At 68.4% G+C, this 51,756-nt stretch carries 68 protein-coding genes and 1 tRNA gene (2 of these 69 cut by a window edge); 55 read left to right on the forward strand and 14 right to left on the reverse strand.

Features of this window, described 5'->3' with window-relative positions:
• On the reverse strand, positions 1-335 hold the 5' portion of the coding sequence (locus Q9R08_RS04745; protein ID WP_308866712.1) for a phosphocholine cytidylyltransferase family protein. The gene continues 358 nt to the left of window position 1, outside the view; the window shows 335 of its 693 coding nt (coding positions 1-335); the start codon lies at positions 333-335; its stop codon lies beyond the left edge, outside the window.
• Positions 336-530: 195 nt separating this feature from the next.
• On the opposite strand from Q9R08_RS04745, the gene Q9R08_RS04750 reads away from it, so the two are divergent.
• The 3 genes from Q9R08_RS04750 to Q9R08_RS04760 all read left to right on the forward strand — a co-directional run bounded on the left by Q9R08_RS04750 (position 531) and on the right by Q9R08_RS04760 (position 4,027).
• Entirely contained in the window at positions 531-2,144 is a 1,614-nt protein-coding gene (locus Q9R08_RS04750) for an ABC transporter ATP-binding protein (RefSeq protein WP_308866713.1), read from the forward strand.
• The gene (locus Q9R08_RS04755) at positions 2,120-3,685 is read left to right on the forward strand and encodes a hypothetical protein (protein ID WP_308866714.1); all 1,566 of its coding nucleotides are present in this window, start codon (positions 2,120-2,122) and stop codon (positions 3,683-3,685) included. The genes Q9R08_RS04750 and Q9R08_RS04755 overlap by 25 nt, the downstream gene beginning before the upstream one ends.
• Positions 3,686-3,760: 75 nt before the next feature.
• Positions 3,761-4,027 carry a DUF3039 domain-containing protein gene (locus Q9R08_RS04760; protein ID WP_163617487.1) on the forward strand — a complete coding sequence of 89 codons (267 nt, stop codon included), beginning with the start codon at positions 3,761-3,763 and terminating at the stop codon, positions 4,025-4,027.
• Here Q9R08_RS04760 and Q9R08_RS04765 read toward each other — a convergent pair.
• A complete protein-coding gene (locus Q9R08_RS04765; RefSeq protein WP_308866715.1) occupies positions 4,013-5,407 on the reverse strand; it encodes a nicotinate phosphoribosyltransferase in 1,395 nt (464 codons plus the stop codon). The genes Q9R08_RS04760 and Q9R08_RS04765 overlap by 15 nt on opposite strands.
• Before the next feature lie 41 nt (positions 5,408-5,448).
• Between Q9R08_RS04765 and murI the strand changes: the two genes are divergently transcribed.
• From murI to Q9R08_RS04785, 4 genes are all read left to right on the forward strand, one after another.
• Positions 5,449-6,276, forward strand: coding sequence for a glutamate racemase (gene murI, locus Q9R08_RS04770; RefSeq protein WP_308866716.1), 828 nt, complete (start codon positions 5,449-5,451; stop codon positions 6,274-6,276).
• 102 nt (positions 6,277-6,378) lie between these two features.
• Positions 6,379-7,134 carry a ribonuclease PH gene (gene rph / locus Q9R08_RS04775; RefSeq protein ID WP_308866717.1) on the forward strand — a complete coding sequence of 252 codons (756 nt, stop codon included), beginning with the start codon at positions 6,379-6,381 and terminating at the stop codon, positions 7,132-7,134.
• An 83-nt stretch (positions 7,135-7,217) separates the two neighbouring features.
• Entirely contained in the window at positions 7,218-7,820 is a 603-nt protein-coding gene (gene rdgB, locus Q9R08_RS04780) for an RdgB/HAM1 family non-canonical purine NTP pyrophosphatase (protein ID WP_308867664.1), read from the forward strand.
• Positions 7,821-7,914: 94 nt separating this feature from the next.
• The gene (locus Q9R08_RS04785) at positions 7,915-8,826 is read left to right on the forward strand and encodes a cation diffusion facilitator family transporter (RefSeq protein ID WP_308866718.1); all 912 of its coding nucleotides are present in this window, start codon (positions 7,915-7,917) and stop codon (positions 8,824-8,826) included.
• A gap of 58 nt (positions 8,827-8,884) precedes the next feature.
• Here Q9R08_RS04785 and Q9R08_RS04790 read toward each other — a convergent pair whose 3' ends face one another.
• Positions 8,885-11,503, reverse strand: a complete 2,619-nt coding sequence (locus tag Q9R08_RS04790) for an ATP-dependent DNA ligase (protein ID WP_308866719.1) — start codon at positions 11,501-11,503, stop codon at positions 8,885-8,887.
• 71 nt (positions 11,504-11,574) lie between these two features.
• On the opposite strand from Q9R08_RS04790, the gene ku reads away from it, so the two are divergent.
• On the forward strand, positions 11,575-12,498 hold the full coding sequence (ku, locus tag Q9R08_RS04795) for a non-homologous end joining protein Ku (RefSeq protein ID WP_308866720.1): 924 nt from the start codon (positions 11,575-11,577) through the stop codon (positions 12,496-12,498).
• A gap of 27 nt (positions 12,499-12,525) precedes the next feature.
• Here ku and Q9R08_RS04800 read toward each other — a convergent pair whose 3' ends face one another.
• The 3 genes from Q9R08_RS04800 to Q9R08_RS04810 all read right to left on the reverse strand — a co-directional run bounded on the left by Q9R08_RS04800 (position 12,526) and on the right by Q9R08_RS04810 (position 13,714).
• Entirely contained in the window at positions 12,526-13,311 is a 786-nt protein-coding gene (locus Q9R08_RS04800; RefSeq protein WP_308866721.1) for a DedA family protein, read from the reverse strand.
• Positions 13,312-13,355: 44 nt separating this feature from the next.
• Positions 13,356-13,437 (reverse strand) — tRNA-Leu (locus tag Q9R08_RS04805).
• Between the two features lie 70 nt (positions 13,438-13,507).
• Positions 13,508-13,714 carry a PLDc N-terminal domain-containing protein gene (locus Q9R08_RS04810; protein WP_308866722.1) on the reverse strand — a complete coding sequence of 69 codons (207 nt, stop codon included), beginning with the start codon at positions 13,712-13,714 and terminating at the stop codon, positions 13,508-13,510.
• A gap of 105 nt (positions 13,715-13,819) precedes the next feature.
• Between Q9R08_RS04810 and Q9R08_RS04815 the strand changes: the two genes are divergently transcribed.
• The 7 genes from Q9R08_RS04815 (at position 13,820) to Q9R08_RS04845 (ending at position 20,057) form a co-directional block, all read left to right on the forward strand.
• Positions 13,820-14,968, forward strand: a complete 1,149-nt coding sequence (locus Q9R08_RS04815) for a TadA family conjugal transfer-associated ATPase (protein WP_308866723.1) — start codon at positions 13,820-13,822, stop codon at positions 14,966-14,968.
• Positions 14,965-15,825 (forward strand): type II secretion system F family protein, encoded by an 861-nt coding sequence (locus Q9R08_RS04820; RefSeq protein ID WP_308866724.1) that lies wholly within the window; start codon positions 14,965-14,967, stop codon positions 15,823-15,825. Before Q9R08_RS04815 ends, Q9R08_RS04820 begins: the two co-directional genes overlap by 4 nt.
• On the forward strand, positions 15,822-16,688 hold the full coding sequence (locus Q9R08_RS04825; protein ID WP_308866726.1) for a type II secretion system F family protein: 867 nt from the start codon (positions 15,822-15,824) through the stop codon (positions 16,686-16,688). Before Q9R08_RS04820 ends, Q9R08_RS04825 begins: the two co-directional genes overlap by 4 nt.
• 169 nt (positions 16,689-16,857) lie before the next feature.
• Entirely contained in the window at positions 16,858-17,562 is a 705-nt protein-coding gene (locus Q9R08_RS04830) for a hypothetical protein (protein ID WP_308866727.1), read from the forward strand.
• Between the two features lie 108 nt (positions 17,563-17,670).
• Positions 17,671-18,132, forward strand: a complete 462-nt coding sequence (locus tag Q9R08_RS04835) for a helix-turn-helix domain-containing protein (protein WP_308866728.1) — start codon at positions 17,671-17,673, stop codon at positions 18,130-18,132.
• 502 nt (positions 18,133-18,634) lie between these two features.
• Positions 18,635-19,474: a hypothetical protein gene (locus tag Q9R08_RS04840; RefSeq protein ID WP_308866729.1), complete on the forward strand. Its 840-nt coding sequence runs from the start codon at positions 18,635-18,637 to the stop codon at positions 19,472-19,474.
• 4 nt (positions 19,475-19,478) lie between these two features.
• Positions 19,479-20,057 (forward strand): hypothetical protein, encoded by a 579-nt coding sequence (locus tag Q9R08_RS04845; RefSeq protein ID WP_308866730.1) that lies wholly within the window; start codon positions 19,479-19,481, stop codon positions 20,055-20,057.
• A gap of 45 nt (positions 20,058-20,102) precedes the next feature.
• Here the strand turns inward: Q9R08_RS04845 and Q9R08_RS04850 are convergent, their stop codons facing one another.
• Both Q9R08_RS04850 and Q9R08_RS04855 read right to left on the reverse strand, forming a co-directional pair.
• A complete protein-coding gene (locus Q9R08_RS04850; protein WP_308866731.1) occupies positions 20,103-20,453 on the reverse strand; it encodes a hypothetical protein in 351 nt (116 codons plus the stop codon).
• Between the two features lie 101 nt (positions 20,454-20,554).
• The gene (locus Q9R08_RS04855; RefSeq protein ID WP_308866732.1) at positions 20,555-20,791 is read right to left on the reverse strand and encodes a hypothetical protein; all 237 of its coding nucleotides are present in this window, start codon (positions 20,789-20,791) and stop codon (positions 20,555-20,557) included.
• Between the two features lie 121 nt (positions 20,792-20,912).
• Between Q9R08_RS04855 and Q9R08_RS04860 the strand changes: the two genes are divergently transcribed.
• The 7 genes from Q9R08_RS04860 to Q9R08_RS04890 all read left to right on the forward strand — a co-directional run bounded on the left by Q9R08_RS04860 (position 20,913) and on the right by Q9R08_RS04890 (position 26,046).
• Complete coding sequence (locus tag Q9R08_RS04860; RefSeq protein ID WP_308866733.1) at positions 20,913-21,842, forward strand: hypothetical protein; 930 nt, start codon at positions 20,913-20,915, stop codon at positions 21,840-21,842.
• A gap of 392 nt (positions 21,843-22,234) precedes the next feature.
• Positions 22,235-22,357 carry a hypothetical protein gene (locus tag Q9R08_RS04865; RefSeq protein ID WP_308866734.1) on the forward strand — a complete coding sequence of 41 codons (123 nt, stop codon included), beginning with the start codon at positions 22,235-22,237 and terminating at the stop codon, positions 22,355-22,357.
• Positions 22,354-22,518, forward strand: a complete 165-nt coding sequence (locus tag Q9R08_RS04870; RefSeq protein WP_308866737.1) for a hypothetical protein — start codon at positions 22,354-22,356, stop codon at positions 22,516-22,518. The genes Q9R08_RS04865 and Q9R08_RS04870 overlap by 4 nt, the downstream gene beginning before the upstream one ends.
• Positions 22,518-24,566 carry an AAA family ATPase gene (locus Q9R08_RS04875; RefSeq protein ID WP_308866738.1) on the forward strand — a complete coding sequence of 683 codons (2,049 nt, stop codon included), beginning with the start codon at positions 22,518-22,520 and terminating at the stop codon, positions 24,564-24,566. The genes Q9R08_RS04870 and Q9R08_RS04875 overlap by 1 nt, the downstream gene beginning before the upstream one ends.
• A 244-nt stretch (positions 24,567-24,810) precedes the next feature.
• A complete protein-coding gene (locus Q9R08_RS04880; RefSeq protein ID WP_308866739.1) occupies positions 24,811-25,077 on the forward strand; it encodes a hypothetical protein in 267 nt (88 codons plus the stop codon).
• A gap of 85 nt (positions 25,078-25,162) precedes the next feature.
• Positions 25,163-25,690, forward strand: a complete 528-nt coding sequence (locus tag Q9R08_RS04885; protein WP_308866740.1) for a hypothetical protein — start codon at positions 25,163-25,165, stop codon at positions 25,688-25,690.
• A complete protein-coding gene (locus Q9R08_RS04890; RefSeq protein WP_308866741.1) occupies positions 25,687-26,046 on the forward strand; it encodes a hypothetical protein in 360 nt (119 codons plus the stop codon). Before Q9R08_RS04885 ends, Q9R08_RS04890 begins: the two co-directional genes overlap by 4 nt.
• A gap of 20 nt (positions 26,047-26,066) precedes the next feature.
• On the opposite strand, the gene Q9R08_RS04895 is transcribed toward Q9R08_RS04890, so the two are convergent.
• Positions 26,067-26,498 carry a hypothetical protein gene (locus Q9R08_RS04895; protein ID WP_308866742.1) on the reverse strand — a complete coding sequence of 144 codons (432 nt, stop codon included), beginning with the start codon at positions 26,496-26,498 and terminating at the stop codon, positions 26,067-26,069.
• A 93-nt stretch (positions 26,499-26,591) separates the two neighbouring features.
• Positions 26,592-26,924 (reverse strand): hypothetical protein, encoded by a 333-nt coding sequence (locus Q9R08_RS04900; RefSeq protein ID WP_308866743.1) that lies wholly within the window; start codon positions 26,922-26,924, stop codon positions 26,592-26,594.
• A 151-nt stretch (positions 26,925-27,075) separates the two neighbouring features.
• On the opposite strand from Q9R08_RS04900, the gene Q9R08_RS04905 reads away from it, so the two are divergent.
• The 4 genes from Q9R08_RS04905 (at position 27,076) to Q9R08_RS04920 (ending at position 31,825) form a co-directional block, all read left to right on the forward strand.
• Positions 27,076-28,932, forward strand: coding sequence for a phage tail protein (locus Q9R08_RS04905; RefSeq protein ID WP_308866744.1), 1,857 nt, complete (start codon positions 27,076-27,078; stop codon positions 28,930-28,932).
• Positions 28,929-29,735: a WhiB family transcriptional regulator gene (locus Q9R08_RS04910; protein ID WP_308866745.1), complete on the forward strand. Its 807-nt coding sequence runs from the start codon at positions 28,929-28,931 to the stop codon at positions 29,733-29,735. Before Q9R08_RS04905 ends, Q9R08_RS04910 begins: the two co-directional genes overlap by 4 nt.
• On the forward strand, positions 29,732-30,040 hold the full coding sequence (locus Q9R08_RS04915; protein WP_308866746.1) for a DUF4314 domain-containing protein: 309 nt from the start codon (positions 29,732-29,734) through the stop codon (positions 30,038-30,040). The genes Q9R08_RS04910 and Q9R08_RS04915 overlap by 4 nt, the downstream gene beginning before the upstream one ends.
• A gap of 156 nt (positions 30,041-30,196) precedes the next feature.
• Positions 30,197-31,825, forward strand: a complete 1,629-nt coding sequence (locus Q9R08_RS04920; protein WP_308866747.1) for a recombinase family protein — start codon at positions 30,197-30,199, stop codon at positions 31,823-31,825.
• A 252-nt stretch (positions 31,826-32,077) separates the two neighbouring features.
• Here Q9R08_RS04920 and Q9R08_RS04925 read toward each other — a convergent pair whose 3' ends face one another.
• The 3 genes from Q9R08_RS04925 to Q9R08_RS04935 are packed head-to-tail and all read right to left on the reverse strand — an operon-like array spanning position 32,078 to position 34,440.
• Positions 32,078-33,505 carry a recombinase family protein gene (locus Q9R08_RS04925; protein WP_308866748.1) on the reverse strand — a complete coding sequence of 476 codons (1,428 nt, stop codon included), beginning with the start codon at positions 33,503-33,505 and terminating at the stop codon, positions 32,078-32,080.
• Complete coding sequence (locus Q9R08_RS04930) at positions 33,498-33,932, reverse strand: ImmA/IrrE family metallo-endopeptidase (RefSeq protein WP_308866749.1); 435 nt, start codon at positions 33,930-33,932, stop codon at positions 33,498-33,500. Before Q9R08_RS04930 ends, Q9R08_RS04925 begins: the two co-directional genes overlap by 8 nt.
• 13 nt (positions 33,933-33,945) lie before the next feature.
• Positions 33,946-34,440, reverse strand: a complete 495-nt coding sequence (locus Q9R08_RS04935) for a helix-turn-helix domain-containing protein (protein ID WP_308866750.1) — start codon at positions 34,438-34,440, stop codon at positions 33,946-33,948.
• Between the two features lie 134 nt (positions 34,441-34,574).
• On the opposite strand from Q9R08_RS04935, the gene Q9R08_RS04940 reads away from it, so the two are divergent.
• From Q9R08_RS04940 to Q9R08_RS05055, 24 genes are all read left to right on the forward strand, one after another.
• On the forward strand, positions 34,575-34,841 hold the full coding sequence (locus Q9R08_RS04940; RefSeq protein ID WP_308866751.1) for a helix-turn-helix transcriptional regulator: 267 nt from the start codon (positions 34,575-34,577) through the stop codon (positions 34,839-34,841).
• A complete protein-coding gene (locus Q9R08_RS04945) occupies positions 34,841-34,966 on the forward strand; it encodes a hypothetical protein (protein ID WP_308866752.1) in 126 nt (41 codons plus the stop codon). Before Q9R08_RS04940 ends, Q9R08_RS04945 begins: the two co-directional genes overlap by 1 nt.
• Complete coding sequence (locus Q9R08_RS04950; RefSeq protein ID WP_308866753.1) at positions 34,963-35,262, forward strand: hypothetical protein; 300 nt, start codon at positions 34,963-34,965, stop codon at positions 35,260-35,262. The genes Q9R08_RS04945 and Q9R08_RS04950 overlap by 4 nt, the downstream gene beginning before the upstream one ends.
• A 45-nt stretch (positions 35,263-35,307) precedes the next feature.
• Positions 35,308-35,730, forward strand: a complete 423-nt coding sequence (locus Q9R08_RS04955; protein WP_308866754.1) for a hypothetical protein — start codon at positions 35,308-35,310, stop codon at positions 35,728-35,730.
• Positions 35,727-35,903 carry a hypothetical protein gene (locus Q9R08_RS04960; RefSeq protein WP_308866755.1) on the forward strand — a complete coding sequence of 59 codons (177 nt, stop codon included), beginning with the start codon at positions 35,727-35,729 and terminating at the stop codon, positions 35,901-35,903. Before Q9R08_RS04955 ends, Q9R08_RS04960 begins: the two co-directional genes overlap by 4 nt.
• Entirely contained in the window at positions 35,900-36,478 is a 579-nt protein-coding gene (locus Q9R08_RS04965) for a hypothetical protein (RefSeq protein ID WP_308866756.1), read from the forward strand. Before Q9R08_RS04960 ends, Q9R08_RS04965 begins: the two co-directional genes overlap by 4 nt.
• The gene (locus Q9R08_RS04970; protein WP_308866757.1) at positions 36,478-36,852 is read left to right on the forward strand and encodes a hypothetical protein; all 375 of its coding nucleotides are present in this window, start codon (positions 36,478-36,480) and stop codon (positions 36,850-36,852) included. The genes Q9R08_RS04965 and Q9R08_RS04970 overlap by 1 nt, the downstream gene beginning before the upstream one ends.
• Positions 36,849-37,310, forward strand: a complete 462-nt coding sequence (locus tag Q9R08_RS04975; protein ID WP_308866758.1) for a hypothetical protein — start codon at positions 36,849-36,851, stop codon at positions 37,308-37,310. Before Q9R08_RS04970 ends, Q9R08_RS04975 begins: the two co-directional genes overlap by 4 nt.
• Positions 37,307-37,555 carry a hypothetical protein gene (locus tag Q9R08_RS04980; RefSeq protein ID WP_308866759.1) on the forward strand — a complete coding sequence of 83 codons (249 nt, stop codon included), beginning with the start codon at positions 37,307-37,309 and terminating at the stop codon, positions 37,553-37,555. The genes Q9R08_RS04975 and Q9R08_RS04980 overlap by 4 nt, the downstream gene beginning before the upstream one ends.
• The gene (locus Q9R08_RS04985; protein WP_308866760.1) at positions 37,552-38,094 is read left to right on the forward strand and encodes a hypothetical protein; all 543 of its coding nucleotides are present in this window, start codon (positions 37,552-37,554) and stop codon (positions 38,092-38,094) included. The genes Q9R08_RS04980 and Q9R08_RS04985 overlap by 4 nt, the downstream gene beginning before the upstream one ends.
• Positions 38,091-38,657 carry a hypothetical protein gene (locus tag Q9R08_RS04990; protein ID WP_308866761.1) on the forward strand — a complete coding sequence of 189 codons (567 nt, stop codon included), beginning with the start codon at positions 38,091-38,093 and terminating at the stop codon, positions 38,655-38,657. The genes Q9R08_RS04985 and Q9R08_RS04990 overlap by 4 nt, the downstream gene beginning before the upstream one ends.
• On the forward strand, positions 38,654-39,619 hold the full coding sequence (locus Q9R08_RS04995) for a YqaJ viral recombinase family protein (RefSeq protein ID WP_308866762.1): 966 nt from the start codon (positions 38,654-38,656) through the stop codon (positions 39,617-39,619). The genes Q9R08_RS04990 and Q9R08_RS04995 overlap by 4 nt, the downstream gene beginning before the upstream one ends.
• The gene (locus Q9R08_RS05000; RefSeq protein ID WP_308866763.1) at positions 39,619-40,860 is read left to right on the forward strand and encodes a hypothetical protein; all 1,242 of its coding nucleotides are present in this window, start codon (positions 39,619-39,621) and stop codon (positions 40,858-40,860) included. Before Q9R08_RS04995 ends, Q9R08_RS05000 begins: the two co-directional genes overlap by 1 nt.
• A complete protein-coding gene (locus Q9R08_RS05005) occupies positions 40,857-41,144 on the forward strand; it encodes a hypothetical protein (protein WP_308866764.1) in 288 nt (95 codons plus the stop codon). Before Q9R08_RS05000 ends, Q9R08_RS05005 begins: the two co-directional genes overlap by 4 nt.
• Positions 41,141-41,452 (forward strand): hypothetical protein, encoded by a 312-nt coding sequence (locus Q9R08_RS05010; protein ID WP_308866765.1) that lies wholly within the window; start codon positions 41,141-41,143, stop codon positions 41,450-41,452. The genes Q9R08_RS05005 and Q9R08_RS05010 overlap by 4 nt, the downstream gene beginning before the upstream one ends.
• A complete protein-coding gene (locus Q9R08_RS05015; RefSeq protein WP_308866767.1) occupies positions 41,449-42,114 on the forward strand; it encodes a hypothetical protein in 666 nt (221 codons plus the stop codon). The genes Q9R08_RS05010 and Q9R08_RS05015 overlap by 4 nt, the downstream gene beginning before the upstream one ends.
• Positions 42,111-42,614: a hypothetical protein gene (locus Q9R08_RS05020; protein WP_308866768.1), complete on the forward strand. Its 504-nt coding sequence runs from the start codon at positions 42,111-42,113 to the stop codon at positions 42,612-42,614. Before Q9R08_RS05015 ends, Q9R08_RS05020 begins: the two co-directional genes overlap by 4 nt.
• Complete coding sequence (locus Q9R08_RS05025) at positions 42,611-43,048, forward strand: hypothetical protein (protein ID WP_308866769.1); 438 nt, start codon at positions 42,611-42,613, stop codon at positions 43,046-43,048. The genes Q9R08_RS05020 and Q9R08_RS05025 overlap by 4 nt, the downstream gene beginning before the upstream one ends.
• Complete coding sequence (locus Q9R08_RS05030) at positions 43,045-43,650, forward strand: hypothetical protein (RefSeq protein ID WP_308866770.1); 606 nt, start codon at positions 43,045-43,047, stop codon at positions 43,648-43,650. Before Q9R08_RS05025 ends, Q9R08_RS05030 begins: the two co-directional genes overlap by 4 nt.
• The gene (locus Q9R08_RS05035) at positions 43,647-43,913 is read left to right on the forward strand and encodes a hypothetical protein (RefSeq protein WP_308866771.1); all 267 of its coding nucleotides are present in this window, start codon (positions 43,647-43,649) and stop codon (positions 43,911-43,913) included. Before Q9R08_RS05030 ends, Q9R08_RS05035 begins: the two co-directional genes overlap by 4 nt.
• Positions 43,914-44,264: 351 nt before the next feature.
• Positions 44,265-44,708: a hypothetical protein gene (locus tag Q9R08_RS05040; protein ID WP_308866772.1), complete on the forward strand. Its 444-nt coding sequence runs from the start codon at positions 44,265-44,267 to the stop codon at positions 44,706-44,708.
• A gap of 103 nt (positions 44,709-44,811) precedes the next feature.
• Positions 44,812-45,510, forward strand: a complete 699-nt coding sequence (locus Q9R08_RS05045) for an HD domain-containing protein (RefSeq protein ID WP_308866773.1) — start codon at positions 44,812-44,814, stop codon at positions 45,508-45,510.
• On the forward strand, positions 45,507-46,712 hold the full coding sequence (locus Q9R08_RS05050; protein WP_308866774.1) for a DNA-methyltransferase: 1,206 nt from the start codon (positions 45,507-45,509) through the stop codon (positions 46,710-46,712). The genes Q9R08_RS05045 and Q9R08_RS05050 overlap by 4 nt, the downstream gene beginning before the upstream one ends.
• Positions 46,709-48,502: a DNA cytosine methyltransferase gene (locus Q9R08_RS05055; protein ID WP_308866775.1), complete on the forward strand. Its 1,794-nt coding sequence runs from the start codon at positions 46,709-46,711 to the stop codon at positions 48,500-48,502. The genes Q9R08_RS05050 and Q9R08_RS05055 overlap by 4 nt, the downstream gene beginning before the upstream one ends.
• A gap of 8 nt (positions 48,503-48,510) precedes the next feature.
• Here the strand turns inward: Q9R08_RS05055 and Q9R08_RS05060 are convergent, their stop codons facing one another.
• Positions 48,511-48,765, reverse strand: coding sequence for a hypothetical protein (locus Q9R08_RS05060; protein WP_308866776.1), 255 nt, complete (start codon positions 48,763-48,765; stop codon positions 48,511-48,513).
• A 59-nt stretch (positions 48,766-48,824) separates the two neighbouring features.
• Between Q9R08_RS05060 and Q9R08_RS05065 the strand changes: the two genes are divergently transcribed.
• The 5 genes from Q9R08_RS05065 to Q9R08_RS05085 all read left to right on the forward strand — a co-directional run.
• Positions 48,825-49,160, forward strand: coding sequence for a hypothetical protein (locus Q9R08_RS05065; protein WP_308866777.1), 336 nt, complete (start codon positions 48,825-48,827; stop codon positions 49,158-49,160).
• Positions 49,157-49,903, forward strand: coding sequence for a helix-turn-helix domain-containing protein (locus tag Q9R08_RS05070; protein ID WP_308866778.1), 747 nt, complete (start codon positions 49,157-49,159; stop codon positions 49,901-49,903). The genes Q9R08_RS05065 and Q9R08_RS05070 overlap by 4 nt, the downstream gene beginning before the upstream one ends.
• Before the next feature lie 208 nt (positions 49,904-50,111).
• Positions 50,112-50,663, forward strand: coding sequence for an ASCH domain-containing protein (locus tag Q9R08_RS05075; RefSeq protein ID WP_308866779.1), 552 nt, complete (start codon positions 50,112-50,114; stop codon positions 50,661-50,663).
• Positions 50,660-51,052 (forward strand): hypothetical protein, encoded by a 393-nt coding sequence (locus Q9R08_RS05080; RefSeq protein WP_308866780.1) that lies wholly within the window; start codon positions 50,660-50,662, stop codon positions 51,050-51,052. The genes Q9R08_RS05075 and Q9R08_RS05080 overlap by 4 nt, the downstream gene beginning before the upstream one ends.
• Positions 51,049-51,756, forward strand: partial view of a replicative DNA helicase gene (locus Q9R08_RS05085; RefSeq protein ID WP_308866781.1) — the 5' portion only. The gene runs 636 nt beyond the window's last position; 708 of the gene's 1,344 nt are visible here — the first part of the coding sequence; its start codon is at positions 51,049-51,051; its stop codon lies off the right edge, out of view. Before Q9R08_RS05080 ends, Q9R08_RS05085 begins: the two co-directional genes overlap by 4 nt.

Here is a 51,756-nt window from a genome sequence, read left to right on the forward strand (position 1 = left end):
AGGACGCGCGGGTCGAAGACGACGTCGCCGTTCATCCAGAGCACGCCGCCCCTGCCGGTCTTGGCGAGGGCGCGCAGCAGGCTCTTGGAGGTGTTCGTCTGGTCGTAACGGTCGTTGTAGACGTAGTCGACGTGCGGGAAGGCCTCGACGATGGTCTCGGCGCGGTAGCCGACGACGGTGGTGATCTTGGCGTCGCTGCCGAACGCCGCGCGGATGTTGTCGTGCTGCTGCTGCATGATGCTGCGGCCGTCGCTGAGTTCGGTGAGCGGCTTGGGAAGGCTGCGGCCGAGACGCGAGCCCATGCCGGCTGCGAGGATAACGGTCTGAAGGGTCAAAGTCTTCTCCTGAAGTGCGCGATTCACTGCCGGTTCACCGGCGCGACACCCCTTCGTGCCGGGACCATGCTATCGATGACCCCTGTGAAGGTGCAGAACGATGGGCTCCCGTTGCCGATTCGTGACATAACGCGAGTGCGGCGACGCGGCGTCACGGTCTGCCCCACTATCAGGCCCGCTTGATACGTTGGTTCGGTGACAGCCTCCCTCCCGGTGCCGAATGACATCGATCCGGATGAGCCGGACCGTCACTCCGGCGCGGGCGTGACGCGCCTCGCCGACACGGTACCGCCGGCCCCCGACAAGCCCCGCCGCCCGCCCCGCAAGCCGCGGCCAGAGAAGGCGGTCCCGCGCAAGAAGCCCGCTCCGCGCGACGCCGAACAGCAGCCCGATCCCGGACCCCCGCCGCCGCTCCCGAGCGATCTGGAACTCGCCGCAAGCGCTGCCGCCCGGATCGTCGTACCGCCGCGCCCGCCGCTTCCCCCGGTCGCCGACGCGCGGTCCGCCCAGACCCGACCCGCGGACGAGCCCGAAACATCAACGGTGCCCGCTCCCGCCGCCGCGACGACACCCGCCGAAGCGACGCCGGCCGCGACCGCACCTGAGGTCCTCTCCTCCGAGCCGGGCTCCGACATCCCGCCCCTTGCTGATTCGGCCGCGGTGGTCGATGCTGAGCCCGTGGTCGAGTCCGCACCCGTGGCCGAGCCCGCGGCTGCGGTCGAGCCCGCTCCCGAGGCCGTGGCCGAGCCTGCGCCCGCGGCCGCGGCGCCCGTGACGCCCGCGGTGGCGCTCGCGCCCATCGCTCCCGAGCCGGTCGCCGAGCCGGTGGCTCCCGAGCCGGTCGCCGAGCCCGTGGCTCCCGTGCCGGTCGCCGAGCCCGTGGCTCCCGTGCCGGTCGCCGAGCCCGTGGCTCCCGTGCCGGTCGCCGAGCCCGACGTCGTGCCCACGCCGCTGCCGGAGCCCGCCCCTGCGGACGCCCCGTCTGCCATCGACGGACCGCCGGCTGAGGCATCCGTCCTGCTCGGAGCGCCGCCTCTGCCGGCGGCCGCCGGCGATGCGCTCGTCCTCCGCGGCGTCACCAAGCGCTTCGGCAGCACGCACGCAGTCGATGGCATCGACCTCACCGTGCCCGCCGGCACGTTCTACGGCCTCGTGGGGCCGAACGGCGCGGGAAAGACCACCACGCTCTCGATGATCGCCGGTCTGCTCGAACCGGATCGCGGCACGATCCACATCGGGGGTGTCGATGCCGCCGCCAAGCCGCTCGCCGCCAAGAAGCTGATGGGGGTGCTGCCGGATCGGCTGCGCACCTTCGACCGGCTGACGGGGCGCCAGCTCCTCTATTACTACGGGGTGCTGCGCAAGCTGCCTGCCGCCGTCGTCGAAAGTCGCACGGCCGACCTCGCGCGGGCGTTCGATCTGGAAGACGCGCTCGGCCGCAGCGTGTCGGACTACTCGGCCGGCATGCTCAAGAAGGTCATGCTCGCCGGCGCACTCATCCACTCGCCGCGCCTGCTCGTCCTGGACGAGCCGTTCGAGGCCGTCGATCCGGTGTCGAGCGCGATCATCCTCGACATCCTCTCGACGTACGTCGCCCACGGCGGCACGGTGATCCTGTCCAGTCACGGCATGGATCTCGTCGAGCGCGTCTGCACACGTGTGGCGGTCATCGTCGCCGGCCAGGTGCTCGCCGAGGGCACCGTCGCCGAGGTGCGCGGCGAGCTGACGCTGGAGCAGCGTTTCGTCGAACTCGCCGGAGGCCTCAGCGACGTGGAGGGTCTCGAGTGGCTGCACACGTTCTCCGACTGAGGATCGCACTGCTGTTCGGCGCCCTCCGCGGCGACGCGGGGCACGTCGTCCGCGTGGTCGGCGCGCTGCTGCTCCTCGTCGCGGCGACGGCCGCCGCCTGCTGGGGGCTCCTGACGCTGCGGGATGCCGCCACCGAGGAAGTGCTGGCCGTCACCGTCCTCGGCGGCTCGGCGGTCACTCTGGGCTTCGCGCTCGCCCCGCTCTTCGGCGCCGTCGACGATCCGCTGGATCCGCGGCGGTTCGCGCTGTTCGGGCTGCCGCGCGGCCGCCTCGCCTTCGTGCTCGCCGTCGCCGGACTCATCAGCGTGCCGATCCTGGTCCTCGTCGCCGTGGCCGTGTGTGCCGCGATCGTGTGGGCCGACCACGGCGTGCCCGTCGCCCTCGGAGTGCTGAGCGTGGTCCTCGGAGTCCTGACCTGCGCGCTGCTGGCGCGCGTGTGCATGGCGCTGGCGTCGCTCTTCCTGCGCGACCGGCGTTCGCGCGAGCTGTCGGGTGTCTTCGTGCTGGTCGTGCTCGTCGTGGTCGTCCCGGTCGGCGTGTTCCTCGCGTCGCTCGAATGGCAGGGGAGCGTGCCGACGCAGCTGCTCGAGGCCGTGGATGCGCTGGCGCTCACGCCGGTCGGCGCCGCATGGGCACTCCCGGGGATGGCGGCGGTCGGCGGCGAGGTGTGGATGCCGGCCCTCATCGCCGTCGCGACGGTGCTCGCGCTGGCGCTGCTGTGGGCGTGGGCGGTGCGAAGGCTCCTGACCACGACCGAGCGGCCCACGACCGGCCGCGCACGCGGCGGCCTGGGATGGTTCGGCGTGGCACCCGGGACGCCCGGGGGCGCGATCGCGGCGCGCAGTCTCATGTACTGGTTCGGAGATCGCCGGTACGTGGTCAACGGCCTGGTGATCCCGTTCGCGGCGGCCGTCACCGTCGTGCCGCTCCTCATCGCCGGTGTTCCGCCCGAGCTCGTGGCGCTCGTGCCGGTGCCGTTCGCCGCTCTCTTCCTCGGCTGGCTGCCCCACGACGACGTCGCGTACGACTCCACGGCGGTGTGGATGCACATCGCGAGCGGGGTGCGAGGCGTGTCGGACCGCGTCGGTCGCCTGGTGCCGGTACTGCTCGTGGGCGTGCCGCTGCTGGCGGTCGCCATCCCGGTGGCCACCTCGCTGCACGGGCGCTGGGCGGTGCTGCCGGCTCTCACCGGCGTCTGCGCCGCGCTCTTCCTGTCGGGCCTCGGCCTGTCGAGCATCTCGTCGGTGGTCGCCCCCTACGCGGTGTCACGCCCGGGCGAGAGCCCCTTCCAGCAGCCGCAGCGCACGACCGCTGTGGGCGCGCTCGCGCAGGGCGCGGTGATGCTCGGAGCCCTGGTCCTCTCGGCGCCCGTGCTGTGGTGCGGCTGGCTCGCCCTCCAGGGCGACCCGGCTGCCACCGACATGGCGCTATGGGGCGGCCTGGCCATCGGATTCGGCGTGCTCGTCGTGGGAGTGACGGTCGGCTCGATCGCGTTCGAGCGTCGCGGCGGACGCCTGATGGAGTTCGCCGAGTCGACCTGACGCGGACCCGTTCGACGAACTCCGAGTGGCCGCGACCGGCCCGGCGGCGGTCGGCCCCGACTACACTGGCAGACCATGAGCACCCCGCTGGACAGCCCTGATCAGGGCGGCATCGCGACCCTCGATCGCGAGCTCGAAGAGCTCCTCAAAGAAGAGAACATCGAACCGGGTGACCACGAGCGCTTCTCGCACTACGTCAAGAAGGACAAGATCCTCGAGTCGGCGATCACCGGCAAGCCGGTGCGAGCACTGTGCGGCAAGAAGTGGACCCCCGGGCGCGATCCCGAGAAGTTCCCGGTCTGCCCGACCTGCAAAGAGATCTACGAGTCACTCGGCGCCTGACGCCACGGCCGGCTGAGCGATCATCCCGGCCGCGCGCGCGTCGGCGTAGACCGTCGGGATCGCCGGATCGGACCGGCTAAGCGCGAGGGCGCGCACCGGAAGCTCCTCGCGCACACGGGCGTGGTGCGCCCGGGCGGCTTCGACGCCGGCCGGGCCCTCGAACGCGGCATCCGGTTCGCCGTCGGTCACCAGCGCCACCTGCAGCGGACGTGCCCCCGGGTGGGACGCGCCGGTGTCGAGGGCTTCGAAGCCGTCCGACACGACGATGAGCTCGCTCGTGGCGGTGCCTTCGTCGAGGGTGCGGAAGGCAGCCTTGCGGCCGCCTTTCGATCCCTTGTCGGTCGAGGCCTTCGCCACGCCGACCCACCCGCCGTCGGAGTCCTGGCGCGCGACGAGCTTGTAGACCATGCCTGCGGTCGGCGTGCCCGATCCGGTCACCACCGACGTGCCCACGCCGTACGAGTCGACCGGGGATGCCGCGAGCGCGGCGATGGCGTACTCGTCGAGGTCGCTGGTCACCGTGATCCGGGTGCCGGTGGCGCCGAGCTCGTCGAGCTGCGCGCGCACCTCGGCGGCCACGGTGGGCAGATCGCCAGAGTCGATGCGCACGCCGCCGAGTCCGGTGCCCGCGATCCGCACGGCCGTCTCCACGCCGCGGCGGATGTCGTAGGTGTCGACGAGGAGCGTGGTGCCCGTTCCCAGTGCGTCGATCTGCGCGCGGAACGCGTCCTCTTCGGTGTCGTGGAGGAGCGTCCAGGAGTGCGCGGCGGTGCCCATCGTGGGGATGCCCCACCGGCGACCTGCTTCGAGGTTCGACGTGGCGGCGAACCCGGCGATGTACGCGGCGCGGGCGGCGGCGACGGCCGACCTCTCGCCCGCCCGTCGAGAGCCCATCTCGGCGAGGGGCCGGTCACCGGCGGCCACGCTCATGCGGGCAGCGGCGGTGGCGATGGCGGAGTCGTGGTTGAGCACGCTCAGCGCCAGCGTCTCGAGCACGACGGCCTCGGCGAACGTGCCTTCGACGGTGAGGATGGGGGAGCCGGGGAAATAGAGCTCGCCCTCGCGGTAGCCGGTGATCGAGCCCGTGAACCGGTAGCCCTCCAGGAAGTCGAGCGTGGCGGCATCCACCACCTTCTCGTCGCGCAGGAACCGCAGCTCCTCGTGGTCGAAGCGGAAATCGCGGATCAGCGACAGCAGTCGGCCGGTGCCGCCGACCACGCCGAACCGTCGCCCGGCCGACAGCCGCCGGCCGAACAGCTCGAAGACGCAGCGGCGATCGGCTGTGCCGTCGCGCAGGGCCGCGTCGACCATCGTGAGCTCGTAGCGGTCCGTCAGCAGGGCGGTCGAGGCGCCCCCTCGCGAAGCATGCCCGTGGGTCATGCGGGCCAGCCTAGTGAGCGCCTGGCGTAGGCTGGGGCATCGTGAACGACGCGCCGATCGGAATCTTCGACTCCGGAGTCGGCGGGCTCACCGTCGCGCGGGCCGTCTCGGCCTTGCTGCCGCAGGAGTCGATCCTCTACATCGGCGACACGGCGCGGTCGCCGTACGGCCCCAAGCCCATCGCAGACGTGCGCCGCTATGCGCTCGAGGTGCTCGACGATCTGGTGGAGCAGGGCGTGAAGATGCTGGTCATCGCGTGCAACACCGCGTCGGCGGCCATGCTGCGCGACGCGCGCGAGCGGTACGACGTGCCCGTCGTCGAGGTGATCAACCCCGCGGTGCGCACCGCGATGTCGACGACGCGCAACGGTCGCGTCGGCGTCATCGGCACCGCCGGCACGATCTCGTCGGGGGCGTACCAGGACATGCTCGGCGTCAACGAGCAGCTGACGGTGTTCGCGCAGGCATGCCCCCGCTTCGTGGAGTTCGTCGAGGCCGGGATCACCGGCTCGCCCGAGGTGCTCGCCGTCGCCGAGGAATACCTCGCACCGCTCCGCCACGCCGGCGTGGACACCCTCGTGCTCGGCTGCACGCACTACCCGTTCCTCGAGGGCGCGATCAGCTACGTGATGGGACCCGACGTCAGCCTCGTGTCGAGCGACACCGAGACCGCGAAGGACGTCTACCGTCAGCTGGTCTCCCGCGATCTGCTCGCGGGCCCGGATGCCGAGCCCCAGCACGTCTACGAAGCCACGGGCGCTTCCGCCGACGAGTTCCTGCGCCTCGCGCACCGTCTGATGGGCCGTGAGGTCAGCTCCGTGCGACTGGTCCAGACCGGCGCCATCGATCTGCCGACCCGTCTCGGCTGAGGCATCCGTGTCCCACAATCCCCGCAGCATGTCTCGAACCCCACCGCTCCCGGCATCCGGGATCGATCGATCTCGGGACACGCGCACCGTCAGAGGAGAGAAATGACCGACATCACCCGTGCCGACGGTCGCACCGTCGACCAGCTGCGTCCCGTCACGATCGAGCGGGGCTGGTCGAGCCAGGCCGAGGGTTCGGCGCTCATCTCGTTCGGCAACACCAAGGTGCTGTGCACGGCGTCGTTCACGAACGGCGTGCCGCGCTGGCTCAACGGCAAGGGCAAGGGCTGGATCACCGCCGAATACGCGATGCTCCCGCGCGCCACGAACGAGCGCAACGACCGCGAGAGCGTCAAGGGCAAGATCGGCGGCCGCACCCACGAGATCTCCCGGCTGATCGGCCGGGCGCTCCGCGCCGTCGTCGACACGAAGGCGCTCGGTGAGAACACCATCGTCATCGACTGCGACGTGCTGCAGGCCGACGGCGGCACGCGCACGGCTGCGATCACGGGCGCGTACGTCGCTCTCGCCGATGCGATCGAGTGGGGCCGCCGCAAGAAGTTCATCGGCCAGAAGGCGCAGGTGCTCTTCGATTCGGTGTCGGCCGTATCCGTCGGCATCATCGACGGCGAGCCGATGCTCGACCTGGCCTACGTCGAGGATGTCCGCGCCGAGACCGACATGAACATCGTCGTCACCGGTCGCGGCCTCTTCGTCGAGGTGCAGGGCACCGCCGAGGGCGCGCCCTTCGACAAGCGGGAGCTCGACGCCCTCCTCGAACTCGGCGTAAACGGCTGCGCGGATCTGCGCACCCACCAGCTCGCTGCGCTCGGCGAGGGAACCAGCGAGGGAGCGGCGTGACCGCCCACCCCGACGACATGGCCGAGGCGATCGCCGAGGCGGAGGCGCAGACGGCGGTCGCCGGCTCGGCCGTCGGCGGTGCCGTGAACCAGATCGTGCTCGCGACGCACAACCGTCACAAGGTCGAGGAATTCCAGTCGATCGTGGCGGCCACGCGCCCGGACCTCATCGTGGTCGCCTACGACGGCCCCGAACCCGTCGAGGACGGCGTCACCTTCGCCGAGAACGCGCTGATCAAGGCGCGCGCGGCGGCCGAGCATACGGGCCTTCCCGCACTCGCGGACGACTCCGGCATCTGCGTCGACGTGCTCGGCGGTGCCCCCGGCGTGTTCTCCGCCTACTGGGCAGGGCACGCCAAGGATGCCGCGGCCAACCTGAACCTGCTGCTCGACCAGCTCTCCGACATCCGCGACCCGCACCGCGCGGCGCAGTTCGTCTCGACGATCGCGTTCGTCGTGCCCGGCGACGCGTCGCGGGAGAGCGTCGTGGAGGGCGTGTGGCCAGGACGCCTCGCCACGGCGGCGTCGGGTGAGGGCGGCTTCGGCTACGACCCGATCTTCATCCCCGACGGCCAGGACGCCGACGCCGAGCGGACGGTCGGCGAGTGGACGGCGCTCGAGAAGAACACCGCATCCCACCGCGCTCGCGCATTCGAGGCGCTCGCGCCGCTGCTGGCAGAACTGTGAGCGGCGCCGACGTGCGCTGCGACTGAGAATCACGATCATTCCCGACTAGCCCGAACAGCGGCCGGCGACAGCGGCCCGGGCTTAGCCTGGGCGCATGCACGATCACGCGCCGACCGGGATACGCGGGGCCGGCAATCGCCGTCTCCTCGCGATCTCGCTCGCGATCACCTCCACCGTGATGGTGGTGCAGATCGTCGGCGCGGTGCTGTCGGGATCCCTCGCGCTCTTCGCGGACGCGGCCCACATGTTCACGGATGCCGCGGCCCTCGTGATCGCGCTCGTTGCGAGCACCGTCGCCGCGCGACCGGCCAACGACCGCCGCACGTTCGGTTATCAGCGCGCGGAGGTGTTCGGCGCCCTCGTCAACGCCATCATCCTCATCGTGCTCTCGGCGTGGGTCGCGTTCGAAGGCATCTCCCGGCTGATGAATCCCGGTGACGCCGAGATCGCCGGCGGTCTCATGCTGGTGATCGCCGTCGTCGGGCTCGTGGCGAACGCGGTCGCGATGTGGCTGCTCAGCGGGGCACAGCGGCACAGCATCAACGTGCGCGGTGCCTATCTCGAGGTGCTCGGAGACCTCTTCGGCTCGGCCGCCGTGATCGTCGCGGCGATCGTCGTCATCACGACGGGGTGGGATCAGGCCGACGCGATCGCGTCGCTGCTCATCGCGGCGATGATCGTGCCGCGCGCGATCGGGCTGCTCCGCGAGGTCGTGTCGGTGCTCGCCGAGTCGGCACCCGCGGGCACGCACGTCACGGAGATCCGCGACCACATCCTCGCCACGCCCGGTGTCGTCGACGTGCACGATGTCCACGTGTGGCAGCTGACCCGCGGTGCACCGGTGTTCACCGCCCATGTCGTGGTCGACGACGCGGCGCTCGCCGACGGCCGGGCGGCCGGCATCCTCAGCGGCCTGCAGAGCTGTCTGTCGCAGCACTTCGATGTCGAGCACTCGACGTTCCAGCTCGAGCCCGCCGGTCACGTCGAGCACGACGCGCACGCCTGATCCCTTCGTCCCGCCGGCGGCATTCCGCGACCGGGACCGTGCCCAGGCGCGAGGCCGTTCAGTCCTCGCGGCGCACCTCGTCGGCACTCTTGTCAGGCCGGAGGCCGCGCCACCGCGGGTGTCGGAGGATGCCGCCGGGGGTGAACTCGCCGTACTCGACTTCGCCGACCAGCTCGGGCCGCACCCACAGGGCATCGCGGGCGTCGAGCGGAGGCACACCCACGAGCGGGTTGGCGTCGGTGCGCAGCGGCAGCAGCTTCTTCATGAGGGTCGCGAGGGTCGAGTCGCTGAAGCCGGAGCCGACGCGCCCCGCATAGCGCAGGCCCTCCTCGTCGGGGATGCCGAGCAGCAAGGATCCGAAGGTGTTGCTGCGGCCGCCCTTCCCGGGGCGGATGCCCGCGATCACCACTTCCTGCGTGCGGGTGATCTTGACCTTCAGCCATGACTCGGACCTGCCTCCGCGCAGGTACCGGGAGTCGGGATCCTTGACGACGATCCCCTCGAGGCGCAGCTGCACGCTCGTGTCGAGGGCCGCATCGACGTCGTCGAACACCGGCGGGATGACGACCGCGTCGACGGATGCCGCCGCCACCGCTTCGAGCACGTCGCGCCGTTCGCTCAGGGGAAGGTCGGAGAGGTCGTCGCCATCGTGCGAGAGGGCGTCGAACAGGTAATAGCGCACCGGCGTCCGCCGGGCCTCTCGGGCGATGTCGCCCGCGCGCTCGAGGTTCATGCGAGTCTGCAGCAGCGGGAAGCTGGGACGACCATCGGGTTCGAGGGCGACGAGCTCGCCGTCGAGCACCGCCGGCTCGTCGCCGAGCCCGGCGTCCACCGCGGTCAGCTCGGGATACCGGTGGGTCACCTCGTTGCCGCTCCGGGCGAAGAGCCGCAGCCGATGACCGTCCCACACGCCGACGGCGCGGATCCCGTCCCACTTCATCTCGACCCACGCTGGTTCGCCCCAGCGCTCCGAGGCGGCGCGGGCGACGGCGGGGGTCGCGGTCGTCGACAGCATCGGACGCAGTTCCTCGCCCAGCGGGAGCGGCGTCCGAGAGGGATCGGCGCCGGAGCCGCCGTCGCCGAGATCACGTGTTCTGTCGCGGGCGGGACGATCCGCGCCGGACCGCCCTGCCTGCGCGGGTTCACCTGTTCCGGATGCCGCCGGCGCCGGCTCCGCGGCGTGAGACGGGCGTCGTTCGTGCCCGGCGCGGGGCGCCGGCCGCGGCTCGTCGGCCTGGGGGGAGGGCTCGACGACGATGCCGTCGGGCTGCGGTCGGCCGTCGGCATCCGTCTTCATGCGGTGCAGCAGCCAGCTCGACTTCTCGCCTTCGCCCCCGGTGCGGATGAGCGCGAGGCGCACGCGGCCGAGCGGCCCACCCGGCCGCCCCTCGAGGGTCGCGATGATCTCGTCGTCCCGCCACTTCTCGAGGTCGTATCGCCCGTCGTCCCAGATCGTCACCGTGCCGCCGCCGTACTCGCCCGCGGGGATCGTGCCCTCGAAGGACCCGTATTCCATCGGGTGGTCCTCGGTCATGACGGCGAGGTTGTTCCGCTTGTAGGAGTGCGGGACGCCACGGGGGACCGCCCAGCTCACCAGCACGCCGTCGTGCTCGAGCCGGAAGTCCCAGTGCAGGCGGCTCGCGTGATGCTCCTGGATCACGAAGCGCGGCCGTTCGCCCGACGGGGTGGCGCCGAGCGGATTGGCGGGCACCGGCTCGGGAGTGCGCTGAGCGCTGCGCTTGGAGATGTAGGCCGACAGGGGGCCGGACTCGGCCTCGCGTCCGCCGGCGTGAAAGCCGAGCGCCGCCATCGGATCGCCGATCGTCTCGATCCGCTCGAGCACCTCGGTGAAATCGAGGTGGCGCAGCTGCGGGTCGGCGAGCTCATCCCACGTGCGCGGCGCGGCGACCGTGGGGTGGGCGCGGCCGCGCAGCGAGTAGGGCGCGATCGTCGTCTTCGACCCGTTGTTCTGACTCCAGTCGATGAGCACCTTGCCGTGGCGCTCGCTCTTCTTCATGCTGCTGACGACGAGGTCGCGGTGATCGGCCTCGATCGCACGGGCGAGCTCGTTCGCGAGCGCGGACGCCTGCTCGGTCGACTGGCCGGGCGGTAGCGCGGTGTACAGGTGGATGCCCTTGCTGCCACTCGTCACCGGGTAGGGCTCGAGTCCCATGCCGACCAGGATGCCGCGTGCCCATCCGGCGACCACGGCGCACTCCGGCAGGCCCACGCCGGGACCGGGATCGAGGTCGAGCACGAGCCGGTCGGCGGGGCCGCGGCCGCCGTCGGGGGCGAAACGCCACTGCGGCACGTGTAGCTCGAGGCTCGCCACCTGCGCGAGGTAGACGAGCGTCGGGATGTCGCCCACCAGCGGATACTCCTTGGTGCCGGTCGAGTGGGGGATCGGCATCCGCCTCACCCAGGACGGAGCACCGCGTTCGAGATCCTTCGCGAAGAAGACCATGCCGGGGTCGTCCTCGGTGCCGACGCCATCCGGCCAGCGCTTGCGGGTCACCGGACGACCGATGACGTGGGGGATCAGCACCTCGCCGATGCGCGAGTAGTAGTCGATGACCTCGCCCTTGGTGGTGCCCGTCTCGGGGTAGAGCACCTTGTCGAGGTTCGTGATGCGCAGGCGCCGGCCGCCGATGCGCACGAGCTGCTCCTCTCCCGCCATGGCGACAGAGTATCGGCGACGAGCGGCGCAAGGGGTGGCCCGGTGTCGGCGCACTGGTGTTCACTGGTGTGGTGAGAGCGATCTGGAAGGGTGCACTGACGTTCGGACTCGTCAACGTGCCGGTGAAGGTGTACTCGGCGACAGAGGACCACGACGTCTCCCTGCATCAGGTGCACAACAAGGACGGCGGTCGCATCCGCTATCAGCGGGTGTGCGAGGTCGACGGCGAGGTGGTGCCGTACTCCGACATCGACAAGGCGTACGACGACGGCGAGCGGACGGTCGTCCTCACCAAGGACGACCTGGCCTCGCTCCCGGCGGAGAAGAGTCGCGAGATCGACGTGGTCGAGTTCGTGCCGAGCGAGCAGATCGATCTCCTGACGCTCGATCGCGCGTACTACCTCGAACCGGATTCCGCGTCGCCCAAGGCGTACGTGCTGCTGCGCAAGACGCTGGAACAGACGGACCGGACCGCGATCGTGCGGTTCTCGCTGCGTCAGAAGACCCGGCTGGCGGCGTTGCGTGTACGTGGCGACGTCCTCGTGCTGCAGACCCTGCTCTGGGCCGACGAGGTGCGCGAAGCGGCGTTCCCGGCACTGGATGAGAGCGTGCGGATCTCGGCCAAGGAGCTCGAGCTGTCGGCATCCCTCGTCGAGAGCTTCTCGAGCGACTTCGATCCCGAGGAATTCACCGACGAGTACCAGCAGGAGCTGCGCACCCTCATCGAGGCCAAGCTCGAGAAGGGCGACGCGCTGGACACGTCCGAGACCTTCGGCGAGCAGGAGGAAGAGGCCGGCGGCGAGGTCATCGACCTCATGGCGGCGCTGCGTGCCAGCGTCGAGAAGTCGCGGGCGGCCCGTGAAGGCGGCGGATCGAAGGCGTCGGCCAAGAAGGATGCCGCAACCGACGAGAAGCCGGCGGCGAAGGCATCCGCCAAGAAGCCCGCCGCGAAGTCGACGGCGAAGAAGCCCGCCGCCAAGAAGAAGGCCTCCTGACGGCCCGAGCCGCGGCGCTCCGTCGGGTCAGGCCCGCGGGGAGCCACCCTCGTGGTGCTCGGGTCCGCGGTCGAACACCTCGGGATCCAGCACGAGCGCCTCGGCCTCGCCGTGGTCGGTGACGACATCCTCACCTGCTGCGGCGGCCTTCTTGGCCATGCTGCGCTCGCGGAAGTAGTGCCACAGCGTCACGATCGCCGTGCCGCCGACAGCGGCGAGCAGGATCAGGTCGATGTAGTTCTCGACGAACGTGGCGACCGGCGGGATGAACCCGATCGCGTAGCCGAACATCGTGAGGCCGAAGCCCCACAGCACCGCGCCGATGAAGTTGTAGAGCGTGTACTTCCACTTGTTCATGTGCCCGACGCCGGCGGCGACGGGGGCGAAGGTGCGGACGATCGGCACGAAGCGGGCGAGGATGATGGTCAGTCCGCCGAACCGCTCGAAGAACGCGTTCGTGCGCTCGACGTTCTTGACGCTGAACAGACCGGACTCCTTCTTCTCGAAGACCGCCGGGCCGCCCTTGTGGCCTATGTAGTAGCCCACCTCGCCACCGAGGAAGGCGGCGAGACCGATCAACAGCGCCACCCACCACACGCTGATGCCGAACACGCCGTTCGGTGCATACGACTGCGGATGCGACAGCAGGCCCGAGATGACGAGGAGCGTGTCGCCGGGCAGGAGGAATCCGATGAGCAGGCCCGTCTCGGCGAAGACGATGAAGCACACGGCGACGAGCGCCCAGGGGCCCGCCCATTCGATGATGGCGGCCGGATCCAGCCAGGGGATCAGCGCGGAAGGAACAGCGTGCACGGTGGTTTCCCGTCGTCAGTCGGCGGTTGATGCGAGAACTCGCGTGCGGAAGGTGGGACTTGAACCCACACGCCCGAAGGCACAGGAACCTAAATCCTGCGTGTCTGCCGATTTCACCACTCCCGCAAGTGGCTCTCAGTCTACTGAGGGGACTGGGGGTCGGCTGTGGGGCTGACCCCCCGTTTCGCGGCGGCGATCAGCGGCGGATGCCGAACAGGAAGTAGCTCGCCGGTCCGATCCAGTTGACGAGGATCGCGGGGATCCACGCCGCCTTCGGTCCGCGCACCTCTTCGGCGTCGCGGTGGGAGAGATCCCAGAACGCCAGGAACGCGAACGCAACCTGCACGAGGCCCAGAACGCCCAGGCCCGCCTTCGCCCCCGGGGCCAGTTCCGTCTTGGTCATCATCGTCGTCCTTTCATCGGTGCCTCCATCCTGCCCCGCGGGCGGGTCGACCGCATCTGTGGATAACTTTCGGCTGGCTCCGGGGCGAATTGCGAGGATGCTGACGTGACCTCCTCGACCGCTCCCGTCGCGACTCTCGTGGCTGAGCGGGTGCGCGAGAGACTGCGCGCGGAGCGGTCGGATCCGACCCGTGACCCGGAGTTCGCGGCTCAGGTCGCGCGAGCCGAGGTGCGGCGGCACAACGACTTCGCGCTCGCCCGTGGGTTGGCGACCGTGGACGACGAGACGGCTTGCGTGCGGGAGGTGCTCGCCGCCGTCGCCGGCTTCGGCCCGTTGCAGGCGTACCTCGACGATCCGAGCGTCGAGGAGGTCTGGATCAACGCTCCCGATCGCATCTTCGTCGCGCGGGCGGGCGTCGCAGAGCGCGTTCCGCTGATGCTGACCGACACCGCCGTCCGGGACCTCGTCGAGCGGATGCTGCAGTCCAGCGGCCGCCGCGTCGACCTGAGCCAGCCCTTCGTCGACGCGTCGCTGCCCGACGGAAGCCGCCTGCACGTCGTGATTCCCGACATCACGCGGCGGCACTGGGCGGTGAACATCCGCAAGTTCCTTCCGGCGTACCGCGACCTCGGGCGCCTGGTCGCCGCGGGCTCGATCGCTCCCGAGGCCGCGGCCCTGCTGCGCGACGCGATGTTGGCCGGGCAGTCGGTGCTCGTCTCGGGTGCGACGCACGCCGGCAAGACGACGCTGCTAGGCGCGCTCATCGCGGCGTGCCCGCCGGAGCATCGCATCGTGACGGTGGAGGAGACGTTCGAGCTCGCTGTTGCGGCACCCGACCTCGTCTCACTGCAGGGACGCCAGCCCAGCCTCGAAGGGACCGGGGAGGTCACGCTGCGGCGCCTCGTCAAGGAGGCTCTCCGCATGCGCCCCGACCGTCTGGTCGTGGGAGAGGTGCGCGACGCCGAGGCGCTGGACCTCCTGCTGGCGCTCAACACCGGCGTGCCGGGAGCGGCGACGATCCACGCGAACTCCGCGCGCGAGGCGCTCGGCAAGCTCGCCGCGCTGCCGCTGCTCGCGGGGCGCAACATCGACGCGAGCTTCGTGCAGCCGGCCGTCGCGGCATCCGTCCACCTGGTCGCGCACTGCGAGCGCGGTGCTGCGGGCGGGCGCCGCGTCGTGGAGATCGTCGCGCCGACCGGCGTCGCGGATTCCGTCATCAGCGCTCGCACCCTTTACCGGGCGGACGCACCGTGACCTTCGTCTGGGGTGCGGTGCTGGCCGCCGGGCTCCTGCTGGTGCTGTCACCGTGGTTGTGGCCCGCGGACGCCCGCCGCCGCCCCGGAGCGGCGCGCCGTGGGCGGATCGCCCGCCTGCTCGAAGACGCGGGGATGCCGCGCGCCTCGGTCTCCTCGGTCACGGTGGTGGCCGCTGTATGCGCCGTGGTCGCGGCTGCGATCGCGTGGCTCGTGGCACCCGTCGCCGCGCTCGCACTCGTCGCCGCGGCCGCGGGCGCCATCGCTCCATTCGCGTGGCTGCGTGCGCGCCGCTCGAAACTGCTGCGCACGCGGCGGGGGCTCTGGCCCGACGTGTGCGATCTGCTCATCGCGTCGGTGCGGGCCGGGATGTCGCTTCCCGATGCGGTGGCGAGCCTCGCCGACTCGGCGCCCGCCGAGCTCCGGCCGGCGTTCGCCGGGTTCGCCCGCGACATGTCGGCGTCGGGTCACTTCGACTCCAGCATCCATCGACTCAAGATCAGCCTCGCCGATCCCGTCGCCGACCGCATCGTCGAGACGCTGCGGATGGCACGGCAGGTGGGCGGCACCGAGCTCACCTCCGTTCTGCGGGCACTCGCCGGATCCGTGCGCGCGGACGCCGCCCTGCGTGCCGAGGTCGAATCGCGGCAGTCGTGGATCCGCGGAGCGGCGGTGCTCGGCGTCGTCGCACCGTGGGTGATCCTGGCGCTGCTGGCTATGCGTCCGGAGGGAGCCCGTGCGTACGGGAGCCCGGGCGGCATCGCCCTGATCCTGATCGGTGCGGCGGTGTCGTTGGTCGCCTACCGGCTCATGATCCGGCTGGGCCGCCTTCCCGAACCGCGGAGGTGGTTCGGGTGATCGCGACCAGGATGAGCGACCTCGCCTTCGCCGTCGTGCTCGGCACCGCGCTCGGTGTGGGCGTCTGCCTGCTCATCTCGCTCGCGCCGCGATGGGGTGCCCCGAGCCTGGCCCGGCGGATCGCGCCCTACATCCGCGACGTCACGGACCCGCGCGGCCTCGATGTCGTGGCGCCGGGCGGGTCGCCGTTCGACTGGTCGGCATTCGCCCACGGCCGGCTCGCGCGGCTGGCCGGCGGCGACGCCGTGCTCATGCGGCGCCTGCACCGTGCGGCGTGGACGATCGACGCCGCACGATTCCGCAGTCGTCAGCTCGGCTGGGCCATCGTGGGCCTCGGAGTCGGCGGCGGTGTCGCCGTGGTCCTCGTGCTCGCCGGACGCGGATCGCCGGTGCTCGGGCTCGTGCCGCCCGTCGCGGCGGTCGCCGCCGCGCTCGCCTACGACGCCTGGCTCACCCACGCCGCCCAGGCCCGCGCCGCGCGCATCGAGGAGGAGCTTCCGACGGTGCTGGAATTCCTCGCCCTCTGCCTGTCGGCAGGCGAGGGAATCCTCGACTCGCTCCGGCGCGTGAGCGAGGTCGGCGCGGGCGAGCTCACCAGCGAACTGCGGGGGGTCGTGATCGCCGTCGGCACCGGCTCGCCGCTGTCCGAGGCGCTCACGCGGCTGGCCGCGGGGCTCGAGATCCCGGCGCTGACCCGTGCCATCGACCAGCTCGTAGCCGCCATCGAACGCGGCGCGCCGCTCGCGCATGTGCTCCAGGCGCAGGCGCTCGACGCGCGTGAGGATGCCAAGCGCGCACTCATCGAACGCGCGGGCCGGAAGGAGATCTACATGCTCCTCCCGGCTCGGCCGGCTTGCGTCTGACGCGCCCGCCGCACTTCCGCGCTTCCCATTCACCCTCCCCGTGGAGGTGGCCGCTTAGGCGTGCCGACGAACTCTCGTCGGCCGACCGGACGGCGAGTCACCCAGGGCCCCGCCCACCCAGGATCGCGAGATCCACCCAGGACGCGGCCCGCCCAGATTGGAGAAACCAATGGCAATCAACACCACCCCGTACGTTCAGGCTTTCCTGACGTTCCGGCGCTCGCTCTCGCAGGCGGCGGACTACCAGAACCCGAACTACACGAACAGCGCGATCCACCGCGAGCGCTTCAAGCGGATCATGGACGCTCGTGCGGCCCTGCAGGCGCTGATCCCGACCGCCCCCGAGGCGAACCCCGACACGGGTATCGCGAAGGTGCTCGACGGGCTCGCGCCCAAGAACGCCGACGATGTGGCACTGCAGGAAGCCGAGTGGCGGAAGGTCCAGACGCTGCTGGACGCCGGTCGCTCGCTGGAGGTCATCATCAAGCAGGCGAACCCGGTCCGTCTCGCGGCGATCGGGCAGTGGATCGAGGTCTCGCCCCAGGCCCTGCAGTCGGCCGACCCCGAGGGCGTGGTCGCCGAGGTCCGCGAGCTGGTGTTCCAGCAGCTGGTCGAGGCGGGCGTGCCGGCGGCGGTCCATGCGCGCGACGTGACGGCGGACGCGAACGTCCTGTCGGCCTGGCGTGACGTCCTGACGGAGGCACTTGAGGGTGCCGCCTCGCTCGGGGCGCTGTCGCGCCTCGCCCGGGTCGACGTGGAGGGTTACCGGGCGCTCAACCTGGACGAGACGCTCCAGCGCGATGTCGAGATCGACCACGAGGTTCAGCGGATCGACGGCCTGTTCCTCCGCTCGGACGCGGTGCGCGCGCGCTGATCCGATCGGCGGGCGGTAGGGGTTACAGGCTCCTGCCGCCCGCCCACCACCGAAGGAGGGGAAGTGATGAAGTCAGGCGTGAAGGCATCGGCTGAGGTCGAGGAGCGGGTGCGCGCGCTGGTCCGTGAGGGGCAGACGCGCGGTCAGGTAGCGAGAGCCGTGGGCGTACACCCGTCGACCATTTCCCGGATCGTCCGCGACACCGAGGGCCTGGACTTCGCCCGCACCGGTCAGGGGTCGTCCGGGACGCCCGAGGCCATGGCGAAGGCTCGGGGTGTGCAGAGCGAGTACGCCCGCAACCGTCGTGCGGCGTTGTCGAATCGGATCCTCGACGCGACCGAGAAGACGCTCGACCTGCTCGAGGCATGCGCGGACCCTCGGAATCGGCAGTTCCTGAGTCAGGCGCTTCGGAACCACACGGCCGCATACGCGGACCTGACGGTGAACGACGCCAAGGCGGCACCGGACATGACCATGGTCGTGTCGGTGATCGAGCAGTTCAGTATCAACGCTCAGCGGCTTGCCGACGAAGTGCTCCCGGAACCGCGCCCGGGGCTGATCCAGGAGTAGCCGCTCCGCGCCGCTCCGGCGACCTGAGACCCCCGCACCCCTCTCCCAGGGGGTCCGGGGGTCTCTCGTATTAAGGAGGGGGTGCGGGAGGCCGCGCCGGGGTGTCGGAAGCCGTCAGCGCCCCACCCAGCGCGCGGGACTAGTGGCCACGACCACCTACCAATGCGCCGACCATTATCTATTTCACTGCCAACCCGACCCTGACGCTCCTTGCTGGTGCCCAGACTCCAAGATGCAGCTTGAATGCTCAGTACCTACCTCGAACGACAGTCGCGCTATGTTGATTAATGGTATCTGATCAGGACTTTAGAGATGGATCTGGTCTTGGACGCAAACATTACAGGCTCTGGCAGTTCAACCCAGCCACGGTTCTTGAGCAAACTCTCAGGAAGATTTGTGGCGTGTTCCTTGAGTTTGCGCGGATTGATACCGGATACTTCTGAGTGTGGAGGCCGAAGGCATGGACTTCCATGTTCAGCAGTAAGCCGACAAGGAGTGTTCCATGATCCCGATGAAGACCATCGTCGATGACCTCGACAAGTTGACCGCGTACCTGCGCCCGAGTTTCGGGTGGGTCTCGCTCGCCAAGGTGAAGTCGAACCTGGAGAAGGTCAGCGACAATCGCAAGATCGAGGCCGCGCGGTGGCTCGGTCTGATCAGCCGCGACGGGCAGAACGTCGAAATCACCGACGCCGGTCGGAAGTACGCCTCTGCCCAGGACTTCACCGAGAAGTCGAAGGTCATGTTGTCTCTCATGGCACAGGCCCCCCTCTATGCGCAGACGCTGGAGTGGATGTACTTCACGAACAAGTCCGACCCCACCAAGACCGACGTGGGCGACCAGTGGTACCGCCACTACTCCGACCTGCTCGAAGGCGCGCAGGGTGCCGCCCTCGGGGACGGCGTCATCGTGTTCATGCGTGTCGCAGAGGCAGCCGGACTGGGCAAGTTCATCACCGCGGGCAAGAACCGTCCTGAGACCTACTTCAAGGGCGAGCGGGCCGCGATTGAGAACTTCTACAACACCTACCTGGTCGGCAAGAAGCACGAAGACGACGAGGACAGCAGCGAAGACGACGCGGAGTACGAGGACCAGGGGAACTCCGGAGAGTCCGCCGCCCAGACCGCGCCCGCGAACATCCGCAACGGCAACGCCGGCGGCAGGCAGGGCGGAACCACCGGCACCCAGCAGGTGACCTTGCAGACGAGCCCGGCGATCCACATCAACCTCGAGATCCACATCGCCGCCGATGCCACGGCTGAGACCGTCGCGGAGATCTTCAAGAACATGCGCAAGTACGTCCTCAACGACGGTCCCGCAGAAGCCGTCGAAGGTGAGTAGCCGAATGCCGAGTCTCGCCTCGCTCGCCGAGTTCCAGCGCCTGCACGCCTTGCCGGTGAAGGACTCGGCAGTCGAGGCCCCCGCACTGGCACTTCACTCGCTCCGGGAAGCGGCGGCATCCGCGCCGACCGACTATCAGGACTACCTCGACGAGGCAGTGCGCTGCTACGAGGGCGGCATGTACCGCGCCGCCGTTCTTATGGTGTGGTCGGCTTGCATCCAGCACCTGTTCTCGGTCATCGACGGCCACCGGGGCGGGATCAAGGCGATGGAGAAGGCCAACCATGCCCGCTATGGCACGTCCAACGCGTACCGGAGGATCCGCAAGACCGACGACTTGCTGTACCTCAAGGAGTCGTCGGTACTCCAGATCGCGGAGGACGCCGGGCTAATCAATCGCAACGCACGCGCCCTCCTCGATGAGCGCCTGACCCTGCGAAACCTGTGCGGTCACCCGACCCGATACAGGCCCGGGCGGGATGAAACGGTGATCTTCATTGAGTCTCTGGTCCTCAACATCATCGGCGGCACGATGGTGAACTGGCAGGGCGATGCGGCGACCGCTGCTCCCAGAAGCGCTTGAAGTTGTAAATCGGACTGACGCCCGACGAACAGCTACCGAGCCGACCTACTGAGGCCCGTACTTCTCCGCGTCAGAGGGCGGGCGCACCTCTTGGTCAAGCTCCACGGCATCCGACCACACCCAAGTCGTGTACTCCTTACCACCAGCGGTGAACTTCACGCCGACCGCCTTCGGAGTCCAGCGGCACGCGAAGCCGCGCACGCGCACTGCTTCGCCGTAGAACCGAACCCACGCGAGTACCGGCTTGGGCTCGGGGTCGATAGTCAGCTGCTCACGGTCGAGGGCGAGCTCCGCGGCGCTGAGGGACTGCAGACCGCCCTTGGCGGCGATGGTTGCGAGGATCCGCTCGTCCATCTGCCTGTCGATCCTGTCGGCGTAGCGTCTGTTCGTCCCCACCCGACCGGTTCCCCTTCCTCCGGCCTGAAACCAGGGTACCGGTGTTCGGAGATTTGTTCGATTCGCGACATGATGGCAGGTCGGGCACCCGACCCGCCGACTCAAGGTGACGGGCCACGTCCACCGATCGCGAACTCGCGGATGAACCTACGCAATTCCTTGTCCGACGCCCCGCGAGAGCGCAACATGCGCTCCCAGACGGCACACTCCAGCGAGCGCAAGAAGCGCTGTACGTGGTGTCCGAGCTGCAGCGTCTTAATCAACCAGGCGATGAAGCCGAGCCATGCCCCGAGGGGCGCTGAGTTGGTGAGGGTTTCGAAGATCTGATTCATGTCCATGGGTTATCTATACGGATCAGAACGCCGTTCATAAAGCGCGCGGGAAAACTTTCTCGAGCGAGGGGCTTCGGGTGAACATGGGCATTCCGGCTCCGAAGCGCTCGGTCGATAGGGTGAGGCGGTGAAGATCTTCATCAGCTGGTCCGGCGAACAGGCGAAGCAGGTCGCCGAGTTCCTGCGGACATGGCTCCCTACGGTGCTGGCCGGCTCGGTAACGCCGTTCGTTTCGAGCCAGGACATCGCCAAGGGCGAACGCGGGCTCAACGTGATAGCCAGCGAGCTCGAGTCGGTCAACTACGGCATCGTGGTGCTTACCAAGTTGAACCACGGTGCGCCGTGGGTGAACTTCGAGGCGGGCACGATCGCAAAGTCCCTCGGGGAATCGCACGTGTCGACGGTGCTGGTCGATGTGACTCGCGCCGATATCACTGGACCGCTGTCGCAGTTTCAGGACACTGTCTTGGGCGAGAAGGCGGATGTGAAGAAGCTTCTTGACGACATCGCGGCCGCAGCTGGAGGTGGTGTACCGCAGGCGACTCGCGATGTCATGTTCGAAAGCATGTGGCCTCAGCTTGAGGAGGCTGTCAAGGCTGCGTCCGGGGGCGTCGACCCCACGACGGAACGGGGAGAGAAGGACATCCTCGAAGAGGTGCTGGACTTGGTTCGCAGCGTCCAGCGCGACGTTACGAAGGTGCGCCACGAGGCGCACGACCGTGGCCGGTTCGCGGACCCCGCCGATCTATTCGACATCATCGAGCTCGCGAAGCTCATGGGCGAAGACCCCCAGCTTCGCAAGGCTGTGGCGAACGGTGGACCTCAGCGTGTGCGCGCGCTTCTTCGCAGCATCCGTCACGGCGGCGACCGGCCGGGTATCAGTTCGAGCGGTCGCTTCATCTACTCTCGGCGCGAGGCCGACGAGGATCGCGCGACGCACGCGGAAATGACCGAAGAGTTGTATGGCCAGGCGGGCGTCGATGACGACGAGGACGACGAGATCATCGACCCGGAGACTGGCGACATCGCGGCGTTCCCTGGTCAGACGATAAAATAGAGGCTGTCCAGCTGGCCCCCGACAGGGGATTGGCCCCGGCGAGACGCTCCGAAACCCCTGGTCGATTCGACCGGGGGTTTCGGCCTTCTGGGGACGAGTCTCGACGCGTCGTCCTCCCGGGTTAATTGTGGCGTCCCCCTTCGCCTGGTAAAATACAGGCTTGTAATTCAATAGAACGACAGACAGGTCGGAGCCTCGGCTCCGGTCGCAGGGGTTGGCCAATACTCCTGCCGATGAGCACTCCCTACAGCGCACATCGATCTACCCATGAGGTGTGGAAGATCCGCAAGCGGATCGGCCCGGATGAACAAGATCATCCGGAGCTTTCCCTCACAGGTATTTCGGGGTGCGCTTTGTCGTTCAGGCGCACTCCCTCCTAAGAGGAGGATGCGGTGGCCACCACAACCACCACCCACTGGGAAGCTCGGCCCCGCCCGGCAGAGGAAACGCGCCGACTGCTCGAACTCCTGTTCGGCCCCGTCGCCGACACCTCGGAGGAGGTACGGGCGGCATGAGCACCTCGGCCTACCGGCGATGCCGACGCGAGCAGCTCGCCTGGCGCATCCGCCACGAGCTCCGCGACTACTTCACCGACCCTGGCACGTATCGCTTCGGCGCGACGGTCCTCGCGGCGTCAACGGTGCTGTCCTCGGTCTGGTTGGCGGTGATCCGCTGATGCCACGCCTTGACCCCGAAATCGTCGCGCTCCTCCTCCCCACTGCGAACGCGGCGCTGACCGCCGCCCTCGAATGGGCAGATCGAGGCTGGCCGGTGTTCCCCCTCGCGCCGCGCGACAAGCTGCCCGTGATCCCAAGCGCGCACCCCAAGGGCGACCCGCTTCGCGGGAAGTGTGCAGGGCAGTGCGGGGAGCTCGGCCACGGCGTAAACGACGCCAGCCGCGACCCCGACAAGATCCGGCGCATGTTCGACCGGCACCCGACTGCAGGCATCGGCGGGGCGACCACCGGCCGGCTCGTCATCGACCTCGACCTGCAGGCCGGCGGACGCCAAGTGGAGCAGCTGCCACCGACGCGGACCCACCTCACCGGGCGGGCCAACGGCAACACGCACCGCATCTACCGCCTCGGTTCTTCCACGCTCGCCCATGCGGTGAAGTCGGGGCACATCGTCCCCGGCGTGGACATCAAGACCGGCTCCGGCTCATACATCTGCCTGCCGCCGACCCGACACCCGGCCACTGGCCTCCGGTACTCGCTGCTTGACGACCAGTCTGAGCATGCGCTGACAGACCAGGACGTGCGCGCGGTCTGGCGCGCATACGGCAGGCCGCTGCCGGGGGAGCAGCAGGAGCGGAAGACACCCGACGCGGGGTCTCCGTCGCCCTCCCGCGACACGACGAGCAGTGGAGGCGCCTTCGGTCACTCCGAGGCCGTCCAGGTTCTCCTGAGCCCGCCGAGGCGGGGCACGGGCGAGACCAACGTCGCGCTCTCGAAGGTGGCCGGCTTCTACGCACGCCTGTTTCGCGACAACCGCGAGATGTACGACCACCACGTCAGGCAGTGGCTCGCCGACGTCGATCCCGATTACGAGGACCGCGACAAGACCGCGGATTCGATCTGGGAGTCGGAGCGCTCGAAGGAGGGGGAGCGGGCGTGGGCCGTCGCGCAGAGTGTCGAGCGCAAGCTCGTCGAGCACGAGGCGAAGATCCTCTTCGGCAAGACCCTCGCCGAACTCGATCCCGCAGACCCGTTCGACTTCGGCACCCTCGAGGAGATCCTCGCCCGTCCGGAGCAGGCGCAGTTCCGCGTGGAGGGCCTGGTCCTCGCAGACGGGTTCACCTCCGTGGTGGCACAGCGCAAGACCGGCAAGACCACGTTCAACCTGAACCTGGCTGACTCGTTCCTAACCGGGCGGGATTTCCTCGGACGGTTCCCGGTGGTGCCGGTCAGCGGCAACGTCGCGATCCTCAACTACGAGGTCAGCGGCTACCAGCTCGGAATGTGGGCCGAGAGCGTCGGCCTCGACCGCAAGCGGCTTCTGCTGGTGAACCTGCGCGGCCGGCGGAACCCGCTGGTGCACGAGCAGGACCGCGCCGCCCTTGCCGACCTGCTGCGTTCGCGGGACGTCGAGTCGCTTTTCATCGACCCGTTCAGCCGCGCGTTCTACGGCGAGAGCCAGCAGGACAACACGCAGGTGCAGGCGTTCCTCAACGACCTGGACGTGTTCGCCCGATCCGAAGTCGGAGCGCGCGACGTGATCCTCAACGTGCACGCCGGATGGAACGGGAGCCGCTCGCGCGGTGCGTCAGCGCTGGAGGACCACCCCGACTCGATCATCCTGCTCCGCAAGGACGGCGACGAAGACGACGAGAGCGGCCTGCGCTACATGAAGGCGCTCGGGCGCGACGTGGACGTCACCGAGGATCAGCTGCACTTCGACCCTGAAAGCCACCGCCTGAGCCTCACCGGCCTCGGCGGGCTCGCCAAGCGTCGCAAGGAGCAGAAGAGCACGAACCTCGGGGGACCGATCCTCACAGCGGTTAAGGAAGATCCCGGCGCGAACACCACCCAGATCGAGCAGCGGCTACGGGGTACCGGTGTCACCTTCCAGAAGGGTGACGTGAACGCGGCGCTCCAGGCGATGGGGGAGGCAGGGACGATCCGCCGCGAGAAGGGCAGATACGGCGCGTTCCTGCACTACCCGGCAAGCGAGGCGCTGGACCTCTCGGCGACCTCGGGGGAGGGATCCGGCGATGACTTCTGAGCAGATATCCCCCGAGGGTCCCCCGAGCGATGTCCCCCAGATATACCCCGCTCGCTCCGGCCCGTCGTTCCGGGGGTCCCCCGATATCCCCCAATGTGCCCCGAAGGTGCCCCGCCCAGGTTCCCCCGCGCCCCTTTATGGGGCGGGGGAACGGGGGACCCCCAAGGGGAGCCGGGGCAAGGCCGCGGACGAACCGAACCTTCCCACTGTTTCCCAACCTTTCACGCGCGAAGGGAGCGCACCGATGACTGATCGGACAGCTGCTGAGGCGGCACACGTGCGGCGGATGGTGCCGCGCATCCGGCGGATGCTGGCCGATGCTCCGGAAGGTGTGGCGAGGGCTGCGCTCCGCCGCAAGCTCAACAGCCGCGAGAAGCACCTGTACGACGCGGCGCTCGACCTGCTGGTCGCGGTCGGCGACGTCGTCGCTCTGCCGGCGGCGTCCGGTGGCACGCGATACCGACTCACCGAGTCCGCACGCCAGCCTCAGTCGGAACCACCGTCCCGCTGAGAAACCAGACCGCCCGGTGCCGTCGTCGCGTTCCCGCCCGGAACTTCCGCGCGGTGGCACCGGGCCCTCACCCAAGGAGAACACCATGAACACTTGCCCTCACGGCATCGACAGCAGCTACGACCTGTGCGAGCAGTGCCTCGCCAGCGTCGCGGACGGCGACGCGGTACTCGGACGGTTTGGGCTGGTCGGCCCCGGCGCGGGCCTCGCCGTCGACCTCAAGAACGGCAGGGTCACCGTCTACATGGTCCAGGCCGACACCGTGGTCTCAGGAGGCGGCGGCATCGCGGACGGGTGGGTGACATTCGACGAGCAAGCCACGAACGCACCCGATGTCGAGCTGCACCCGCCGGTTGAGCTCGAAGGGGCGTCGACGCGCGATCTCGCGGACCTCTGCGAGGTGGTGTCGGAGCTCGCGACCTCGCTCCTGCCGATGCTCGAGGAGCTCGTTGACTCGGACGCCACCTCCGACGAGATCGTCGGTGCGCTCGCCGCCTGGGTGAACGGGATGGAGATTAAGCCGCTGACCCGCCGGATCCTGTGGAGCACGCTCAAGGTGCTCGCGGCGGCGGTTCTGGCGTACATGGAGCGGGAAGACGAGGACGAGTCGTGAGCGGCGACCCGTTTGATCCGGTGGAGGTGGGGCCCGATGCCCCGTCCCTCGGGCCCGGTGAGGAGTGGGTCCAGCCGGCCGGGCGTCCCGGGCACCGCATCGTCGTGCAGACGATCCCCGAGGACGCCCCGCCCGCTGTCCGTGAAGGGCTGGCCCGCCGGCGAATCCAGGCGATCGAGGGCGTGTGCCCCTGCGACGGCCTGCTGATCTGGCGCGACGAACACCCGGACTTGTCGGTGTGGTCGGGCGTCGGTCGGGGTAGTGACGTCGTGCAGGTGCACCGGGATGCGTGCCCCGCCCACGACCTGAACCTGGTTCCGGCGTTGGAACGGTGGCGGCAGGGGCGCAGCCAGTGACCGGCGTCCAGGTGCTCGGTTTAGAAGTGTGCCGCGTTTGCGTAGATCGCCAACACCACTCCGAAGATCACGCCGTGCACGGCTGCGCCGATGAGGACAGGTCGCCAGAAGCTCGGCCACCATTTGATGCCCCAGCGGGTGCCGTTGGGCGGATTCTTGATCCAGGTGAGGTCGCTGTGGGTGCGCGTCGCGGTCATGAACACGACGATCACCGTGATGATGATCGCCGACCACAGCACGGTGACGTTGATCTGCTCGTAGTCCGTCGCGGTGATGTTCGCAAGGCCGTTGATCCCGACGAGGGCTCCGGTGATCCCACCTGCGACGATCTGAGCGAGCCACTGCAGGCCCAGTTCAACGACCAGCGTGAGAACGAGGACCCCCCAGGTTCCCGTGGTGCGCCTGGACTTCCAGTCGGTCGGCTCGGTCCAAGGCATCACTTCGGGGGCCACTTCGCTCCTTCGCTTGTCGATCTTTCGCCGACTTTAGCGGTCTCGGTTTCCAGCTCGGATGCACGCCCGAACTGTGAACCGCGTGGCGGCTGGCTACCTCACACCAAGCAGCTCGTTGAGCTTCTCGTAGACCGCCTTGTACACAGCCATGAAGGTGGTGTTGCTCATCTTGCTGTCGGTGTACTTCCACTCCTGTTTCGTGAGTGCGTATGTCACATCGACGGCGTGCTCCTGCTCGGCTGCTGCGATTGCCCAGACGCGGATCTTGTCGGCGTTCGCGCTCCTGAACACGTCGTCGTCGCGTGTGAGGAAGATCACCGCGCCCGTGTCGAGGTTGTACCAGTAACCGTCGAACGCTTCCGTCTTATTGCCGACGGCTTTCTCAATTTTCGGCGGGTCAGATTGTCCTGCGATGAAGAGCCACACGTCGCTCACAGTACCGGTCGCGAGGAGGGGTCCTGTCCCACGCGGTTGGTACCGGAGGTGTCGACGCGTCGGCGCAATCCTTGTGCGCCGAGGTCGTGCATGGTGGAGTTCGCCCCGCGATTTTTCAACGAGAGCACGGGAGCGTGACGCGGTGGCACTGGATATCGGAACCCTGGTCGCCAAGGTCAAGGTCGATGACTCCGACTTCGACCAGAAGACCTCAGGGTGGAGCGCCAAGGGTGCGGCGATCGGGTCGGCCTTCGGCAACGTAGCAGCTGACGCGATCAGTCAGGCCACGTCGATGCTGGTCGACTTCGTGGGTGAGGCGGCGAACGCCTCCGACCAGACCAAGAAGTTCCAGGACACGCTCTCGTTCGCCGGGCTCAGCACCGCCAACATCGAGGCTCTCAAGGCCGCGACACAGGCGTATGCGGACGAGACGGTCTACAACCTCGGCGACATCCAGTCGATCACGGCGTCGCTCGCGTCCAACGGCGTGAAGGACTACGACACCCTCGCCATGGCGCTGGGCAACCTCAACGCGGTCGCGGGCGGTAGCCCGGAGACCTACGGCCGGCTCGGGTCGATGCTCACCCAGACCGCCGGCGCGGGGAAGCTCACCACTGAGAACTGGAACCAGCTGACCGACGCGATTTCCGGGGCGTCGGGGCCGATCCAGGACGCACTTCTGCAGGCCGGGGCTTACACGGGCAACTTCCGTGAGGCGATGGAGGCCGGGGAGATCACGGCGGAGGAGTTCAACGCCGCGATCATGGCGCTGGGCACCGAGCCGATCGCGGTGGAGGCTGCTCGCTCGGTGGAGACGTTCGAGGGCTCCGCCGGCAACCTGTCGGCGGCTATCCAGGGCAAGCTCGTGCAGGCCCTCGAAGCGGTGAAGCCTGCGTTCACGGGCCTGCAGAACGCGCTCGCTTGGTTCATCGGAAACTCGGGGCTGCTGGTGCCGCTGATCTCCGGTCTCGGCGTCGCGCTGCTGGTGGTGCTCGCCCCGGCGCTTTGGGCAGCCGTGGTGGCAACCGCAGCTTGGACGGTGGCTCTCCTTGCCAACCCGATGACGTGGATCGTGCTCGGCATCGTCGCGCTGGTGGCGGCGATCGTCTGGCTGATCCAGAACTGGGATACGGCGGTGACGTTCATCACGGACATCTGGGGTGGGTTCATCGGCTGGATCACGGGCGTGATCGAGGGCTTCGTCGGCTGGTGGAATGGCGTCTGGGCCGCAGTCGGCGAGTGGATCAAGGGCGTCTGGGAGGGGTTCACCAAGTGGGTCGGCGACGTCTTCCGTAACTTCCAGCTCGGACTGCAGCTCGTCGGCGCGGCGATCTCCGGGTGGTGGACTGGCCTGTGGGCCGGGATCGGCGCGTGGATCCAGTCCGTGTGGGAGGGGTTCACCGGCTGGGTGCGTGGCGTCGCCACCGGCTTCGTCGCGTTCATCATCGGAGCCTTCAACGGGTACGTGTCGTTCTGGCGCGGACTGTGGGAGGGGGTGCGCACCACGATCGTCTCGATCTGGGAGGGCATCGTCGCCTGGTTCCAGTCGATCCCCGGCGCGATCAAGGCGGTCTTCAACGGCGCGGCCTCGTGGCTGTGGAACATCGGTCGCGACATCCTGCAGGGCCTGTGGAACGGCCTCAAGTCGATCTGGTCCTCGATCGCTGGCTGGTTCGAGAACACGGTCGGCGGCATCATCGACACCTTCAAGGGGCTGTTCGGGATCGCGAGCCCCAGCCGTGTATTCCGCGAGTTCGGCGTGTTCATCGGTCAGGGGCTGATCGACGGACTGGAGGCGATGGGCCCGGCATACGACGCGACCGTGGAGGACACGTTCGGGGTCCCGGACGGCGGCGTCGGCATGGTCGGCGGTGCCGGCGGCAACACCTACGTGACGCACAACGAGCGGCACGTCGAGTACGTGGCGGCTCCTCACGCGACGTTCGACGCGCAGGAGGAGTTCTTCGCCGCGATGGGTTCGCCTCGAGTGGCGCTGTGACTGGGTTGGCAGTCGTAATGTCCGTCCCGCTACTGGTTCTCATGCTCGACGCCTCTCCCGTGACCTCGGAGGATCACACCCCCCTCGTGGCCGTCCCATCCCTTCCGAGTTCACGGGAGACCCCGCCGAAGGCCGACGAGCTATACGAGGAGCTCATGGATGCCGTGGGCTTCCTCGCCGAGGTGGGGCGCTCGACGCCGTGCTCGGGCGAGGTGTCTGAGTGTTGGACCTCGGATGTGCCTGAGCAGCAGGAGTACGCGGCGGACCGGTGCATGGAGTGTCCGCTCGCGGAGCAGTGCCGGCAGTACGCGGTTGCCGCGGGCGAGACCGCGGGGGTCTGGGGCGGCTACATCCCGGACGAGGCGCGTCGAGCGGCCGCCCGAGCGGAGTCTGAGGCTCGGCGGGCTCGGCTCCGGGGCGAATACTTGTGGCCCGATTTTCGGGATGATTTTCTGGACCATGGGGCAGATAACCCCAGATCAGATACCAGAAACGGATACCCCAACATGAACGCGAAGGCGCCCAAGACCAACAGCACCTGCAACTGCGGATGCGGCGACGCCACCGGACCCAAGGCGATGTACCGCCCGGGTCACGACGCCCGCCACGTCTCGTCACTGATCGCCTACCTCGAAAACGACACCGCGGACGACAAGAAGATAACCGCCCGCGAGATCGCCACCCTCGCCAAGCAGCTGCCCTCGGCACCCCTGCAGGCGAAGTTCACCCGCGCCGCCCAGCGGTTCGCGGCGAAGGCGACGCCCGCGGGTAAGCCAGCCGAGAAGGGCGGTGAGGCCGCGTGACTGACGACCAGGCACGATCCGCCGAGATCGCCGGGGAGATCGGTGCGCGACTCCTCGCCAAGCAGTCCGCGTCGAACCTCAACCCGACCGATGTCGGCGCGCACATCGCGCTGGTGTCCACGTCCGACCCGCACACGCGCCTCCAACCGAACGCGACTGGCGTGGTGACCGGCGTCGATGACGCCGGGACCGTCCACGTCGCCTGGGACGACGGCTCCACCCTCGGGCTGATCCCCGGCGTGGACGAGTGGCGTCGGGTTCACCCGCGCTGGTACGACGCGCCGATGCAGGAGGTGACCCCGTGACGATGACCGACATCAAGACCAAGCGGTGTCCACACTGCGGCCAGTTTCGACCGGTCGACGCCTTCGCCCTCCGGCATCGGGGCAAGGGTCAGCGCCAGTCCTGGTGCCGTACCTGCATCGCCGAAATCAACCGTTCCCGCCGAGAGGAGGCCCGTCGTGGCTGAACACCGCAAGCGCGCCGCGTACTACGCCCGCGTCAGCACCGACATGCAGGTCGACAACACGTCACTGCCCGAGCAGCGCGAGATCTGCGAGGCCACGATCAAGGCCCGTGGCTGGGAGTTCGTGGACGCCTACGTAGACGAAGGACTGTCCGGAACCGACGCGACCCGCCCCGAGTGGCGGCGGATGCTCCAGGACGCCCACGACGGCAAGATCGACGCCGTGGTCGTGGCCAAGCTCGACCGGTTCGCCCGGAAGGCAGGCGACGCGATCCGCGAAACCGACCGCCTCGCCGACATGGGCGTCGACCTCGTGGTGGTCAAGGAGCAGATCGACATGAGCACCCCAGCAGGTCGCGCCATGCGGACCATGCTCGCCGGGTTCGCCGAGTTCGAACGCGACACCATCGTCGCCCGCACCGCTGCTGGTCAGCGCGCCAAGGGTCGCGCCGGGGGATGGGCCGGATCGAAGCCGCCGTTCGGCTGGCGACTGGAAGGACTCAAGAAGGACGCCCGCCCGGTTCCGGACGAGCGCGAGCGCGAAGTCCTCCGTGCGATGTACCAGCTGTTCGTCAAGGATCGCCTGTCCACCGCCGAGGTGGCCGAGCGCCTGAACCTAATGGGTCTTCGCCCTCGACAGGCGTCGGCATGGCAGTACCAGACGGTTCGGCAGACCGTTACGAACCCGACCCTGTGGACCGCCGAGACCACCTGGGGCAAGACCCGTTCGGGCTACCGCGCCGCGAACTCGCACGCCACGAAGGTGAATCGCGACGGCACACCGAAGTATGGCGACACCGTGACTGTGAGCCTCGGAGACCCGGTGTTCACCCGGCAGGAGTGGCAGGCTCTCCAGCGGGCGGTGAACCGCAAGGCCTCCTGGACGCCCTCGGCTCCTCAGCGCCAGATGCTCACGGGTCGCCTATTCGGGCCGTGCGATCTGTCGAAGCACTACGACGGGGTGACCACGAAGTCCCGCCCGAACCCTTACTACGTGTGCTCGGGTCGTCGGTACCGCACCGCCACCAGCCCGCGCTGCTCCTGCCCCCAGGTAAAGGGCCCCGCGATCGACGAGCCGGTGTGGGCGGAGCTCGCGGCGATGCTCGCCGACCCGGAGCGACTGGAGCGTCTGGCGCGCCAGTGGCTGGAACTGGACGACGACGCAGACCTGACCGACGGGGCCCCGATGATCGCGGCCCTCCGCAAGCAGGAGGCCACTCTCGAACGGGCGATGAGCCGGGCGAAGGATCTGTACCTCATGGCCGACGACCCGGCGGAGCACCTGGCGACCGTGGAGCGCCTGCGGGGCGAACTCGCGGACGTGCGGGAGCGCATCGACGCCATGGCGTCCATGCACGCTCGGCGGGCCGACGAGGCACAGCGGATCACGGACGTCGCGGCGCTCGCCGAGCGCGCGAAGGGCCGTTTGCAGGACGCCTCGGCGGCGATGCGCAGGGAAGTGGTGGAGTTGCTCGACGTGCGGGTGATCGTGTCGGACGTCGTGTCCGGGCGACCCGGCGCGATCACCATCCACGGAGTGCTCGACCCGTCGATGTTCCTGCCCTCCGAGGAGGCAGAACGCAAGCCAGCCGAGTACGAACGCTCTTTCCCCTCGTCTTCCTGATCCTGCCGCTGAGCGTCCTGTTCGCGGTGTTCCCCGGGATCTTCATGCTTCGACTCGGACTCGGCTGATCGGCCGGAAGGAGAAATGATGAAAGCACGGATGCAGCGCCTCGCGGCTCGGATTCACGGCACGTGGGACGACCTCGCCGAGGACGAGCGGGGTGACGTGCCCGGATGGGTCCTGATCACGCTCGTGAGTGGTGTCTAGTCTCACCCGACGAGTTCAGGCACCACTCGTGTTCGTGAATGCGGTCTAGTCCCGTCCGCGGATCTCAACCGAGGAGCGGGGACGACCTGGGGTGACGACCACTCGGTCGATGATCGAACGCAGTGCCTCACGCTTCTCGTGCACGAGTAGGTCGCCCCATCGTTCGAGCAGCACGGGGAGTACCCGGATAGGTGCTGTGCGGCGCACCTCGACGGTGCGGAGCTCGCGTGTGACCGCGTCATGCTCGGCGGTGTACCGGTCGCGGAGGCGGGCGTACGTGGCCTGCGGGATGCCGTCGGTGATGAGCCGTTCGGCTAGACGTTCCTGTTTCGCTTCGAGGTCCCGGAGCTGCGCCCGGAGCGTGTCGGCGGGGTCGGGTCCCACGCGGGTGCCGGCGCGGCGTTCGAGTGCTTCGGTGGTGGCGCGGCGTACGCGGTGCTCGCGGTCGGCGAGCCACCGTCGCACTTCCTCCTCGAGCACGGTTTCGCTCACGTATCCGCCCGTGTGGGTGCGCTTCTCGTGCGCATCCTTGCAGCGGTACTTCGGGGTCCGGGAGGACCCGAACTGGCCAGCGTGCATCTTTGACCCGCACGCGCACCAGACGAGGCCGGAGAGCAGGTACTCGGACCGCTCGGTTCGCCGGTACACGCGGCGCCGGTCGCGGGCTTCTAGGTAGGCCTCCCACTCGGACTCGGTGATGAGCGCCTCGTGTGCGCCGGGAAGCCGTTCTCCTCGCGAGGTGATGAAGCCAGCTGCGAACCCGGAGTCCATGACGCGGCGGAGGGTGCGGTCGCTCCACAGCCCGTCACTCTTCGAGCCGTAGCCGGAGGCGGGTCGTGTTGGCCCGGCGTTGAGCCACGCGACGAGGGAGTACACCGACTCGCCTGCGATGTAGCGGCGGTAGGTGTCGGCGAGCACGGGGCCGTCGACGGGGTGCATAGTGAAGCCGGTGTCGCGGGAGTAGGTGTATCCGAATCGCGGCTTGCCGTTCGCGGGGAGGCCGTTGGCGACGCGACGCTGGTGAGTCTCGCGCCAGACGTCGCCGATGCGCTCGGACTCGAATGCGGCGAACTCGGTGAGCATGCCGCGTGCGAACCGTCCGGTCGACGTCGTGGTGTCGATCGGCTCGGTGGCGGACTCGATGCGTCCCCCGAGTGTCTCGATCCGGTCGGCGGCGACGGCCCAGTCGAGCCGGGAGCGGGACAGGCGGGACCACTTCCAGAGAACGATGACGTCGGCCTCGCGGTCCTCGATCATCTTCATCGCCTGCTGCACCGCGGGACGGTTCCATGTGCGGCCGGAGACGCCCGGGTCGGCTAGGACGGCGACGACGTCGTAACCCTGCTGGTTGCAGTGCTCGCGGCCAGCGTGCTCCTGCAGTTCGAGGCTGATCGACTCCTCGCGGAAGGTCGACTGCCGGAGGTACAGCACGGCTCGCAGGCGCGTCGTGGGGCGAAGGGCCGGCTTAGGCATGTGCGCTCCGATACTGGCCAGCACCCATGCGGGGCTCGACGTATGTGGTGTCTCCGATGCGCAGCAGGACCTGACGGTACGCGTCGATGAGTTCGGGGGTGACGTCGAGGTCGTGTGCCATCGACGCGGTGTGCCCGTTGCGGAGCCGCTCCGCGTCCGCGAACGCGTCGGGAGTGATGAGTCGCAGCGCGGCCCACTCGTTCGCCCGTCGCTCCTGCTTCGCCCGTACCGGCCCGTAGGGCGACGGCTCATCCCCGAACACGTGATGTGCGATCTCATGCGCGAGAACGGCGCGTGCGACGCGACGCGGCATGTGCGGGTCGAGTCTCACGGTCCGCGATCCCGCGTGGTAGCCGCCGAGGTGCTTGCCTCGACGCTCGACAACGGTGAGGCCGAGTTCAGCGGCCAGGGTGAGCAGGTCTTTCATGCAGGGGTCCCGGTTAGGCGTCGTACTTGTCGTCGGTGTCGTCGGGGTCGTGGGTGATCGATTCGGATGCGACCTCGCCCAGGTCGACGAGGTGCGGGCGGGGGAGGTGGTGGACCGGTGCGATGTGCCCGGTCTCGTCCTGCGCGAGTTGCACCGGGTCGGTGAGTGCTCCGGTTGCGGCTCCGGCCTGCACGCGGCGGAGGATCTCGGCCGAGAGTTCGGTGTCGGTGAAGGTGTCGAGTGCGTACGGGCGAGCGACCTTGAACTGTGCGACGTCCTCGGGCTCGAGGTAGCCGACCTCGACGAGGACGTGCAACGGGCTGTCGCCGAGTTTCCTGGCGATCGCGATGACGGTCTCGACCTTCACGCCTGTGGCTCCGGTGCGCCACTTGCTCAGCTGGCCTTCGGTGACGCCGAGGAGGCGGGCGTAGTCCGCTTGTGAGCGGTCGCCCTTCCAGCGGTTGAGGTAAATAGCCCACTTTTGGCGCACGTCTGAATGTTCAGGCATGGCACCGACACTACGGCAGATGTTTCACGCGTGCAACGACTTTGTCGGCTGGATCATTGATTTTCCGGGGATGTATCAGAATCTCTGTGTCATTCCTCTTGCGCGCGTGAAAGTGATGACGCATGCTTTCACGCATGCAAGATGCTTTCACGGAAGAAACTCCCCGGATCGTTCTGATCCGGGAGAACCTCGACAAACTCCGTCGAGCCAACGGCATCCCCTCTGAGGCGAAGCTCGCCGACATCCTTGGGGTGTCGAGGGCGACGCTCTGGCGTATCTCGAACGACAAGGTGTCGCCGTCCGCCGAGTTCATCGCTCGCGCGCTGACGACGTTCCCGCACATCGAGTTCAAGGTCCTGTTCCGGGTGGAGCAGCCGAAGAACCAGGCGGTGGCGGTGTGATGTACAGCTGCGACGTCGAGCCGTCGGATGCGGCGTGGGAGCGGTTCGGAGTTGTCGCCGCGCAAGTGCTCACGAACCTCGCCGAGCGGGACGCCCGTGACGAGGCCGAGGCGGTGGCGTCGTGATCCGCTTCGTGTTCGCGGCATCCGCGGTGCTCGTCGCGATCCTCGTCTCGCCGGCGGCTGGGACGCCCGGGTTCAACTCGGCGGACGCGATTCAGGTGCTCGCCCCTGTCGCGTTCGTTCTGATCCTCATCTGGCCCCGCACCGGCCCGCGACGCTCGACGGCCCACCCGTTCATCGAGCACATCGACGAGACGCACCCCGAGGCGATCAGCCGCCTCGACGCGCTCGACGGCATCGGCCAGCGGACGCCTCCCGATCCGCACCTCTCGCGGGACGACACCCGCGACACCCTCTAGGGCCTCCTCAGCCCGCTCATCCTCAACGAACAGGCACACATCCTCATGGCACACACGCCGCGCGATTCGCGCATCACGCTCTCCCGGCAGACCGTCCAGCACCTGCTCTGGTACGAGGGCGACACGAACCTCGGCCTCGACGGCGGGCACTTCGTGAATCGCCTCATCCACCTGATCAAGGCGGCAGACGAGGACAACCGCGACTGGATCGCCACACAGTTCCCCGAGTACGTGCACGGCGTCGAGATCATCATCCACGCGCACTGGGCGCTCGACTGGATGCGGGGCCTCGCGAAGCGGTACGACTCCGATCAGCCGCTCCTCGGCGACGACTTCCCGCTGCTCATGAAGTACTTCGAGCCGCACCCGCCGGTTCCCGGCATCGGGCGTGTGCCCGACGGTGACGTGCTCGTCTGGTCGGGCGGCGTTCCGACGTCGGCCCTCGCTGAGGCGGAGGCCCGGGCATGACCGCCCTGCATGGATTCCTCGCGGGGTTCGCTGACGGCTACGCCGGGCGGGCGCGTCGACGGAACCAGGGTGCGGTCTACCTGCGGGCGTACCGCCGCGGCGTCGAGGCGCGTAGCCGGTTCGAGAACGGCGGCGAGGACACGGCCGTCCTGAGCGTGCGGGGTGCGCGATGAGCGCCGTCGTCACGGGGCTCGACCTGTCGCTGGCGGGATCGGGCGTCGCGACTATCCGCCGCAATGGGGGAGGCGAGGTCCGCATTTCTCAGCACCTCATCGAGACCGAAGCATTCCCGAAGGACTACAAGCCGACCCTGCAGGAGTGGCTCGATCGGCAGTCGTCGATCGTGCAGCGGGTCGTGTCGCTCGTCCCGGATGACGCGCTGGTCGTCATCGAGACGGGGTCGTTCCGGTCGAAGTGGGGCAACCCGTATGAGCGGGCCGGGGTGTTCTGGCGGACCGCGCAGTGGCTCAGCCGACTCGGGCATGTCGTCGTCGGGGTGACTCCCGCCGGCCGCGCGAAGTACGCCGCGGGTCACGCCCGGGCGGACAAGAAGGCGGTCGTCGAGGCGATCCAGCTGTGGGCGCCGACGATCCGCAATCACAACGTCGCCGACGCGGCGGCTCTGGCGGCGATGGGGTGGCGCCATCTCGGCGCCCCTGTCGACCTGTCGCTCGACGGCGTGCTCGAGCGCAAGAAGAACGAGGCCATGCGGGCGGTCCGCTGGCCGATCACCGAAGGGGTGAAGTGATGAAACTGAAGGCGAGACTCCCGAAGGACGACGCGAACGGGCTCGATGCGTTCGAGGCCGAGGCGCTCGACAACTTCAACCGTGGCAAGACGATCCCGGTGATCGCGCTCGTCGCGACGGAGGACGTGCACCTGAAGGGGAACGTCCCGATCGGTCTGATCATCGACATCGAGGGTGTCCCGGAGGATCAGCGCGAACACGTGCTGGAGATCCTCGGCGCCATCAAGGCGGACCGTGTCGGCGGGCGCACTGGTGCTCAGCCGCTCGACCTGTCAGGCGAGGAGGGCGACGTCGTCGCCGCGCCCACGGACGAGGACGACGACGAGTCCGAGCAACCTGCGCCGACTCCGATCACGAAGGGTCGGAAGAAGTGACCGAGCGGATCGACCCGCGGGCGCGGTTCGCGCCTCCGCGGCGGGAGGGCGGCGGTGTCGAGCCGATCGGGGGAGTGTCACCGATCAATGCAGGACTGCTCGCGCTTGCCCTCGTCGGTCATGGGATCGAGCTCGCACGCGCGGTTGAGGCGCGTGACGCGCGGGAGGCGCGTGGTGAGTCGGCGGCGGCGGGTCCGGTTCCTCGGGCACCGCGTGCGAGTCGGTTCCAGGTGAACGCGAACGTGACCGACCTGTCCGGGCGTCGGCAGGGGCGGGTGCGGGGCCAGTTGAGCGATGGCGTGCTCGTCGTGCGCTGGGAGGACTCCCGGGAGACGGAGCACGTGCACGAGGACCTGCTGCGGTCGCGCTACACGGTGCAGTCGGTCGGCTTCGTGCCGAAGTCGGAGCGCGACGCGAAGGCGCGCGAGGAGAACGAGAACGAGGGAGAGCAGGCATGAGCACCACGGCACGCAAGGCAAGGAAGCGCGCAGGGCAGAAGTTGGTCGTCGCGCCGAAGATGCCGACGCCTCCGGCGGAGCGGTCGCACACGTGGCGTCACCGCTTCGATGCGAAGCGTCAGCGCTGGGAGACGCGACCGACGCTGATCGGTCGGGACCGGTACGGCATCCGTGACATCGGGTGGCAGAAGGAGTCGAAGTACTTCACCGCGTTCGGCAAGCTTCGGAAGTCGGTGCAGGCATGAGCGACTTCAGGGCATCGAACGGCGTCGCCGTGAGCCGGGATCAGGACGGTCGTGTGCGCACGACGTTCTCCTCCATCCGCAGCGACATCGTGCCGTCTCGCGCGGCCGCGCTGGCTGAGTTCTTCGAGCACGACAAGGACGAGTCGTTCGGGCGGTGGCGTGCGCCTCGCCCTCTGCGGGAGTTCGTCGTGTACCCGGGGAGCGACTTCGACACGGCGCTCGTGCTGCATGAGCCGTCAGGCGCGATGACGACGATCGCGCGGCAGGAGGTCGACGACGCGGAGGCCGAGGGGTTCTCGGACGAGGCGAAGGTCGCACGGCAGTACTTCATCGAAGCGGACAAGACGCGTCGGTGGCAGGACTCGGTCGAGGGCGAACTCTGGGCGCTGCGCTTCGGCGTCGACCCGGAAGAGATCGTCGTCGTGCGGAGAGGCGACCACTTCGCCGCTGTGGACACGAACGAGTACTTCACGTCAGTGGGTGTGACGGCTCCGGAGATCACGGGAGGGCGTCGCGTGTGGCCGGAGGTGCAGGCATGAGCGTCACGGTGACGCCGACCGGCGATGGCGGTCTGCGACTGGCTCAGCCCGCGACGTTCTTCGAGTCGGACTCGCTGTCTGTGCAGGGGCTCATCGTCCTCAGCCCGGATCACGTCGCCGCGGTGCGGAGCCACCTGTTCGCGGAGAACGATGAGGAGATCGGCCGCTGGCGGTGGTCGGAACACCCGGACTATGTCGTGTACAGCAGCGACGAAGTGGGGTTGGGATGCAAGGTCATCCGCGAGAGCGACGGCGAGTCGACCCTCATCACCCGCAGTGCGTTCAACAAGCGCGGGAGTTTGCTCGCCATCGACCGGTCCGGAGCGTGGCGCGCTGCAGGTGCCTACTTCGACGCGCACCCTCAGGAACCCGCCTGGGCGAGTGCCCAGATCATCACGTGGGACAGCGGGGCCTACCTCGTGCAGATCGCGCAGCGCGACCCGCAGAAGAACGGCGGACACGACAAGGGCTGGTGGACCGAGGAGGGACAGGACGGTCGGTGGCTGTCGACTGAGCGCCTCGTCGCACTCATCGGCAAGGCGGACGTGAAGGTGCTCCGATGAGCGACACGACGTACATGCCACAGGTGCTCGTTGACCTCGAAGCGCGAGCGGGCGCATCCGACACGGATCGGCCGGCCTGGCTCGCGGAGCGTCGCGGCGGTTGCACGGCGACCGAGGTCCGGGATCTCTACATCCGGGCGAAGTCGAAGGCGAAGCTGATCGCGACGAAGACCGAGCAGGAGGCGGAGAAGGACCTCGGTGCGTTCATCCCGCGCATCCGGTACGGGAAGGAGCGGGAGCCTGTCATCGCCGAGATGTTGCGCGGTGAGGGCTTCGTGCCGGAGTCGCGGGTGTTCCATCACCCGGAGAACACTCGGCACCTGGCCTCGCCGGACGGCATCCGTGTCGACTTCGACGAGAACCTCGAAGTTCTGGAGATCAAGACCGACGAGCACGGCATGAAGCCGGGCAAGACGGCTGATCGCGACAGCGAGGCGTTCCGGGCATCGGGGTACCGCATCCAGGTCAACTGGGTGATGTACGTCCTCGGTGCACGCCGATGCCGCATCGCGATCGAGGAGTGCGTGCGGCTCGCTGACGGCACCTTCGAGCCGGGCGAGGTGCACCGGTACTGGATCGAGCGAGACGACGACCTGATCGCCGAGCTCGTGACGATCGCGGACGAGTTCCTCGCCGAACTCGACCACATGATCGAGCACGGAATCGACCCGGTCGCGGTGGTCCTGCTCGAGGAGGCGATCGCGTCGAAGAAGGCGGCGGATGCGGCTCGCATCGCGCTGGAGGCGTACTGCGCGTCGACCGGAATGTCGTCGCTCCGCATCCCTGAGGGGTCGCTGTCGTACTCGACCCCGGCGCCGAAGAAGCAATTCCGGGAGGCGCTGTTCAAGGCGGCGCACCCGTCGCTGGCGGAGGAGTTCACCGAGACGGTGCCTGCCGCGAAGCCGACCCTGCGCGTCACGCCGACGCGCGAGAAGAAGACCGAGACAGAGGAGGCGTCGTAATGACCCTGCAAACTCGCAAGCCGACCGGGCTCCCGTCCTGGCCGATCATGCTCCTCGCCGGCCGTGAGAAGGCGGGCAAGTCGTGGGCCGCTGTCGCCGCATCAGCGTCGCCACTCATCGGCCGGACGCTGTACATCGGCATCGGCGAGGACGACCCGGATGAGTACGCGCTCATCCCGGGGGCCGACTTCGAGATCGTTGAGCACGACGGTACGTACCCGGGGATTCTCCGGGCCGTGCGTGACGCGGTCGCCGAACCGTCGGGGGACCTGCCGACGCTGATCATCGTCGACTCGGGGACCCGCCTGTGGAACCTGATCGGCGACAACATGCAGGCGATCGCGAACCGTCGTGCGAACGGGAAGAAGACCGCGTCGGGCGACTACACGATCAGCACGGACCTCTGGAACGTCGCGGCGAATCAGTGGCAGGACGTCATGGATGCGCTGCGGGAGCACCACGGGCCAACGATCATCACGGCTCGTCTCGATCCGGTGACGGTGATGGAGAACGGTCAGCCGACGAAGGCCAAGGAGTGGAAGGTCCAGGCGCACAAGTCGCTCGTGTTCGATGCGACGGCGATCGTCGAGATGCGCGAGCGGGGCCAGTTCCTGATTACGGGTGTGAAGTCGGCTCGGGTGCAGCTCGACAAGCCGAAGGCGTACCCGGACTTCACGGTCGACAACCTCTGGGATCGGCTGGGGCTGACGGAGGGCACGGCGGTTCGTACGCATGCGACGGTGCGTCGTGACACGTCGGGCGCTGAGCCGGGCGCACAGGGCGTGCCGGAGGGTGTTCCTCCGCAGGGTCGTCCTGCGGGTCCGCCTCCTCAGGTTCCTCCTGCTCAGCCCGCTCCGGCGGCACCGCAGGGTCCGACGCTGGAGTTCCGTCCGCCGCAGCAGGACTGGCTGGTGGCGGCGCGTGAGGCTCGCTCGCGGCCGCAGCTCCGCCCGGTGTATCAGCAGGCGGAGGCGGCGGGGGACCTGAACGTCGCGGTGAAGAACCCGGCGTTCGGGCAGGAGCAGGACGCACCCGAGTACATCGCGCTCGGACGCTACCTCTGGCTGGTCCGTGACGCGCTCCCGGAGCGCGCGCCGGCGGCGAAGAAGGACCCGGAGCCGCAGCCTGCGGAGGCATCTCAGCAGGGCGACGCATGGGCGCCGGTCGAGCCGGATGCGGGCGCGCAGGTCACCGAGTGGCCGACGGCTGACATCCCGAGCGGTGAGGAGTCGGCGGCATGAGCAGCGAGACGAACGTCGACCTCGCGGTGACCGCGCTGCGGCAGGTGCAGGTGCATGAGGGGCGGGCAGGGCTGACGAATCCCCAGTTAATCGCTCTCGCGCAGACGCACGCGACGCTCGCCCTCGTCGAGGAGCAGCGGATCGCGAACTCGATCGCGGCTCTGCATCTCGGGACGGCGGCGCTGGATCACGACAACAAGGTGTCGGCGGACCCGAAGACGGCACGTCGGGTGGCGAGCCGGAATGCGCTTCGGCGCTTGATCAGGGAAGGACTGGGGCTGTGACCGACTACAGAGATGAGCAGATCGCGCGGCTGACGCGGCGGATCGCTCACGCGAAGGACGCGCTCACGGGTCCGGGGAACCTCGGCGACGTGGTCCTGCGGGCGCAGGCGGCGCTCTCGGAGCCTCTGCCGGACGGGATCGAGGTTCCGGCGGTGTCGCTCGATCAAGTGTCGCGGGCGGTCATGGACACGCTCGAGGAGGCGCAGAGCGAGGCGTCGGCGGAGCGCGCGCGGTTGCTCGTCGACGCGGCTCGGGCCTACTCGGACCTGGCGAACGCGCTGAGCATCGCGAGGGGTGACGACGCATGAGCGGCTGGCCGGACACCATGAAGGTCGCCCCGATCCGGGAGTGGCCGGGCAAGTTCACGCGCGAGCGCCGTTCTTCGCCGTTTCGTGGGACGCGCGAGGTCAATGGCAAGCGGCGCTCCGGTGTAGAGGTGACGCTCACGCAGACGCTCGCCGACCTGGACCGGGAGCTCCGCGAACTGCGCGCGAAGGATGCCGAGCTTCTCGTGGCGATCTCTGCGGAGAAGTTCCGCCTCGACGGCAAGCCCCGCGCCGGGGCGACACCAGATCACCCGGGGGTGATCCTCTCGTTCGAGATCCCGAACGTCGGGCGAGTCTCCTATCCCTGCGACACCTTCACCTCGTGGGAGGCGAACCTGCGGGCGATCGCGCTGGCGTTGGAGGCGCTGCGCAAGGTCGACCGCTACGGGGTGACGAAGCGCGGCGAGCAGTACCGCGGCTTCCTCGCCCTCGAAGCGACTTCCGTCCCGGCCGGATTCGAGGACGTGCTGGACGCGAAGGTGTTCCTCGCTCGTGTCACGGGCATTCCTTACATGGACCGACCGCTGCGGGAACTCGTCCGGACGGCACAGCGCAAGACGCACCCCGATACGGGCGGCGACGCCGCAACCTTCCAGCGCGTCGTGCAGGCCGAGGCCCTACTCCGAGGGGAGGGCCTGCTGTGAGCGTGTACGGGCCGCTGGTGGCGGCGTTGCGGAAGCGGAGCCGGTCGGTAATCGGGACTGTCGATGGGAAGCCGGTGTACGTCCTGGAGGCGGCGGCTGACGCGATTACGGCGCTCCTTGCGGAGATGGCCGCACGAGACGCCGACGACGTGAAGCGTTCGGAGGAGGGCCGCACGGATTGGGACTACGAGCAGCGCATCGAGCGCCTGACCGCCCCGCCCACTGACGACGAGCGCGAGGCGCAGCGCGGAACCGCGGAAGATCCGCGGGACTCTATGGCCCGGATCATCTGGGAAACCTCACGGGCAGACGAGGGCACGATCTCCGCGACCGGGGCGAACATCGTAGCCCGCGCCCTTGCCGCTACTGGTTTCTTCCGACAGGGGCCGATCACCGACGCACAGGTGAAGGCCGCACGGTCCGCACTCGGCCTCGCGAATACGGATGCCGCACACGCCCACGTCCGCGCCGCTCTCGAAGCCGCGAGGGACGCATCATGACCGCCGCGCTGTTCGTGAAGACCGAGTTCGCCGACTCGCTGATCGCCGACCTACCGAACGCTGGACTCTCGGGCGTGAAGGTCCACCCGAAGATCGTCCGTGTCGCCTCCCCCGACCCGCACGAGAAGCCGGAGGCCACCAGGTTCGAGCTCGACTGGCACGCCGACAAGCTGGGCATCGACGGGATGTGGATCGGCCCCGACGACACGACGTTCACCGCCGATGGCGAACCGCTCGCAACCGAGCCGACGCCCGAGCCGGACCCGGCGCACCACGATTACGACGTGCCGCTGTGGAGGGACGAGCCGCAGATGTGCCGCGAGTGCACCGAGGGGAAGCACGGCGCGTGCAACCGGGTCGCGCTCGTCGACGACGGGCAGGACGTGCTCGAGGTCGATTGCATCTGCGCGGAGCACCCGGGGAGCGGATCATGAACGCACCCGCGCCCCTCGAGCCCGACGTCCTTGCGTTCCTCCGCGAACTGGAGATTCACGACCCGGACCCGAACGACCCGCTGCACCTCCGCATCGTCGGCTCGCTCCGACGCACCCGCGGCATGGAGCGGGGCGAGCGGCTCGCGGCCCTGCAGTGGGTGTTCATCGCGTTCGCCGAGGAGATCAGCGATGAGGCGGCGGATGCCGAGTCGGAGTTTCCGAAGGTGGTCGCGCTCCGGAAGATCGAGCTCGGTGAGGCGGCTCATGAGGCGCGGGCGAAGCATCAACAGCTCCGGAACGCGGAGATCGTGAAGGCGCGGGACGCGGGGGAGAAGAACGCGGAGGTCGCGGCTATGCGTGCCGACCTGGTGCGGGAGGTGCGTGAGGCCGGCCGGGAGGCGACGGCTGCGGAACTCCGCGCGAAGGAGGTCGAGGCCGACGACCAGGTGATCGACGCTCGGCGCCGGTGGAAGATTCTCGACGCTCAGGCCGGGATCGCCCGCTCGAAGATGTGGTCGATCAAGGAGGAGATCAAGGTCTGGTCGTCGCTGAACGCGAATCGTCGGGCGGCGGACCAGCTTCACGCGAGGCAGGGGGTATGAGCATGTCGACGTCGGATCAGCAGGTGCTCGAGGCGCTCGACTTCCCGGCGACGTGTGTGATCACGACGCGGGCGGGCGGCACGGATGCGCTCTGCACGAAGCCTGCGACGCACACGGCGACGTGCCGGGAGTGCGGCGGCTGGGTCGCGTACCTCTGCGATGGGCATGCGTCGTGGATTCGGCTGAACACGTCGATCACGAAGCACCGGAAGTGCGGGACGACGGGACCGCGGTACGCGCTGATCGAGGTGCAGGTCCTATGAGCGAGCTGGAGCAGGCGGTTCTGGATGGGCTCGACTTCGTCGGCCACATCCGGTGCGAGACGCACACGGTACCCGGGATCGAGTGCGGGGATCAGGCCCGGTTCTCGACGCGGTGTGTGTCGTGCGGGCGGGTGGAGGTGTTCTGCGCGCGGCACCTTCAGCGGGCTCTGAGCGCGATCAATGACGGGGGCGCGAAGGCGTGGTGCAGAGGGTGCACCCGGATGGCGTCGAGGGTTTCGACCTTGTTTGAAGTGGAGCCGATTCATGAGTGAGACAGCAGAGATGACCGGAGTGGCCGTGTGCGCCTCGTGTGGGCGCGGGATGCGTCCGGTTGGGGTTCCGGAGGAGGAGATGCCGGACACGATCGCAGTGGGCAAGGCGGGGGAGTGCGTGTCGTGCACGCAGGCGCCGCATGCGATCGGTGTGCGGCTCGCGAACGATCCGACTGTGCCGGTGAGGACGTACCTGCGTCCGTGGACGTATCGGCAGTTTGAGCAGCGGGCGAAGGCGACGGGTCGGACGGTGGCGGAGGTGTTGTCGGCGCTTGCCGATGCGGCGGTGCCGCCGCGCCCGGATCGGCCGGCGCAGGTCGGGGGTGAGAAGCCGATGCGGCGGTCGAAGGCTCTGCCGGGGACGGATGACCGTATCCGGGACCTGAACGCGGCGGCATTCACGGACGGGGAGATCGCGCAGCGGATCGGGATGTCGCTGTCGTGGACGCGGACTCGGCGTGGGGCGCTGGGCCTGGAGTCGCCGAAGGCGAAGAACGGCAGGCGGCGCAGCTCGGCGACGTAGAACTTCGGGCCGTGCGCCTGACATGAGACCGGGGCTGGAGGTGATTCCAGCACTTCCAGCCCCGATGTGAACACACCGAACCACCCAGCCAGGGGAGAACAACATGCAGGATTCACTTTCGCGCACCGAAGGGCACGTGCGCCACCACCTCTTCGAGATCGAGTCGCCGTTTCAGGACGAAGGGCAGTGGCCGTTCGGTCAGGGTCACTCGCTCGACTGCCCCTGCGACGTCATGGTGGCCGAGAAGCGACGCCGCGCGGATTGGCATCGAGGCGACTGGATGCAGACCTTCACGGGTCGCCAGTTCTATCCGATGGACCCGCGGCCGGACGAGGTCGACATCACCGACATCGCTCACTCGCTTGCGATGCAGTGCCGGTACAACGGGCACGTTCGCCGGTTCTATTCGGTCGCCGAGCACTGCGTGCTGATGAGCCAGGTGATCGAGCCGGAGTTCGCACTGTGGGCTCTGCTGCACGACGCGACGGAGGCGTACGTGGGCGACATGGTGCGCCCGCTGAAGCTGAACATGCCGGAGTACCGGGCGGCCGAGGACCGGGTCGAGGAGGCGATTGCTGAGCGGTTCGGCTTGCCGGTGCCGATGCCGGCGCGGGTGAAGGAGATCGACACGGCGATCCTCCTCAACGAGCGGCTCGAGCTGCTGTCCGAGCCGCCGCGGCCGTGGTCGACGGATGGCGAGATGCTCGCTGTCGAGATTGTCGGGTGGAGTCCGGCGGTCGCGAAGTGGGAGTACCTCGCACGCTTCGCGGAGATCACGACGAAGGTGGACGTCGTCGCATGACCGAGATCCACAACGTCGCGGGCGTGCGTCTCATCCATGGGAACGTGCGTGACGCTGGCACGCTCGCGGACATCGACGACGGATCGGTGCGCACGATCGTCACCTCGCCGCCGTACTTCGGCCTGCGTGACTACGGCGTCGAAGGCCAGCTGGGGGCCGAGCGTACCGTCGAGGAGTACGTCGCGAATCTGGTCGAGGTGTTCGGCCACCTCCGCCGCGTCCTCGCCGACGACGGAACGATCTGGCTCAACCTCGGCGACTCCTACGCTGCTAAAGCGCGCGGCTCGGATGCCGGGTGGGATAAGAGTCGATTGACCAACCCCGCTCGTGTCCAGAAGGCGCAGTCGGCGGCGCTGCGGAAGACGGGGGAGCGTTCGCGGGGCGCGTCGTCTGGTATCGCTCCGAAGAACCTCATGGGCGTCCCGTGGCGCGTCGCGTTCGCGATGCAGGATGCGGGATGGATCCTCCGTTCCGACATCGTCTGGGCGAAGCCGAGCGGGATGCCCGAGAGCGTGACCGATCGCCCGACGCGATCGCACGAGTACATCTTCCTTTTCGCGAAGTCGCCGAAGTACTTCTATGACGCGGCCGCCATCGCTGAGGAGTCGGCGTCATCTTCGATTGGTCGCCTCACTCGAGGCCGGTCATCCGGGTATGGCGCGCCGGGGCAAACGCCGCAGACGATCGCCCAACCGCAAGAAGGGAGGCCGCAACTGCGTCGCGCGATTGAGCTCGCGCAGCGAGCCGGTCTCAGCGACGAGCACTTCGAGGCTATGCGGGCGGTCGGCATGGGGGACGCTGGCAAGGCTCTGACGACGCAGTCGGGAACGGGCCGAAACGACGCTCGCTCGCAGCAGCTGGCGGATGAAGCGAAGGCGGCGCTCGGAGGCTACTACCGCGAATTCCTAACCGCCTCGACGCGTAACAAGCGCGACGTGTGGACGGTGGCGACCGTGCCATTCGGTGAGGCGCACTTCGCGGTGTATCCGCCCGAACTGATCCGCCCGTGCATTCGCGCTGGCAGCGCAGTCGGCGACACGGTCCTCGACCCGTTCAGCGGATCTGGCACGACCGGGATGGTGGCTCGGCAGGAGGGCCGGAATTACATCGGTCTGGACCTGAACCGCGGGTACCTCGAGCTCTCACTGCGGACTCGGTTCGCGCAACCGGTGATGGACGTCTGGGAAGGCGGCGCAGCATGACTCCACGCATCTCATCGGACATCACGATGTCGGACTACTACTGCGGCGCTGGCGGCTCGTCGACTGGCGCAGCCGAGACGGGAGCGGTCAGCGTCGTGATGGCCGTGAACCACTGGGATCTAGCGATCGAGACGCACAACACGAACCACCCGCACACGGACCACGACAAGGCCGACATCAACAAGGCGGACCCCAAGCGGTACCCGCGAACGACGATCGGCTGGTTCTCGCCAGAGTGCACGTACTGGTCGCAGGCGCGAGGGCAGAAGCTGCCCGACGGTCAGCTGGCGTGGGACTTCTTCGGCGACAGCCTGCCGGATGAGGCGGCGGAGCGGTCGCGGATGGGTATGTGGGATGTGCCGCGGTTCGCCGCTCATCACCTGTACGACATCGTGATCGTCGAGAACGTGCCGCGCGTGGTGAAGGGTGCGCACTGGGGGTCCTGGCTGCAGAGCATGCATGACCTCGGTTACCTGCACGAGGTGGTGTGGCTGAATTCGATGCACGCCACCGGCTACGGCCCTGCTGCACCGCAGTCCCGTGATCGCGTGTACGTCGTGTTCTGGAAGGCGGGGAACCGTCGCCCGGACTTCGACAAGTGGCTGCGGCCGATGGCGCACTGCGCGGTGCACGGGCTCGTGAAGTCGGTGCAGGTGTTCAAGCCGGGCGGGTCGGTGATGAAGACCTACGGCGCGCAGTACACGCTGCGGTGCCCGTACAAGGAGTGCCAGCACGCCGAGGTGTTCCCGACGCTGGTGGGCGCCGATTCGATCATCGACTGGGACCTGCGGGGCATCCGCATCGGCGACCGGAAGTCGCTCGGGATGGACGATCTCGCTGAGAAGACGATGCTGCGGATCGCAGCGGGAGCACGCCGGTACTGGTGGCCGCTGATCGTGGAGGCTGCGGGGAACACGTACGACGGGATCACGTCCGGCTCGCAGTACGTGCGGGCGTGGCCGACCGACGAACCGCTCAGGACGCTCCACACGACCGCCTCGAAGGCGTTGGTGGTCAACAACGTGTCAGGTTCCGATGAGTCCCGAAGTCGGCCCGCAGATGAGCCCCTGCCGTCGCTCGTGGCTGGCGGGAATCATGCGGCACTGATGGTCCCGGTGGAGGGCCGCGACGGAAAGCAAGCTCGACCCGCCGAACGTCCGATGCGGACCCAGTCGACGAGGAGCGAGACGGGCCTGCTGGTGCCGTACTACTCGACGGGAACTGCGCGTCCGACGGAGGCTCCGATGGGCACCGTCACATCGGTAGATCGTGAGGCGCTGCTCGTACCGGCTGGCGGCACGTGGCGCGACAAGGCGACGTCGGCCGCGGACCCGATGCCGACTCGTACGGGGTCGGAGACGGACGCGCTGGTCGTGCCGCTGCGGAACCATGGTGTCGCGAAGGCGATTGAGGAGCCGATCGACACCGTCGCGGCATCCGGCAACCACCACGCGCTCGTCGTGCGCCAGCAGAACTCGCGCGGGCAGATGACGGGCATGTCGACGCCGGTCGACGAGCCGCTCCGCACGCTGACGGCCGCGGGGAATCAGTCGCTGGTAACGCCGGGCGCGCTCACCGAGAAGGTGCTGATGGACATCGTCATGGATGCCGAGTTCCGGATGCTCGAACCGTCGGAGATCAAGCGGGGCATGGCGTTCGCGTCGGAGTACATCCTGCTCGGCAACCGTCGCGAACAGGTGAAGATGGCGGGCAACGCCGTCACCCCGAATGCGGCTCGCGACATCATCGCCGCGTGTGTCGAATCCCTCGGAATCGAGGTGGCGGCGTGAATGCCCAGCTAGTCGACGCGGATGTCAGTGGATCCGTCGTACTCGCCCGGCGGCAGTCCGTTCTCGGTCACGCCGAGAGCGGTCATGAGTTGGTTCTGTCGGGTCTCCAGGGCGCCGGTTGCGAAGACGAGCGCCCGCGTGGCCACACGGAGAACATCGCCGCCGTCGGAGGGGTCGGCCTCATTGAGTATCTCGGCGACGTGTCGCGTGATGGGCAACTTGTCGATGCCCGGGATGTCGTCGCTGCGGAACCATTCGCTCATCTCCGCACTGTATCGGGGGTGACTCCGTGAGCGATAGCACTCCGATCTCGACTCTGAGGATGCTCGACAAACGCGACGGCCACCGATGCGCGTGGACGGGTGAGGAGAGCGACAGGCTCGTGCCTCAGCACCGCGCCGGCGGAATGGGCGGGTCGCCGTCGAAGCACCGCGCGTCGAACGTCGTGTGGCTCGACTCGATCCGGAACGGGCTGATCGAGTCCGACCCCGAGCTGCAGGCGGAGGCCTTGCGCCGGGGGATCAAGGTGTCGAAGTTCGCTGACACCACCGAGGTGCCGATCCTGCACGCCGTGCACGGTCTGGTGCGTCTGAACGACGAGGGCGGATGGGAGCCGGTCGAGGAGCCGGACCTGTTCGCGGGATGGAGCAAGCCATGAGCGAGGGATTCGCGGCTATTCCGAACTGGATGATCCGAGACGAGAACGTGAGCCTTTACGCGCTGACCGTGTACGGCGCTCTCGCGTCACACTCTGGCCCGGGTGGCATCCACCCCTCTCAGGGGACGATCGCGCGTGAGGCGCGCTGCTCTGACCGGCAGGTGCGTCGTGCGCTGGTCGAGCTGGAGGAGCTCGGTGTGGTGTCGAGGGTGCGTCGGAAGAACAAGCAGGGGCGTGCGCCGAGTGGTTATGTCCTGCATCCGAACGGGAATCTCTCGGTGGATGAGGAGGCCGAAGAGGTACCGGACTCACAGTCCGGAACCTCTGTAGTACCGGACTCACAGTCCGCAGGTTCCGGACTGAGCGCGCAAATCACTCCTCTTATAGAAGAACAACCCGAGAACAAGAACCCCTCTATATCTCCCCAGGTTCGGTTCGAGGAGTTCTGGTCGGTCTATCCGCGGAGGGTGGCGAAGAAGAAGGCTCTGGAGGTCTTCGTACGTGTCGTGCGGACGACCGATCCGCAACTGGTTCTGGATGGTGCTCGGCGGTATGCGGCTGAGACGGCTGGCACGGATGTGAAGTACATCGCTCACCCGACGTCGTGGCTGAATCAGGAGCGCTGGACCGACGAGCCCGCGGCGTCCCAGCAGCGGCCATCAACGATCGATCATGGTCGCACGGTCGACGAGCTGCTCCGAGCACGCGAGCAGGGTTCGCAGCGTCTGGCGGTGACGGCATGAGCGCGACTCGACAGCCTCTGGGCGCGATCCGACAGTCCGTTGTCCGGAAGGTCATCTTCCAGGCGAAGTGCTCCGAGGGCTCCTGCGCGCTCGGCGGATGGACCGGCCCAGAGCGTGACGCGAAGTACGTGGCCTCGTTCGACCTCGCTGCACACAACGTCGATCGCCACGGTGGCGCTGCGCGGATGGGAGCGGAGCAATGAGGATTATGACCGTTCGACAGCCCTGGGCGTGGGCGATCATCCACGCCGGGAAGAACGTCGAGAACCGCGTCCGGAACATCGCGGGGGACTACCGCGGCCCGGTGCTGATCCACGCGGGTATCGCGTACGACACGGCGTGGTCCTCACCCGCCCTGTATGACGCGATGCACGCGACCGGAGTGCACCGCCGTCGGGGCGAGTACCCGTGGCATCTGAACCACGGCGCGATCATCGGCGTAGTCGACCTCGTGGACTCTCACCCGGTCGAGTCCTGCATCGAACAACAGCAGGACGGCGACTGGCTCGTCTGCTCCGCCTGGGCGGAACGAGCAGGGCATCACCTGGTGCTCACGAACCCGCGGGCGCTCGATGAGCTGATCCCGTACACGGGGGCGCTCGGCCTCCGGAAGGCACCGTTCGAGGTCGTCGGCGACTGGCTCGCTGAGTACTACCCCGACCGCTGCACGTGCGGGCAGTCCGGGATTGCCGGTCCTCACGAGCCGGGCTGCGGGCTCGAGCCGGTCGCTCAACTCCTGAATCCGGGGGTGACGCTGTGAACGCGCGGGAGGTGAACGTGCTCCTCACGAAGGCGGCGCTCCTCGACCCGCGCATGAAGCGGGTCGACCCGACCGAGCAGGCCGACATGGCGATCGAGTGGGCGTTCGTGCTCGACGACGTCGCTCTCGGTGCCGGGCTGTGGTCGATCCGCCAGCACTACCGGACCGAGTCCCGGTCGATCACCCCGGCCGACGTCGTGCGTCTCGCTGGGGAGTACGACGACGACACGGCGAACACGACCGCGCAGCGCGAGCGGGCACAGCGCGACGAGTGGCTCCGCGCGAACGGCTTCGAGCCTTCCGAGTGGGACCGCCTCATCGGCGCCGGACACACGGCCCGCGAACTGCTCGCACGCAAGGGCATCGACCCGAAGGAGATCGACGCATGACCGAGGTACTCGTGCCCTACGACCTCGACGCGGAGCGGTCCGTGCTCGGTGCGATCATGCTGTCCGGCGACGTCCTCGACGAGGTCCTCGTAATCGTGCAGCCCGGCGACTTCTACGACACGAAGCACGAGACGATCTACGCCGCGGTCCGGCACCTCGTGGAGCAGGCTGCGCCGACCGACGTCGTCGCCGTCGGTGACGAGCTCGCACGACGGGGCGAGTTCCGCGGTGCGCTGGACGCCAGCTACCTACACGACCTCACGGGCGCGGTTCCTACGGCCGCGAACGGCGGCTACTACGGGACGATCGTGCACGACCACGCGATGCGTCGGCGCCTGCTCGAAGCCGCCTCGTCGATCGCGGAGATCGCATCATCGGGCGGGAACGATGCAGCGGACGCGGTCGAGATCGCCCGGGAGCGAATCGACGCAGTCAGCACGACGTCGCGGCCGACGATCAGACCGTTCGGCGAGCACTTCGACTACTTCGTCGAAGCGTTGGAGCACAAGCCCCGACACGTTCCGACGCCCTGGCACGACATCAACACACACCTCGGCGGGCTCCGCGCCGGCGGGCTGTACGTCGTCGGTGCGCGGCCGGCGCAGGGCAAGTCGATCATCGGCCTTCAGATGGCGCTGCGGCTCGCTCTCGAAGGACCTGTCGCGTACTGCTCGCTCGAGATGTCCCGTGACGACCTCATGGCC

Source organism: Microbacterium psychrotolerans (assembly GCF_031085295.1).
Classification (GTDB): Bacteria; Actinomycetota; Actinomycetes; order Actinomycetales; family Microbacteriaceae; genus Microbacterium; species Microbacterium psychrotolerans.

Excerpts from the sequence above, each read along its gene's own strand:
- Q9R08_RS05065 (WP_308866777.1), top strand. The coding sequence starts at position 48,825 with ATGCTCGACAAACGCGACGGCCACCGATGCGCGTGGACGGGTGAGGAG.
- rph (WP_308866717.1), top strand. The coding sequence starts at position 6,379 with ATGACCGACATCACCCGTGCCGACGGTCGCACCGTCGACCAGCTGCGT.
- Q9R08_RS05015 (WP_308866767.1), top strand. The coding sequence starts at position 41,449 with ATGAGCGGCTGGCCGGACACCATGAAGGTCGCCCCGATCCGGGAGTGG.
- Q9R08_RS05030 (WP_308866770.1), top strand. The coding sequence starts at position 43,045 with ATGAACGCACCCGCGCCCCTCGAGCCCGACGTCCTTGCGTTCCTCCGC.
- Q9R08_RS04845 (WP_308866730.1), top strand. The coding sequence starts at position 19,479 with ATGCCGAGTCTCGCCTCGCTCGCCGAGTTCCAGCGCCTGCACGCCTTG.
- Q9R08_RS05055 (WP_308866775.1), top strand. The coding sequence starts at position 46,709 with ATGACTCCACGCATCTCATCGGACATCACGATGTCGGACTACTACTGC.
- Q9R08_RS04760 (WP_163617487.1), top strand. The coding sequence starts at position 3,761 with ATGAGCACCCCGCTGGACAGCCCTGATCAGGGCGGCATCGCGACCCTC.
- Q9R08_RS04990 (WP_308866761.1), top strand. The coding sequence starts at position 38,091 with ATGAGCGTCACGGTGACGCCGACCGGCGATGGCGGTCTGCGACTGGCT.
- Q9R08_RS04945 (WP_308866752.1), top strand. The coding sequence starts at position 34,841 with ATGTACAGCTGCGACGTCGAGCCGTCGGATGCGGCGTGGGAGCGGTTC.
- Q9R08_RS04935 (WP_308866750.1), bottom strand. The coding sequence starts at position 34,440 with ATGCCTGAACATTCAGACGTGCGCCAAAAGTGGGCTATTTACCTCAAC.
- Q9R08_RS05035 (WP_308866771.1), top strand. The coding sequence starts at position 43,647 with ATGAGCATGTCGACGTCGGATCAGCAGGTGCTCGAGGCGCTCGACTTC.
- Q9R08_RS05045 (WP_308866773.1), top strand. The coding sequence starts at position 44,812 with ATGCAGGATTCACTTTCGCGCACCGAAGGGCACGTGCGCCACCACCTC.
- Q9R08_RS04790 (WP_308866719.1), bottom strand. The coding sequence starts at position 11,503 with ATGGCGGGAGAGGAGCAGCTCGTGCGCATCGGCGGCCGGCGCCTGCGC.
- Q9R08_RS04880 (WP_308866739.1), top strand. The coding sequence starts at position 24,811 with ATGACTGATCGGACAGCTGCTGAGGCGGCACACGTGCGGCGGATGGTG.
- Q9R08_RS05005 (WP_308866764.1), top strand. The coding sequence starts at position 40,857 with ATGAGCAGCGAGACGAACGTCGACCTCGCGGTGACCGCGCTGCGGCAG.
- Q9R08_RS04965 (WP_308866756.1), top strand. The coding sequence starts at position 35,900 with ATGAGCGCCGTCGTCACGGGGCTCGACCTGTCGCTGGCGGGATCGGGC.
- Q9R08_RS04855 (WP_308866732.1), bottom strand. The coding sequence starts at position 20,791 with ATGGACATGAATCAGATCTTCGAAACCCTCACCAACTCAGCGCCCCTC.
- Q9R08_RS04885 (WP_308866740.1), top strand. The coding sequence starts at position 25,163 with ATGAACACTTGCCCTCACGGCATCGACAGCAGCTACGACCTGTGCGAG.
- Q9R08_RS04980 (WP_308866759.1), top strand. The coding sequence starts at position 37,307 with ATGAGCACCACGGCACGCAAGGCAAGGAAGCGCGCAGGGCAGAAGTTG.
- Q9R08_RS04875 (WP_308866738.1), top strand. The coding sequence starts at position 22,518 with ATGCCACGCCTTGACCCCGAAATCGTCGCGCTCCTCCTCCCCACTGCG.
- Q9R08_RS05050 (WP_308866774.1), top strand. The coding sequence starts at position 45,507 with ATGACCGAGATCCACAACGTCGCGGGCGTGCGTCTCATCCATGGGAAC.
- Q9R08_RS04985 (WP_308866760.1), top strand. The coding sequence starts at position 37,552 with ATGAGCGACTTCAGGGCATCGAACGGCGTCGCCGTGAGCCGGGATCAG.
- Q9R08_RS04810 (WP_308866722.1), bottom strand. The coding sequence starts at position 13,714 with ATGACCAAGACGGAACTGGCCCCGGGGGCGAAGGCGGGCCTGGGCGTT.
- Q9R08_RS05070 (WP_308866778.1), top strand. The coding sequence starts at position 49,157 with ATGAGCGAGGGATTCGCGGCTATTCCGAACTGGATGATCCGAGACGAG.
- Q9R08_RS05075 (WP_308866779.1), top strand. The coding sequence starts at position 50,112 with ATGACCGTTCGACAGCCCTGGGCGTGGGCGATCATCCACGCCGGGAAG.
- Q9R08_RS04995 (WP_308866762.1), top strand. The coding sequence starts at position 38,654 with ATGAGCGACACGACGTACATGCCACAGGTGCTCGTTGACCTCGAAGCG.
- Q9R08_RS04955 (WP_308866754.1), top strand. The coding sequence starts at position 35,308 with ATGGCACACACGCCGCGCGATTCGCGCATCACGCTCTCCCGGCAGACC.
- Q9R08_RS04930 (WP_308866749.1), bottom strand. The coding sequence starts at position 33,932 with ATGAAAGACCTGCTCACCCTGGCCGCTGAACTCGGCCTCACCGTTGTC.
- Q9R08_RS05000 (WP_308866763.1), top strand. The coding sequence starts at position 39,619 with ATGACCCTGCAAACTCGCAAGCCGACCGGGCTCCCGTCCTGGCCGATC.
- Q9R08_RS05060 (WP_308866776.1), bottom strand. The coding sequence starts at position 48,765 with ATGAGCGAATGGTTCCGCAGCGACGACATCCCGGGCATCGACAAGTTG.
- Q9R08_RS05025 (WP_308866769.1), top strand. The coding sequence starts at position 42,611 with ATGACCGCCGCGCTGTTCGTGAAGACCGAGTTCGCCGACTCGCTGATC.
- Q9R08_RS05040 (WP_308866772.1), top strand. The coding sequence starts at position 44,265 with ATGCCGGACACGATCGCAGTGGGCAAGGCGGGGGAGTGCGTGTCGTGC.
- Q9R08_RS04925 (WP_308866748.1), bottom strand. The coding sequence starts at position 33,505 with ATGCCTAAGCCGGCCCTTCGCCCCACGACGCGCCTGCGAGCCGTGCTG.
- Q9R08_RS04785 (WP_308866718.1), top strand. The coding sequence starts at position 7,915 with ATGCACGATCACGCGCCGACCGGGATACGCGGGGCCGGCAATCGCCGT.
- Q9R08_RS04765 (WP_308866715.1), bottom strand. The coding sequence starts at position 5,407 with ATGACCCACGGGCATGCTTCGCGAGGGGGCGCCTCGACCGCCCTGCTG.
- Q9R08_RS04940 (WP_308866751.1), top strand. The coding sequence starts at position 34,575 with ATGCAAGATGCTTTCACGGAAGAAACTCCCCGGATCGTTCTGATCCGG.
- Q9R08_RS04840 (WP_308866729.1), top strand. The coding sequence starts at position 18,635 with ATGATCCCGATGAAGACCATCGTCGATGACCTCGACAAGTTGACCGCG.
- Q9R08_RS04970 (WP_308866757.1), top strand. The coding sequence starts at position 36,478 with ATGAAACTGAAGGCGAGACTCCCGAAGGACGACGCGAACGGGCTCGAT.
- Q9R08_RS04960 (WP_308866755.1), top strand. The coding sequence starts at position 35,727 with ATGACCGCCCTGCATGGATTCCTCGCGGGGTTCGCTGACGGCTACGCC.
- Q9R08_RS04870 (WP_308866737.1), top strand. The coding sequence starts at position 22,354 with ATGAGCACCTCGGCCTACCGGCGATGCCGACGCGAGCAGCTCGCCTGG.
- Q9R08_RS04830 (WP_308866727.1), top strand. The coding sequence starts at position 16,858 with ATGGCAATCAACACCACCCCGTACGTTCAGGCTTTCCTGACGTTCCGG.